Origin of the sequence: Prevotella sp. AM42-24 (assembly GCF_003461825.1) — a bacterium.
Lineage (GTDB): Bacteria > Bacteroidota > Bacteroidia > Bacteroidales > Bacteroidaceae > Prevotella > Prevotella hominis.
Genome location: NZ_QTXV01000004.1, coordinates 75,701 through 133,371 on the forward strand (window position 1 = coordinate 75,701; position 57,671 = coordinate 133,371).

Consider the following 57,671-nt stretch of genomic DNA (forward strand, 5'->3'; position numbering starts at 1 on the left):
CATATATTCATCACTTTCAGGCAAGTCTAAATCAAACATTTCGTTTACCTTGTCTATTTCCAAACGAGCAGACAAAAGATAGTCACCCTCAGGAGTTTGTTTGGCGACATATTTCGCTGAATCATGCTCATCCTCAATATCACCAAAGATTTCCTCTACAATATCCTCCAAACTGACCAGTCCACTGGTGCCTCCGAATTCGTCAACGACTACGCCCAACGTCTTCTTCTGCTGTAGGAAAATCTGCATCAACTTTTGCGCCTGCATCGTCTCTGGCACAAAAGGCATCGTACGAATATGATCTTGCCATTTCTTCGGATTGCGGAACAACTCAGAACTATGAATATATCCTTCTACATGATCTATATCATCCTTATATACCACAATCTTAGAATTGCCACTTTCCACGAATTTCTGACGCAGGTCCTCAAGTGTTGCATCCAGACCAACCGCCTGAATTTCAGTACGAGGAACCATACAATCCCTTACTTTGGTATCCGAGAAATCCAATGCGTTCTGGAATATCTTGACCTCATCGTTAATATCAGAATCCTTCTCTGCATTATCTATACTGGATTGGACAAGATAATCCAAATCCACTTTAGAAAATCCTTCATCCCCAGTCTCATCGTCCATTTTAACACCAAGAATCTTCAACAACATCTTACTTAAAAAAGTACTGAACTTACTGATAGGCCAAAGGACGACATAACATAAGTAAGCTAAAGGACTGAAAAGAGACAACAATCTATTAGGATTGGACTTGAAAAGAGTCTTAGGCAAAAACTCACCTGTGAAAAGCACGATTAATGTAGATAAAATCGTATCAGCAGAAACCTTCAGACCATCATCCAGCCCAATGAAAATAGTGTTATCAAAGAGACGGGCTATCAGAATACCATATACAACCAAGGCAATATTATTACCCACAAGCATGGTACTGACAAAACCATTAGGATGAGAGTAAAACAAAGAAATAATACGTTGTGTAAATCCGTTTTTTTCCTTATCCATCTCAGCCAACATACGGTTGGATGAAACAAAGGCAATTTCCATACCACTGAAAAAGGCGGAAAAGACCATTGTCACCAAGATTCCAATTATGAGACTAATCCCTACTTCTTCCATTTTCTTTTTTTCAATATTAGTGCATAAGCGGAATCGAATTTGTCGCACTTCGCGGTGTAGCTTGCGGACGTAAATTCTGCTTTACTGAATCTGGCTGAGAAGAGATAGTATCACTCTGTGTACCAGCCACATCACCCTTTTCAAAGCTACCTTTAGAATTACTAACAAAATAACGAGTCATCTTCTCGTCACTCCAGAAATATGACCCTTGCAGGGTACGTTCAGGAGTAACTAATTTACTGAAGACATTGCTCGAAAGCTCATGCTTATTTTGATCCCAAGTGAGTTGTTCACTTGTAAATTTCAATCCATCTTTAGTCAAGATACGAACTCTTCCATAAAGTTTCCATATCTTCTGCTGGTCATAATAATAAGCCGTATCACTCTGAATATAACTATTCACATGAAACTTCTCATCAAATTGTTCCAGCAAAATACCCTTTTCAAAAATCCATTGAGAAGGATTCTTACTGGTATTCACTTCCCATCGTTCCGTAACAATACGATATTTCATCACACCCGAATCACTGATGAGCGTATTAACACCATACGAAGTCATCATGGCAACAGAGTCACGCGCCAAGATTGCAGGTGCAGTATGTTCCACTTGTTCCTGGCAAGCCACCAAACAAAAGAACATCAATAATCCTAAAAAAGTGCTTTTAATCTTATACATTATTATATATTACTTCATTCTCCACTTTCTAAACCACTCTTCATTGAAAGTAAAGCCAATATTCAAGCGGAAAGTATTTTCCTTAATTAAATCCTTTGCAGAACTCTTCACCCACTGTCCACTGATATTGAGGAAAGAACGGTGGTTGTAATTGTTCATAATTGGAATACCGAAACCTGCACTAACAGAGATTTCCTTAGGTCCATCAATACCATTTACCTTATAATACGAAGTTGCATAACTTACACCGGCACGATATCTCAAACGCTTGAAGAAACTACGGTTATATTCGCCATAGCAATACTGCATACCCAAATTGAACTTACTGCGGTCTGCGTAAGCACCATCCACATCAAGGACATGATTCTTGTCATTGACATTTACATATCTTCGAGGATATTCCAAACTACCCCACTTTTGCAAGGTATAATCAAATCCTATTTTCCACTGATCATTATGATTCCACATCAAACCTACACCATACATATGAGGCAGCTCAAATGCTTTATCAATAGAGAAAAAGGTTGTATCCGATGCACTTGTCTGAGAATTATTAGAAATAATATTCATGTCGGCAGTTGCACCAAGATTATGACCTGGTGAATAGGTTGCACCGATTGTTGCCCAATCCTTCTTGGAGAGCTTGGCTGTATATTGGATACCAAAATCTAACTTATAGCTGTTGACCTGAGTAGAATAAGTACGAATCAACGTATTATAATTGGAGTTACTATAAGCATTAGAAACATACTTATTATAATCACCCCAAATATATGCCACATTAGCACCTACAGCCAATCCCTTAACCGGAGCCCAACCGACACCGAGATAAACCTGATGAAGTCCACCTTCACCATTATAAGTATTGGTATAAGTAGCATCATTAAACTGTGAGCCTACTTTTTCTGTAGAAGTATAGTTATAACCTACATTAGTAAATGGCAGCACACCAAAGCTAACACCTAAATGCTTGGCAGCTCTAAAACCAGCAACCACATATTCAAAGTTAGCATTATTAGCATTCTTCTTGACTCCATTCTCTTCGAAATTGGTAATCTGACCTGAGATACCTGCATCAAGAATAAAAGATAAGGAATCTATAGCTGAATATGAAGCAGGGTTCAAATAGTTGATTTGGTTATGCTCATGAAAACCGAGACCAACGCCATTCATACCACGATTGAAACCAGAAGTCTGGTCTGACAACACGCCAAGACCATACTGGCTGTATGGAGAATTAGTACCACTTTGGGCATTAACCGAAATAACTGTACCCAACAAAAGGGTAGCTAAAATAAGCTTTCTCATTGATAATTATCATTCAAATTTATATTCAGAGTGCAAAAGTATTAAAAAAAATTAGAAAAAAAGAAGGATAATTGAAAATAATAAGGTATTTTTGCATCGTGAAACGATTTAAGTATATTTTTAGAGCTTTTTTAGCCGTTTTGTTAATCAATTTAACGACTTTGGCTAACGCACAGGATTTTCAGGGTAACAGACCTCAAGAAAATTCTGAGAGAAACTATATGTCATCCCCAGAGTCACAAGCATGGCTCGACTCTGTAGATATATCTCTCCTGACTTGCGGACCAGGACAAGAAGTATGGTCATACTATGGACACACCGCCCTTCGCATTGAAGACCATGTCCACGGTACAGACCTTGCAGTCAACTGGGGAATGTTCTCCTTCAAGCAGGCCTTTTTCATTCTTAGGTTTGTGTTCGGCATGACCGACTATCAGATAGGTATATTCCCTATGGAGCATTTCATAGCAGAATATTCAAGCGAAGGAAGATGGGTAAGACAACAAAGACTGGCACTCACCAGAGAGGAGAAGATAAAGATTCTCTCTGCTATTGACGAGAATAACAAAGAAGAGAATCGCACTTACCGCTACAATTTCTTCTTTGACAACTGTACTACCAGAGCCCGTGATATGATTATCAGAAATCTCGGACAACATATCACAGATTTCAAGGACGTTGATGCCCAATCAACCTATCGTAAAGAAATCCATCGTCTGAACGAAAATCATAAATGGGCCAGATTCGGAAATGATTTACTTTTAGGATTCATGGCAGACCGCCCTATCAGTAAACAAGAATGGGAGTTCCTGCCAGAAAACCTCAGTAAGGACTTTGCTACAGAAGCGAGAAAGGACACAACCGTTCAAAAAACGATGGCGGAAGTATATCCAACTAAAAAAAGATATATCAAATTAGTAGATAGTACATTCTACCTGATACCGGTACAAGCAGACCATGCAACAGAAAGCGAAAGCATCACTCCATTCAGAGTTGCGCTCGCTCTGGGCGCAGTCATATTCTTATTATCCATCATAGAAGTCTTCAAGCGAAAGAACTTCTGGTGGTTAGATATGACTCTTCTGATACTTACAGGTATTCCAGGATTTATACTTCTGGCGATGATATTCTCAGAGCACCCTACCGTTCAGATCAATTTCCAGATTTTGATATTGAATCCACTCAATCTCATCTTTGCATGGAAAACCTGCAGAAATCTGTATATAGGTAAAATATATTGGTACTATAATATATGGGGAATACTTCTTTTCGTGTCCCTCTTTATGCAAATCTGGCAGCACTATGCAGAAGGTATGGAAATCTTGGCATTATCTTTGCTAATGCGATATGTCATAAGATCTATAGTATATGATCTCCGTAAACAGAAAAAACAATTAAACAAATAAAATAAATTAGGATTTATGATTGTCAACAGATATATTACCGCCCTCCTGGTTGTCTTAGCGGCAACGGGCATGGAAGCGCAGACTTATCAGCAGGCACTGAAGTTTGCGCTGACAGATATATCCTATGACGAATTTATCCAGCAACCTGAGGCGAAGGCATTAGAGGAAGACATTCTCGATGTCATCAAGGCTATTAAAGAAGCCTCTGATGAAAACCATTCAAGACCTCAGTTTCACTCTGTATCTGCTTCATTAACAGCAGATACTTCTGACATTCTGACAGACATTCATTCTAATATTTATTTCCACCCTATTCTGGAGCATAAATATAAGGCTCCTTATGGTAGTATTGTTATTCGAGGACCTGATTGTTTTTAATCCCATTGCAAGTCATATAAGGACAGAATCTCACAAATATCACTTGCAAACGAGCATTAATTAACAAAACATTGCTGATTTACAGATATTTTTTGTAAATTTGCAGACAATAAATATAATGTGGAGAAAGAAATAGAGAAAAAGAGAGCGACAAGTACTTGTCGAATGACTCATAACTCCTTTATTTTCAATCACTCCCGATAAATTTCGAATAACAAAAAAAATAAATATAACAATGAACTTTAACAAAATTCTTCAGTCATTGTTTGGCAACAAATCAACTCGCGACATGAAGTTGATTCAGCCAATCGTAGAGAAAATCAAGGCAGAATATCCTAATATCAAGGCCTTGAGCAATGACGAGCTTCGTGCTAAGACAAAAGAAATCCAGAAGTATGTACAGGAGTATGCCAACGAGGAGAAAGCTAAGATAGCAGAACTCAAGGCTAAGATAGAAGAAACTCCTATTGACGAGCGTGAAGGTATCTTCAACCAGATTGATAAGTTGGAGAAGGAGGCACTCGACAAATATGAGATTGCCCTCAATGAAGTGCTCCCTACTGCATTCAGTATTGTAAAGGATACAGCTCGCCGTTTTGCAGAAAACGAGGAGACCATCGTTACAGCTACTGATTTTGACCGTGAGTTGGCAGCAGACCCTAAGAATGACTTCATCACCATTGATGGTGATAAGGCTATCTATCACAACCATTGGACAGCAGGTGGTAACGACCTGAAATGGGAAATGGTTCACTACGATGTTCAGCTCTTCGGTGGTGTCGTTTTGCATCAAGGTAAGATTGCCGAGATGGCTACCGGTGAGGGTAAGACACTCGTTGGTACCTGTCCTGTATTCCTGAATGCCTTAACTGGCAATGGTGTACATGTCGTTACTGTCAATGATTACTTGGCAAAGCGTGACTCTGAGTGGATGGGACCTCTCTATATGTTCAATGGTCTTTCTGTAGATTGCATCGACAAGCATCGCCCTAATTCTGACGAGCGTCGCAAAGCATATTTGGCAGATATCACCTTTGGTACAAACAATGAGTTTGGTTTCGACTATTTGCGCGACAATATGGCAACAAGTCCTGCAGACTTGGTACAGCGCCAGCACAACTATGCAATCGTCGATGAGGTTGACTCCGTTTTGATTGACGATGCCCGTACTCCACTTATTATTTCCGGTCCAATCCCAAAGGGTGACGATCAGATGTTTGAGGAATACCAGCCATTGGTAGAGCGTCTCTATGAAGTACAGCGTAAACAGGCAACAGAATTGCTCGCAGAAGCTAAGCAGAAGATTAGCGAAGGAAGCAAGACCAAGAATCAGGAAATACTTGAGGCTGGTTTCTTGGCTCTTTACCGTTCATTCAAGGCATTGCCTAAGAATAAGCCATTGATCAAGTACCTTTCTGAGGAAGGTATCAAGGCTGGTTTGTTGAAGACCGAGGAATACTACATGGCTAACAACAACCGTGAGATGCCTAAGGCTATAGAACCTTTGTATTTCGTGGTAGATGAGAAATTGAATTCAGCCGACCTTACCGACAAGGGTACAGACTGGTTGGCAAAACAGGTAAACGATAAGGAACTTTTCGTATTGCCTGATATCACTACAGAGATGAGTGAGTTGGAAGCTCGCACAGACATCTCTGACCAGGAGCGTCTCGACAAGAAAGACGAGATGTTGGCACACTATGGTGTACAGAGTGAACGAGTTCACACACTTCAGCAGTTGCTGAAAGCTTATACCATGTTTAATAAGGACGACGAATATGTTGTCATGGATGGCGAAGTGAAGATTGTCGATGAGCAGACTGGTCGTATCATGGAAGGTCGTCGCTGGAGCGATGGCTTGCATCAGGCTATCGAAGCTAAGGAGCATGTAAAGGTTGAGGCTGCTACTCAGACATTCGCAACTATCACACTCCAGAACTATTTCCGTATGTACCACAAACTCTCTGGTATGACCGGTACTGCAAGCACAGAAGCTGGTGAGTTCTGGGATATTTACAAACTCGACGTAGTTGAGATTCCTACCAACCGTCCTATTGCACGTCACGACTTGGACGACCGCGTCTATAAGACAGCCCGTGAAAAGTATCGTGCCGTCATTGATGAGATTGAAGAAATGCGCAATGCTGGTCGCCCTGTTTTGGTGGGTACAACATCTGTAGAAATCTCAGAGTTGTTGAGCAAGATGTTGAAGATGCGTAACATTCCTCATAACGTGCTGAACGCTAAGTTGCACCAGCAGGAGGCTCAGATTGTTGCCGAGGCTGGTCGCTCAACAAATGGCAAGGGTGCCGTAACCATCGCTACCAACATGGCAGGTCGTGGTACCGATATCAAGCTGACTCCAGAAGTAAAGGCTGCAGGTGGTCTTGCTATCATCGGTACAGAACGCCATGAGAGCCGTCGTGTTGACCGTCAGCTCCGTGGTCGTGCAGGTCGTCAGGGTGACCCAGGTTCATCTGTATTCTATGTATCATTGGAAGATAAGCTGATGCGTCTGTTCGCTTCTGAACGTATTGCAAAGGTAATGGACCGTCTTGGTTTCGAGGATGGCGAGCGTATCGAGAGTCCTATGATCAGCAAGAGCATCGAGCGTGCCCAGCGCAAGGTTGAGGAAAACAACTTCGGTATCCGTAAGCACCTCCTGGAGTATGATGACGTGATGAACCGCCAGCGTACCGTTATCTATGAAAAGCGTCGTCACGCCTTGATGGGTGAGCGTATCGGCATGGATATCACCAACATTATTTGGGACCGCTGCTTGAATATCATCAATAACAATGATTTCGATGGTGCAAAGGAAGAGTTCCTCAAGGTTCTTGCTATGGAAATTCCTTTTACCGTGGAAGAATACGAATCTGGCAGACGTGAAGATTTGGCAGAGCGTGCCTTCCAGGAGGCAATGGCAGCTTTCAAGCGCAAGACAGACCGCATTCAGGCTACTGCATTCCCTATCATCAAGCAAGTATTTGAGGACCAGGGAGCTATGTATGAGCGCATCATGGTGCCATTGACAGATGGTAAGCGTATGTACCAGATACCATGCAACCTCAAGGAAGCTTACGAGTCTGAGGCTAAGAGTGTTGTGAAGGAATTCGAGAAGAGCGTGCTGCTCCATATCATTGATGATGACTGGAAAGAGAATCTCCGCAAACTGGACGAACTCCGTCACTCAGTACAGAACGCCAGCTACGAGCAGAAAGATCCATTGTTGATCTACAAACTGGAGAGTGCCAAGATTTGGGATGCAATGATCAACGAGATGTACGATCGTATTTCAAGCATCCTGATGCGTGGTCAGATTCCTGTAATGGAACAACAGCCTGTACAAGAGGCTGCTCCAGAACAGCCTACACAGCAGAACTATGTAGAGTCTAAGGTTGACATTGACGAAGAGCGTGAACGTGCAGAGCGTGCTGCTCAACAGGCTGCAGCCAACCAAGACACTCGTGAAGGCGCAAGCCAGGCAAACCACACTCCTTACCGTGCAGAGCGCATGCCTCGTCCAAACGATCCATGTCCATGCGGCAGCGGCAAGAAGTTCAAGAACTGCCACGGCAGAAACTTGTAATCACAAGAAATGGTGATGCTCTTATATATATAATAAGGTATAAGAGGTACACATCATCAGAAATAATGATAAGAATACCAAGAATTGATGATACTCTCATCATTTCTTGGTATTTTTTTTTATTTAATGACATGATTACAACTGAGTTGAAATAATTATTAGTAATTTTGCAAACGAAAAGAGAAAAAAGAAATAACGAAGATAAGAACGGCTTTTCATCAAAGAGAAGACACGATCTTAGAAAATAAAAAGAATATACGATGAAATTATCAGAACTCAAAACAGGAGAAAGTGGCGTCATCGTCAAAGTATCCGGTCACGGTGGCTTCCGTAAGCGAGTCATCGAGATGGGTTTTATCAAAGGGAAAAAAGTGGATGTACTCCTCAATGCTCCACTGCAAGATCCTGTGAAATACAAAATCATGGGCTATGAGGTATCACTCAGACATAGTGAGGCTGACCACATAGAAGTAGTTTCTATTGACGAGGCAAAAAACAATAAAGAACTGAATCATGCAGATGCAGAAGATAGACAGCAAGTAATTGACTCACAAACTATCAATACAAACGATAGCGAAAATGCGCTGGGCGACAAGATGCTCGTAGCTGAAAGAAAAAGTTCTGCTGAAAACGAAGCTTTGGCAGAACAGGAAGCCGAGCGTTTGCATCATGTCATCAATGTGGCCTTAGTGGGAAATCCAAACTGTGGTAAAACCTCCCTCTTCAACTTCGCTTCAGGTGCTCACGAACGTGTGGGCAACTATAGTGGTGTAACCGTAGATGCCAAGGTAGGTGAAGCCGATTTTAACGGTTATCACTTTAATCTTGTTGATTTACCAGGCACCTACTCTCTTTCTGCTTATTCACCAGAAGAACTTTATGTGCGCAAGCAGCTCATCGAGCACACGCCAGATATCGTCATCAATGTAATCGACACCAGTAATCTGGAACGCAACCTCTATCTCACCACCCAGTTGATAGACATGCACATCCGCATGGTCTGCGCCCTCAACATGTTTGATGAAACCGAGAAGCGTGGCGATAACATCGACTACGACAAACTGGGTGAACTCTTCGGTATTTCAATGATACCTACCGTCTTCACCAATGGTCGAGGCGTGGATAAACTCTTCGAGACCATCATCGAACTTTACGAAGGAAAAGAAGACACTAACGCTCACTACCGCCACATCCACATCAACCACGGACATGAGATAGAACATGGTATCGAACATATCCAGAAGTATCTGAAGGTAGATGATTCCATCCGCCAGCGCTACTCCACACGATATCTTTCTATCAAATTATTGGAGAACGACAAACACGCCGAGGAATACGTAAGTCATCTGAAATCGGCCAAGGAAATCTTCGCAGCCCGCGATGAGGCAGCCAAGCGTGTGAAGGAAGAGACATTGGAAGATAGTGAAACAGCCATCATGGATGCCAAATATGGTTTTATTCATGGAGCATTGCAGGAAGCAGGCTATGAACCTGGCAAAGCAAAGGATACCTATCAGGTAACCCATCTCATCGACAGAATCCTGACCAATAAATATGTAGGCTTCCCTATCTTCATCCTGCTGCTGTTCATCATGTTCTCAGCCACCTTCGTACTGGGCGAGATTCCTAAGGGATGGATTGAGGACGGCGTAGCATGGCTGGGCGAATTCATCAGTACCACAATGCCGGACGGACCGGTGAAGGACATGCTGGTAGATGGTGTGATTGGTGGTGTAGGTGCGGTCATCGTGTTCCTGCCACAGATTCTGATTTTGTATTTCTTCATCTCATACATGGAGGATTCGGGATATATGGCTCGTGCCGCCTTCATCATGGATAAACTGATGCACAAGATGGGCCTGCATGGCAAATCATTCATTCCGCTGATTATGGGATTCGGATGTAACGTACCTGCCGTGATGGCAACGAGAACCATCGAGAGTCACCGTTCCCGTCTGATAACGATGCTGATTTTGCCATTGATGAGTTGTTCGGCTCGTCTGCCAATCTACATCATGGTTATCGGAACATTCTTTGCCATCCAATACCGTTCGCTCATCATGGTATCGCTCTATCTCATCGGCATCTTCCTTGCCGTGATATTGAGCCGCATCTTTGCCAGTTTCGTGGTGAAGGGCGAAGATACTCCATTCGTAATGGAGCTGCCTCCTTACCGCTTCCCTACCTGGAAGGCAATAGGCCGACATACCTGGGAGAAGGGTAAGCAGTACCTGAAGAAGATGGGTGGTATCATCCTTGTGGCAAGTATCATCGTATGGGCGTTAGGCTACTTCCCTCACAATGAGGAGCTTGATACCCAGGCACAACAGGAGCAGAGCTATATCGGCAGAATCGGTAAGACCATCGAGCCAATCTTTACCCCACAGGGTTTCGACTGGAAGTTAGATGTGGGTCTGGTTTCCGGTGTAGGTGCCAAGGAGATTGTAGCCTCAACGATGGGTGTGCTCTACAGCAACAACGACAGTTTCTCTGACGACCAGGATTACAACGATGAAGACGGAAAATACGAGGTTTTGAAGAAGCAGATGACTTCTGACCTGAAGAAGACCTACGGTTACAGCGATGCCGAGGCTGCATCCAAGGCTACGCTTACCGCCTATTGCTTCCTCCTCTTCGTATTACTCTACTTCCCTTGCATCGCCACTATCGCCGCCATCAAGGGCGAGACGGGCAGTTGGAAATGGGCAGGCTTTGCCGCTGGCTACACCACGCTATTGGCATGGGTAGTATCAGCCTTAGTCTTCCAGATAGGAAATTTATTTATATAAAATAAAAACATAAACCCCTGCCCCAAAAACTGCGTGCCGACGTATGAAATTATGCGTGGGCACGCAGGAATTTTTGCATGGGCACGCAAAAATAAAAGCCCTTAGACCTCGCTTTTGAAGTTTAAGGGCTTTTTTCATCTGTATCACCACAAAATTACAAATAATTTATTACATTTTTCTCTGAATATCTACACATACTTATGTAACAAGAAGCGCAGCTGTTTTTGCAACCTTTTCTAAATAGTTCATTTTAATTGTCATCATGTCAATAAGAGTATTTTTTGATGGTACAAAATTAAATGGATATTCTCTTTCCAACCTTTGCGGCAAAAAAAGCAATCATCAAACCTAAACAGGCGGCAATACTGATGGCGATACGAAGTCCGGTAGCCTCTGCAAGCCATCCGATAACCGGTGGTCCTACCAGGAAACCGAAGAAGCTGATGCTCGAAACTATGGTGATGGCAATGCTGGCCTTGATAGTTCCCAACTTTCCCGCAATACTGTAGCAAATAGGCACCGATGAAGAGATGCCGAAACCTACCAGCAGGAAACCCAAGGTGGCAGGAATGAGATAAGGCAAAGCAGCAGCCAGCCACAAACCGCCCAATATCAAACCACCACAAACCTTCAATACCCTGGCTGGTCCATATTTCGTAACAAAACCATCAGCAAGAAATCTACCCAGAGTCATCGCTCCCATACCAGCCACATAACCTGCACGGATAAAAGCCTCATCGGGTTTCACCACTGATGAGAAATATACACTACTCCAATCATAAACAGTACCTTCACAGAACATGCCGGCAAATCCCATTAATCCTAAGAGGAACAGAATCGGGTCGATAGTCTTGAACGAGAACTTCGGAACATCTTCCTCTTCTGCCTTTGCTGTTGCATCATCTATCAGATATCTGAATCCGATAGTTATAATGAGAAGACTCATCACCAAAACCGTTCCAAAATGCACCTCTATCGGAAGTAGGGTATTCGCAAAGACTGCACCTATGATACCGCCCGAAAATCCACCCAAACTCCACAAGCCATGAAACGACGACATAATGTTGCGACCATACATCTTCTCTACCAGACATGCCTGCGTATTGGTGGCGATGTTCATCAGATTCGCCATCATTCCGAAAGCAATAAGACTCAAAATCAGATGAAAAACCGTAGTACTGCTACCGATGCAGAAAAGAACCAGGGCATAGAGTACCTCAGAGAGAACCAGCATCTTCTTGCTTCCGAATTTACTGACCAAAACACCCGAAAAAGCCATCATCAGGAGTTGACCGATAGGAATGGCAAAGAGCACCGTTCCCAACTGGCCGTTGCTCAGATGCAACATCTGTTTTACATCCGGAATGCGGCTTGCCCAACTGGCAAACACCACTCCCGGTACAAAATAATAAGCCGCAACTGCCACTCGCTTGCGGGCTAAATCTCCCAAGTGATTCAACCTTACAGTCATCCCTATTAATACCTTTATTTATATATACCTATTTTATTTGCGGCTGCAAAATTACAAAAAAAAGCAGAATTATACCTATTTTTGAACAAAAAATATAGCTTTATTCAAGAAAATAGCCGTAACTTTGCACTTAGAAAAAGATTCAAAACAAACTAACAATGAAGAAACAAACAATGATTACCCTGGCAGTCGCCCTTACATTGACAATGCCAACATTGCCATCCTTCGCCCAGAAGGCGATGAGCAAGAAAGAAATCGCCGAAAAAGAAAAGGCTTTCAAGAACCTCCAGCATCCATGGAAAGGAAAGAAAGTTGCTTACTTTGGCGATTCTATCACCGATCCGAACATCAAGGCATCGAAGGTAAAATACTGGGGATTTCTGCAGGATTGGCTCGGCATCACCCCTTATGTTTATGGTGTGAGCGGCAGACAATGGAATGATATTCCCCGCCAGGCGGACAAACTCAAGAAAGAACATGGTGATAATTTCGATGCAATCATCATTTTTATGGGTACCAACGATTACAATAATGGTGTGCCTATCGGAGACTGGTACACTGAGACATTCGACAGCGTGAGAGTTGCCCGCCACAAACCAAGTGAAATGGTACAGCGTCGTCACCGCCACTTTGCCATGGACAAGAATACGCTCAAAGGGCGTATCAACATTGCCATGTCAAAACTGAAGCAGATGTACCCTACCAAACAGATTGTCGTGATGACTCCTGTACACCGTGCGCTCTTTGCCAGCAGCGACAAGAATATCCAGCCTGATGAAATGTACGAAAATGCACGTGGTCTCTTCTTCGATGAATATGTGAAGGCGATTAAGGAAGTAGGCAATGTCTGGGCAGTACCAGTCATCGATCTCAACTCCCTTTCTGGTCTCTTCCCTATTTACGACGCTGGTGCCCAGATGTTCAACAAAATGGATACAGATCGTCTTCATCCTAATGATGCCGGTCATGCTCGTATGGCAAAGACCATCATGCAACAGCTCTCTGCATTGCCTTGCGACTTCTAAAAGGCTCTATCTTTATGCCTTCACTTGGCAATAAAATAAAAAAAAACCTCAAGTCCGCGACCTATGGGGTAACGGATTTGAGGATAAAATCATTGAAAATTTGAAAAGCGAAACGATAAAAGCCCTTCACCCTTCACCCGTCAAGCATAAGTACCTGATATATAGATAGTTATAGACACAATAACATAAAAGCACCCTTCACCACCCTTCACCTCCCTTCATCTGAAGGGTAAAATCACATTCCTGTTTTAGAAAAAAATCCGTTATAAAGATTTTTCCAAATACCTATCACCTGTATTTTTATATAAAACCACTACTAACATTTTCTATAAAAAGGAAATAAGAGAACAGAACATCAAGCAGATATTCATGTCTCACCAAGTTTGTAAAGTGCTTAAGGAAGGGCACTTTTGTGCTGAGGTAAGGGCACTTTTATGCTCAGGTAAGAGCACTTTTGTGCCCCCAAGAAACGCAAAGGTGCGCAAATAAGACACTACCCATAAAGCCGAAACACAGATTTCTATCTTTCGGAGATACGAGTCGCAAACAAGTCTTCAGTACTTAGGGAATAAGCAATTTTCGTCGCTTTTCAAGCAAAATTCCATTAAATCCTACAGGTTGCAAATGAATGGAAAATCACTTTTTCTCTCTTACTTTATTGCCTCCGCCTCGCAAAACAACAAGGCGGAGGCAACTCGGAAAATTTAGGAGAAATCTGCATATAGAATTACATCAAGTCACACTTCTCCTCGGTGTTCTTCTTGACCTTCTCGCCATCTTTCAGGATGCGAGCCTTATAGCCAAACTTCTCAAAACCTTTCTGGAGTTTCTCGGGGGTTGTCTTGTCGGCATTATACCGTACTGTGACTGTCTGGTTTGGCACAGAGGTCTCTATGCTCTTGATACCCTTCTCGAAGCGAAGGTTGCTCTTGATCTTGTTCTCACAAGCCTCACAGTGCATCTGTGGAGTTGTGGTGAACACTACGGTCTTGATGTCCTTGGCAAAGGTTACCATTGCCACCATCATCATTGTGAACATTACTAAAATCTTCTTCATAACTTTTCTATTTGCTTAAATAATTCAACATTAAATATTTCCACTTAAAAGTGTACTCTCACTCCTGCGTAGAACATCCTGCCCTCTACAGGTCCCCAAATCAAGGTTGGCTCGAAATCGCTTCCCCATGGGTTGCTGGCACCATAGATAGGAGCCTTCTGCTTAAAACCAGTCAGGTTCTCGCCTCCCACATAGATGCTCCAATGACGGAACCATCTCGTAATCTGCGCACTCACTTGCTCGAAGCTATGGAAACGAGGAGACCATGACTGGCTTCCATCTGCCAACTGGTAAGGCTCTGGATTCCTGCCTCCACCATTCAACTGCACGGTGGCATCAAATTGCCAAAGTCCAAGTGGGGTCTTATAGGAAGCCGTGAAAAGCGCCTTATATTTACTGGTCAATGGCTTCTCTTTCAAGGTTTTACCATAATCGTATGTACACTTCACATCGTTCAGACGATAAGCCGCTGTTATCTCTAAGCCTTTCAGCAATGGATAAGAGGCATCTATCTGGAAGGTGTGCGAATAAGACTTACCTATCAAATTATAGATGGAGATAAACCCCTTGTTGGCATCATAATCCACTACCGCTTGATTCCTGAAGTCGGTATAGTAATACTCGGCGTTCAGTTTCAACGTCTTACCAAACATAGGGATATAGAAAGCCGTGCTCAGTCCATAGTTCCAAGCCTCCTCTTGCTGGAGGTCTTCGCCGATATTGAGGTTTCTGCCACTCGCCAAAAGGTAATTGTACTCAGCCAAACCAAATACCGTGCGATAGCCCTTGCCTGCCGACAAGCGAATGCTGATGGCATCGATAGGCGAATACTTCACGTGGAAACGAGGGGTGAAGAAGTTGCCATAAAGCGAACTATGGTCGAAACGGACACCTGCCATCGCCGTCAACTTCGTGCCTAACGTATAGGTGTATTGGGCGTATGCTCCAGGAGTCGTCTCCTTCTCGTTCATTCTCTGCATCTCCGACAAAAGGTAAGGAGAGTCTTCTAACCCTACTGTCGGTCTTGGAGAAACATTCACATTGGAACGCTGTCCCAGGTAATCATGGTTGACGCTCAAACCTACCGACAAATTGTGCTGATGAGTAAAATTGGTCTCAAAAATCAGTGAGCCATAGAGATTCTTCTCATTGAGGTCGTAGAACCTGTTGCCATACTGGGCATCGAGCTGGTGCATCGAAGCTGAGGACATGAAGGCAATATTGGTGCCATGCTCATGATTGAGGATGAAGGCATGTTTCATATAACCCTCATAACGGTTGGTATGGAGCTTGATTCGATAAATATCATCACTATGAACATGTTCCTCATCCTGCCCACTGGTACGAATCTCCTTCAAAGCCCCAAGTCCACCATGGAAGATGTAGTGCTTGCCTTTATACAGCCAACGATTCTGTACATTATACTGTTCTCTGCCTGGCATATCATAGAAACCATCGCCATTGTCATCATGGTTTTTGAGGATATTCTCATGATGCAACAATATCTCCGTTGCCCACTTATCCGATAGATGAACGTTAGCATCGGCGTTTGCTTCGATTCGGCTCTTGGTATCACCAAAGAGGTTTACCTCCACCTGTTGCTCATCCTCTGGCTTCAAGTAATCCACATTGATTTGACCTGTAATCGACTCATAGCCATTCTTCACCGAAGCACTACCCTTGGATACCTGAATGCCTTTCATCCAAGGTCCCGGCACATAGCCCAGGGCGTATGGGATGGCTGCACCACGGAAATTCGGCAGATTCTCGGTGAGCATCTGTACGTAAGTGCCCGAAAGACCGAGGAGCTTGATTTGTCTTGCGCCCGTCGTGGCATCATTATAAGCCACATCCACCGATGGGTTGGTCGTGAAACTCTCGCCTAAGTTGCAACAAGCCGCCTTGAAGAGTTCATCCTTATTCACAGCAATGCCATTCACGGCACCAGCCAATCGAGAAGTGCCCGACTTACGAGCCACCACCTTCACATCCTGCAAGGTCTCTTCCTTGAAGATGGAATCCTGAGAGGAGGAATCTACAGAGTCATTTCTTACAGAATTATGATATGATAACAGGGACGCAACCTCTGTCTTATTATTTTTTGCATAAGTCTCAGCACCAATAACCAGCAAGGCACTGAGCAATAGATATTTTGAATACATAAATATATTTACTTTTATCCGAATCAAAATCTTAATTTCGGATGTTTTTTTCCTTTTTATATATGTATGCAAACCTAAGATTTTACTGATAGGGATAGGCATACGACAATCTTGGTTGCAAAAGTACAATAAATCTTTTGCAACCTATTTGCAAATAGGGAAAAAATCAAATAATCAGAGTGTTAAGGAGGACAAGATAAGCCCTTGGAGGCGAATGTGGAACGTTCTGATTCCAATATCTTGCCTTCTGAATGCTACAGATAACAGGACGAGGCAATGTCTTCCAAAGAGCTGGCACGATGCCAGCAAACACTGGTGCTGTATCGAAATCCATATGTTGGACAGAGACCGTAGGCGATAGCTTCACCTGCCTTACGTTCATGCAATGCTTTTTCACCTGTGCGCCCAGCTTACCTTGGCAACAGTCATGCCCCACGCAACAGTCAGCCATCATACCCACCATCACCTTGTCAGAACGAAGGCAGTGCATGACTGTAGTGCCCACGCTCAGGTAAACCACCATGAACGAGAGCATCAAAGCTATCAATATGTTGAGCGAACGTTTCATACCTATTTTTTTTGCACTCCTTCCTTTTATCTGGTTGCAAAATTAAGTATTTTCCTCAGAATAAGAACCTAATAGCCACATAAATTAATGACCTTTAACGGCTCTTGTTTAAAAAATTCAAAAAACACCGCCTCAAATAGCTCCCCTTTTCTTTAGTTCTACTTTTTCTCTAACCGTTTTTTTCATCCACTTTGTGAGTGCCACTTGACTAAAACAAGTAAGTTAAATATGGAAAGAAATAATAAAAAAAACAGGGAGATCGCAAAGATAATCGTATTTTTGCAATCTCCTGATACGATTACCAGCAATATGGTATCCCTCGTTTCTCGCACTCTTTACGCAGAGCAGCGAGGAAGTAACTGCGCTCGCTGCCCCAACCACGAACCTTGCGCTCGTGATCTACAGTCTGCTTTAGTTGTTCATCGCTATATGCGGCAAAGCGGACTGCATACTCTGAAATTCTTAACTCGGCATTAGCTGCCATCACATTCTCATTGTTCTTTAAATCTGAATTTGGATTCATAAAGATAATTATTTTAAGTTGTTAAACACTTACACATTCTTTTACCACCGTGGTTATCTCTATGCGAAACTCGGTTGGTGTGCCACAACTGGGCAACTCTTAATGCTTATTTCGATTGCAAAAGTACATCTTTATTCTGAAACCACCAAATTTTTCTCAAGTTTTTTTCTAATGTCTTCCTCCTTCTTCAAAGAAGAAGATTTTTCGAGGTTTACCAGATAGCAAGGAAATCCACCACTTAATCGGGAGAGATAAACTGGAATGGTTAAACTTTCCTATATTTACATTATAATAGTATTATTATAACAATATTATAATTATCTTTGTACCATGATTATCAGAAAGATATAAGACTATTCAAAGACAATAAAGAAGATTATATACAATGATAGAGAATCCGTTTATTCTGCGAGGATACATATCCGACGCTTACTTCTGTGATAGAGAAAAGGAAACCATCGACTTGATAAGAGAAATCAAGAATGGCAATAATATCACCCTGATTGCGCCTAGAAGAATCGGCAAGACAGGGTTGGTTCAACACGTCTATGCCCAAGAAGAAATCAAGGATAAATACTATACATTCCTGGTTGATATTTATGCCACGAAGACCCTAACCGACTTCATTCAGGAACTAGGCAGAAGTATTCTGCAAAGTCTGAAACCCAAAGGCACCAAAGTAGTGGAACATTTTCTGAACTGTCTCCACTCACTCCGTTCATCCATCAGCTTCGATATGAATGGCGTGCCTTCGTGGGGAGTGGATTTGGGAGAAATCACCAGTCCAACCACAACGCTCGATGAAATTTTCCATTATCTAGAGAGTGCTGATAAGCCTTGCATTGTGGCTATTGATGAATTCCAAACCATCAGGAGCTATAGAGAAGCGAATGTAGAAGCGATACTACGCACCTACATCCAGCACTGTCACAATGCCAGTTTCATCTTTGCCGGATCTCAACGCAACATGATGTCGGAGATGTTTTTGAGTCATGCCCGTCCTTTCTATCAGAGCACCTCCATTAAAACTCTGAAAGCTATTGATAGAGAGGTATATGCCGACTTCGCTACTCGCCTTTTTGAGGAAAGACAGAAGCGTATCATACGAGAAAACATTTATCAGATATACGACCGTTTTGACGGCATCACCTGGTATCTTCAGAGAATGCTCAATAAGATTTTCTCACTTACGGAAATAGCTGATGGCAAGATGACGGAAAAGGCTGATGGCAAGATAATGGAACTGGCGCTCAACTCGATTATAGATGAGAGTGCTTTTGCATACGAAGCCCTTCTCTTTCAATTGCCAGCTAAGCAAAAGGAACTTCTCTTTGCCATCTGCAACGCTGGCAAGGCTCAAAATATCATGTCGTCGGCATTCATCAAGAAACACAATCTTCCTTCCGCCAGTTTTGTACAAGGTGGCATCAAAGGATTATTGGAGAAAGATTTTGTTACAGAAACAGATGGAACCTACGAATTGTACGATAAGTTCTTTGGTGAATGGCTGAAAAAGGAATTATAAGAATATAAACAAAAAAAATATGATACAACAAGTTGAATTTTCATTGCGTCCTTTTCCTCGTGGCTTTCATCTCATCACGAGCGAAGTACTCCGTCAATTACCAGCATTGCCAAAGACAGGAATACTAAATCTTTTCGTCAGACACACAAGTTGTGGATTGTCACTTAACGAGAATTTCGATCCAGATGTGCGATACGACCTGAAGGGAATCTTTGAGAGATTAGTGCCAGATGGAGATCCGAGATACCTGCACCAAGATGAAGGTCCAACGGACATGTCAGCCCACGCCAAATCAAGTATGGTAGGAGTTTCACTGACGATTCCTATCACAAACGGCAGACTGAACCTCGGAACCTGGCAGGGGATATACCTATGCGAGTTTAGAGAAGGCGGCGGCAGCAGACATCTCATCGCCACAATCATGGGGGAATAAAAAAGACAAATGATAAACCATTTTATAGAAAGTAGAAACAAGAAACCCAGTAAATCAATGATTTACTGGGTTTATCTTGGGTGGAAGGTGGGACTCGAACCCACGACATTCAGAACCACAATCTGACGCTCTAACCAACTGAACTACGTCCACCATGTTAGCTTGCTTAATTGTTATTTCTTTTAAGCGAGTGCAAAGGTACTACTATTTTTTGATTCCACCAAATTTTTAGCGAACTTTTTTCGAAAAAACTTCATTTTTTCTCAAATTAAGCAGTTTTTTAGCCTATTTTGTCGAATTTCGCTCTATTTTCACCTTCTTTTCCTCTTTTCTATTTTTTGCTTTACTAATTCTTAGTCATCCATTCCCTTTTACTTTTTTCTCATTTCTCACTTCTCATTTCTAATTTCTCATTAGTCATGAATAAAAACTATGAAAAAGCGTACAAAGAGAGGGTGTGTCACGAATTCATGACACACCCTCTTCATAAAATGCTTTTAAATTTCTCGCAGTAATGTAGAAAAATTACTTAGCTGGAGTTGCAGGAACTACAGGGGCAGCCTTCTGAGCATCAGCAGCAGGGGCAGCCTTCTGGGCATCAGCACCCTTAGCAGGAGCTGCAGTCTGAGCACCAGCAGCATTGTTAGCACCTGGCATAGCAGGGAGAGCAGTCTGCTCTGTTGTAGCAGAATTTTCCATTACACTACTTTCACCAACAGCTGTTGGAGCTACATAAGCACAAGCTACGCTGATGATAACCATAGCAGCAGCAAGACCCCAAGTTAATTTCTCTACTACATCAGTGGTCTTACGAACACCCATGATAGCGTTTGAAGAAGAGAAGTTGGATGCGAGACCACCTCCCTTTGACTCCTGGATAAGCACGATGAAAATCATCAGCAATGCTACCAGAACGATTAATACTACAAATAATGTGTACATTTTTAAAACTAGTTTTATTTATTATTTTTGATCAATTTTTCCAAGAATCGCATCTGGTCAGCATAATGCATGCTTTTGCCTGGATGCTTTTCATGCAAACGGCGTATAATGTCGAGTGCACGTTGGTATTTTCCCTGTTTAATATAGATGCGAGCCAAAGTCTCAGTAAAGACTCCACTATTTTCAGCCTGTTCCTCCTTGTTGTTGTCATCCAACTCAGGTTTGTACTCAGGCTGATAATCAGCAGAAACATCAATCTTAGGAAGTTTAAATCCTCCATCCTCCATAAAATCATCAATAAGCGAGATGGTACGAGAGGAGTTCTCTTCCTCAGTCTCCCCTTCTGTTTCCAGAAGATAAGCCACATAATCGACGGCTGCATCAGCAGGAGTTGGTTTTCTTTTTTCCTTTTTCTTTTCCTCGTCTTCCTTATCAGCAGGTATAGACTCCAAAAAATTGTCTATCAAATCTGAAGTTCTATCAGCCGTATTATCTTTCTTTCCAGCCGCAGCATGCGACTCTTTCTTGAGCTGATAATGAGCAGCCTCCACCATCTGGAATATCACCTTTCTGTCAGTAATATAGATAGCTGCCCGGCGAAGTTCTTCATCAAAACTGGCATCATGGAGCAAATACAAGTTCTGCAACATCAGCAATCGAGCCGTCTGATAGTACGGATAGAGTGCTAACAGCTCACGGAGATCATAAAGAGTCTCTTTATTCATCTCCTCCGGATGTTGTATCAATCTTGTTAATTCCACGAATCTCTAATAATATTAACAGTTATAATTTTTAAAATCTTTTTTCTAACGAATTCAACTTTTCAGAAGAAATTCTTCTTTCAGACAAAATGCCTCTATTCTGCCCACATACATCTCTTATGAGAAATAATATCTCCCCTGAGAATTATAACTCCAGAGAGAATGCATATTTCTTGAGAGAATGCCTAATTACCAGTTTGCAACAGTAGCGTTGAAAATCTGCTCCACAAGATCCTTCACCATCTGATTGACCAGTTCTTCCTGAACCGAAGCCAGGCTCTGGGTAGTCTCATAACTCTTTGAAGAAGTAAACTGGCGTTCAAAATCTTCATTGTGGTTCACATTATTGGTGAATCTCACATTTACAGTAATAGACAATTCGGTCTGTGCAGAATAGCCTTCGCTCGAAACACTCTTGTTGCGCTGGCTATACTGTGTAATCTCTCCCTCTATCTTCAGGTCTCCATTTCTCTTGACCTGTTGCAAGCGGGTATGATTAGCAAATTCATCCTTCAAGGCATTGTTGAACATCGGTCCCATCGGTCCCCACACATAGGTACTTCTAATAGGGAATTCAGCTATCTGAATGGTCTTGGTCTTGGTATAGTCGATGCTTGCGCCATTGAACTTATAGCTCACGGAGCATGCAGCAAGAATGCCAATAGTAAGGATGACACCTATTATATATATATGTTTGCGAAAACGCTTCATATTCCAATTGTCTTACTTATTTTTGTCTTTTTCTTCTTCCTCATCGCCATTGAGTCCATATTGCTTGAGTCGGCGATAGAGCGTACGGTCGGAAATACCAAGTTCCTGCGCAGCCTTTTTGCGATTTCCGTTATTTCGTTCCAAAGCCTTTTCGAGCATCTGGCGCCCCAAATCATTCAGATTCAGCGTTTCCGGTTCATTGATTTCCTCAACGATGGCATCTTCTGTCGCATGATGCGGAATGACCGGACGGATACTTGGTGTCTTATCCATTCTCGCAGGGAAGTCGCTTACAGACTCTACTGGAGTAATAGCATTAGGACTTGCAAATCCACTGGCACCATTGAGCTGGCGGGCTTCATCCAACTGCTTGCGCAGAGAACTGACATCACGACGGAGGTCACTCACATTGCCTCTCAACTCATAGAGAATCTTATAGAGAAGTTCACGCTCGCTCTCGTAGCTATGAGCACCGCCCGTCTGGGAAGGAATCGTAGCCAACTGGGTTGACTCTTCATCCATCGGAATATAATGCAAGAGCATCTCAGCACTGATTTCCCGTTCCTGACTGAGCACAGACATCTGTTCCGTGATATTCTTAAGTTGTCTTACATTTCCCGGCCACTTATATTTGAGCATGATGCCCTTTGCATCCTCGCTGAGCGAAATCTTAGGCAACCTGTACTTTTCAGCCATTTGCATCGCAAAAAGTCTGAAGAGCAGAAGGATATCATTACCTCTTTCACGAAGCGGCGGCATCTGGATTGGAATGGTATTCAGACGATAATAGAGATCTTCGCGGAAGCGACCTTCACTGATGGCTTTGCGCATGTTGACATTCGTAGCTGCCACTATTCTCACATCAGTCTTTCTCACTTCCTGTCCACCTACGCGGATATATTCACCGGTTTCCAGCACACGGAGCAATCTGGCTTGTGTCTGGATAGGCAGTTCGCCCACCTCATCGAGGAAAATGGTTCCCTTATTGGCGATACCGAAATATCCTTCACTTTCTCCGATAGCTCCCGTAAAGGAACCTTTCTCATGACCGAAGAGTTCGCTATCGATAGTACCTTCAGGAATACTACCACAGTTGATAGCAAAATACTTTTCACGGCGGCGTGGTGAATGATCGTGGATAACACGCGGAATGATTTCCTTACCCACACCCGATTCACCGATGATAAGCACAGAAAGATCTGTCGGTGCCACCTGCAAGGCGACATCGAGCGCACGGTTCAATCCATCGCTATTCCCCACGATGTTATACCGTTGTTTTACTTTCTGAAGTTCACTTGTGTCCATTTAGCTGACAAAATTACGCATTTTTTTTTAATAATCTGCAAAAATGGCATAAAATAGTCATTTTTTTAACTTTTCACCTCAGGCTTTGGGTTAAAAGGAGCATTAGAATGCTTCTTTGGGATAGAAAAACGCACTTTCTCGCTCTCATCACGTTTTTCGCGATAAAGCTTTGGAAGCGGATTTTCACGAGCCTCATCATACTCATTGCGATGGTGATAAGCATCCACAGCCAAATAGACTGCATGGCGGAAAGAAGTCTCATCAGCCTCTCCTACTCCTGCGATACAGAACTCCGGTGTAACATCTGCTGCAGTACGGATGATTGGCATGCCGGCAGTGAAGACTACACCGTCTTCCGTATATAGTGAATGGAAAGGAGTTGTTGCCTGGTCATGATACATAGCCATCACGCCGTCGAAGTCTCTGAAATAGCCTTTTCCGAAGAATTCATCTGTAGCATACGGACCAAACGCCTGTACGCCTTTCTCTGCCAATGCATCAATAGCAGGGATAATGATTTCGCGCTCTTCTGTACCGCAACTGCTATCCTCATTGGTCTTTGGATTCAAAGCAAGTACAGCGATACGTGGATTGCTGATATAGAATTCACGCTTGAGAGTCTGCTGCATCAGGGTTACTTTTTCTACGATCGCCTCCAGACTGATAGCTGCAGGTACATCTTTCAGAGGTGTCTTTTCTGTGACCGATGCGATACGGAGATCACCGCCAATCAGCATAGACAATCCCTTCTTGCCTTCACCAAGACAGGTCTCAATATAATTTCTATGACCAGGGAAAGGATAATTATCCATCTGCGCATTGGCATTGTTGATAGGTCCGGTAACCAGCACGTCGTAAAGACCGGCACGATAATCAGTCATGGCACGATCGAGCGCCTTTACTGCAGCCAGTCCTGAGTCAGCCGTAGGCATACCCATATCCACTTTCACCTCGTCATCTACAGCAGCCAGAAGATTGATTCTTCCATCCTGTACATCCTCAGCCTGCTGAATGATAGAGAACTGACCTGGCAAGTTCATGGCCTTGCGATAATAGGCTGCCACTTTTGGCGAGCCATATATAATAGGTGTACAGAGTTCCAACATTTCAGGCTCTGCAAAGGTTTTAAAAATGAGTTCATATCCGATACCATTGGTATCTCCGTGGGTGATAGCCACCCTTACTTTCTGATTGTCCATATATTATATTTTGATGTATTTATTTGAATCTTATGATATTTATCTGAAACTTGCGATGGTGATAAGCTGAAACTTGCGATATTTTCAACTTCAGCTTACGAAGTTTTCATCTGCTGTTTACGAAATTTTTACCTGATAGTTGTCAGCACAGCTTCCAACTGCTTGACTAAATTTCTTTTCTTCATTTCGGGCGCATAGACGAAACCAATGATGACTAATGCATTATATTTTCCAAGGACGTTCCGCCCTTGTGTGAAGTCGGCATCAGACATCAGCTTCATCACATAGGGTCCACCCATGGCATCCCCCTTCATTTCCCAGCATCCATTTAAATATTCCCTGATATAGGCAAGTTGCATGTACATGCCATCCTCCTCACCCGGCACGTTGACACGTAGTACGCTGTCAACTTTCGGTTTGAGAGCAGATGGAAGATAGGGATTCTCTCGCCAAAAATCTCTCAACTTAAATATGAGGAGGCTCTGCATACCCGAGTTTGCATTATTTGACAGCCACAGGAAATCCTTACCACGCTTACTTGACTGCATGTCAGCAGGAATCTTCATGTCGATGCCGAAGAGCCGCTTTACCTCTTTCTGCTTCTCTACATTCTGCCGGATGACAGACGCCAGATGCTTCAGTTCCAATTCGTCCAGTATCTGGCGGAGTCTCATTCCATCCAGGCGGCTTTTCAACTGTTCTACGGTCTGCGCCTTGATACGGATGATGACTTGCGGAGCAGCATTGACATCTTGGCTGATTTTCACTTCAAAGTCACGATTTCTCTTATCCACATCCACGACGACCCGATTTCTTACCGTCTGATACAGGCTTGTCAGTTTTCCTTTTCTCACCTGTATGATATTAAACATGGGTTCCGGCTGAGGCATATCTGGCACACTCTCCTGCAAGATAGCAGTTACGATGCGATTCGTATCTCCTTCAAGCACCACCTCATAGGGCTGACCGATACTTTCAGGAAGCCGACTGCTCTTTCCGTCTTTGCAACAAGCCAGCACGAATACAAAGCAGATTGCAAGAAATAATCTCAGATATTTCCAATTCATCATTATTTTATCATCGTTTTGTCGCTTATCTTCAAAAGAAAGGTCTTCAGCTCAGGAGAAATTCATTCACAGAGTAAAGTCTTTGAAGAACTATTTGATCAAAAGGACAACTCCTGTCGAGAAGAAAAACTCCTATCAAGAATACTCTCGGCAAGAGCCCCCTACCGCGAGAAAAGACTTTCTATCGAAGAAGAAACGGGATTATCGCGAAGAGCGTTCTTCGTCCTCGTGCTCTCTGATTTCTCCGATTTTCTTGGATGTACTGAGCAAGCCACAAGCTGCATAGATATCCTGTCCGCGACTGGCACGGATGGTGGTGAAGACACCGTGAGAAGTGAGATAATCACGGAATTGTTCCATTTTCTCATCATTGACGCCCTGCAACGGGATGTCCGGAATCTGATGGAAACGAATCAGATTGAAACGGCAGTCGAGGCCCTTCACCAACTTGATGATTGCCTTGGCGTGCTGCATACTGTCGTTCACTCCCTTGAACACGATATATTCGAAAGACAGGCGACGCTGATGAGAGAAATCATAATTGCGGAGCAGCTCCACAACCTGTTCTATACCCATACCCTTCTCGGCAGGCATCAGTTCTGCTCGCTCAGAAGGTATCGGATCGTGCATCGAGATAGCCACATGGCACTCGCTCTCTTCGAGGAATCGCTTCAACTTGTTTTTGACGCCCACCGAACTTACTGTGATACGTTTCGGACTCCATGCCCAACCATAGTCAGCGGTCAGTATTTCCGTGGCACGCAACACATTATCCAGATTGTCCATCGGCTCGCCCTGTCCCATAAACACGATATTGGTGAGTTTGTCCACCTCTGGCAGGGAGTAGATCTGGTTGAGGATATCGCCAGCAGGCAAACTTCCTTCAAACCCCTGCTTACCAGTCTGACAGAAGAGGCAGTTCATCTTGCATCCCACCTGTGATGAGACACAGAGCGTGGCACGGTCTTTGTCGGGGATATAGACCGTCTCTACAAACTTTCCGCTGCGCGTAGGGAACAGATATTTGATGGTACCATCTACGGAATGCTGTGCATCGGTATATCCGGCACATCCTATCTCATATTCTGCGGCCAGCTTGGCACGGTTAGCTTTCGAGATATTAGTCATCTCATCGATGCTCTTCACATGCTGTTCATAGAGCCATTTAGCCATCTGCCCACCCGTGAAGGCAGGCATACCCAAGTCCTTAGCCACTTGCTTCAATTCAGCAAGGGTAAGCCCCAAAAGATATTTTTTTTCATCATTCATAGTGCAAAGATAGTATTTTTTGGCGAAAAATTGTTATCTTTGCCACATATTTTAATATAATAAGCTAAAATATAGATAAAAAATACCGTTTTGACCTCCGGAAAGGGAGCCGAAACGCAAAAACATAACACAAAAAATGAGAGAAAAAATAGACCTTTTCTTACCTTGTGAAGACATTGAAGTAGCCCAAAGCGCACTTCTGGAACTTCATGACAACAAGACGGTTCAGCATATCAATCTCCTGGTGAGCGCTGATTTTGCAGCCCATCACCAAGTGCCTGATGGATGCACCTTCGTAGTCATTGACCGATTGGAAAGCAGCAACACGGTAGAAAGCATTGCTGAAAACACCGATGCCGACTATGTGATGATCTGCACCAAGACGACTCCGATCAGATGGGGACTCTATGCCCTGGAACGATTCCTACGCACGGCAGACGACACGGGTGCCGTCATGGTTTACTCCGACTTTTATTCCTTAATCAAAGAAGATAATGAGGCTGCAAAAGTTGGAGGAAAAGAAGAAAAAGATGGAGCAGAAACTCTTGAAGCAAAAGCGGATGGAGCAGAAACTCATAAACTGAAAGCTGAACAAGAAGCGAAAACTGGCAAGCTGATCAAGCATCCGGTTATTGATTACCAGTCTGGTAGCCTTCGCGACGACTTCGATTTTGGAAGCCTCTGGTTCATCAAGGCGCAAGCCCTCCGCGACTTCATCGCCCAGCAGGACAGAGCTGACTATCAATATGCGGGTCTCTACGACCTCCGTCTCTACCTGAGCCGCGTGGGAGAGATTTTCCATCTCAATGAATTCCTCTATACAGAAGATGAACTCGACAACCGAAAGAGCGGCGAGAAGCAATTCGACTATGTGAACCCTCGCAACAGAGAGGTGCAGATAGAGATGGAAAAGGCTTGCACGCAGCACCTCAACAAGGTGGGAGCCCTCATCGATACCAGCTTTTATCGCCAGCCGGATTTCGGCGAACAGGAATTCTTCTACGAGGCTTCTGTGATCATCCCGGTTTTCAACAGAGAGAAGACCATCGCGGATGCCGTGAAGAGTGCGCTGAGCCAGAAAGCCAATTTCAAGTTCAACGTCATCGTGGTCAACAATCATTCTACCGACCGCACTGGCGAGATTCTTGATGAAATCGCTCGCGAGATGGAAGCCAGAAACGACAAACAGGCGGGGCGGCTCGTACAGATTGTGCCAGAGAGAAACGATCTCGGCATCGGCGGCTGCTGGAATGTAGCCATCAATAGCGAGTACTGCGGCAAGTTTGCAGTCCAGTTGGACAGCGACGACCTCTATTCGTCTCCGAAGACTCTCCAGAAAATCGTAGATGCCTTTCACAACCAGAAGGCAGCGATGATGATCGGCTCGTACCGCATGTGCGACTTCGACCTCAACACCCTGCCTCCAGGACTGATAGACCATAAGGAATGGACCGAGGAAAACGGTTGCAACAACGCACTGCGCATCAATGGATTGGGTGCTCCGAGAGCATTCTTCACACCGCTCGTCAGACAGATACAGTTCCCTAACACGTCTTATGGCGAAGACTACGCCTTAGGACTTGCCTTCTCTCGCCGATACAGAATCGGAAGAATCTATGATGAACTGTACCTCTGCCGCCGCTGGGGAGGCAACAGTGATGCCGCTCTGAGTATCGAAAAGGTGAATGCCAACAATCTCTATAAAGACCGTCTGCGCACGATGGAACTGAAGGCACGCCAGCAGATGCTGCAGGGCAAGGCCGACATTATGGAAGACAGCAGTATCTCACGCTTCTTCAACCGCCAGTTGGAGAGATGGGAGGATGCCCGCCATCGCTACCGCGACCTGAAGCACGTGGAGAGCCAGACTCTCTCCGACCTTCTCAAACTGCAATGGAACCCTGCCCGCATCGTGAGCACAGGTGCCAAGATAGACAAGAAGACCCTCGATGAGCGCCCATGCTTCCTCTGCGAGAAGAACCGTCCGAAGGTACAGATGTCCAAGCAGATAGACGAACGTTTCTACCTGCTGGTCAATCCGTTCCCTATCCTTCCGGTACATTTCACGATTCCGGCACGCAAGCATCAGCCGCAGGCCATCTTCAAGAACTATGGCGAGATGCACCGATTCCTGAGTCTGCACAGCGAACTGATGGTATTCTACAACGGTCCGAAGTGCGGTGCCTCGGCTCCAGACCATCTGCATTTCCAGGCAGGAACCAGCGGCATACTTCCCCTGCAGAACAACTGGCAGCGCCTCTCACGCAACCTGACAGATATCATCTGCCTGAACGACGAGGAGAAGATAGCAGCCATCCGCGACTATACCGTTCCTGCCTTCGTGATCATCTCCAAGAGCGAGGAATGCGACGAGATGCTCTTCAAGCGCCTCTACAGTGCGATGCCTCAGCGCGGCGACGAGACTGAGCCGATGATGAACATCGTGGCCTGGCGCAAGGGTGATGAATATATCAGTATCGTGATTCCAAGAGAGAAGCACCGCCCGGAAGCCTACTTTGCCGAGGGCGATGCCCAGATCATGGTTTCTCCAGGAGCCCTCGATATGTCGGGACTCATCATCACGCCACGCGAAGAGGATTTTCGCAAGCTCACCGAGGAGAAGGCTGAGGCTATCCTGAAGGAATGCGGCATTTCCGGCGAGAAGATGGAATGCATCATCCATAAGCTGAAGGCTGCCAAGGAGGCTGAGGAAAGCACCGTCACTACTTCCACATTATATAATAACGGCAAGCAGCCGAATGTCTCTGTGGGCATCGTGAGCGGTCAGAAGATTCACTTCTCGCTCAACAAGCCTTACCTTGCCAAGGGCGAAGTGGTTACGGGCGAACAGGAAGTGGAATTCTCCGAGGGAGGTGTGCTCTGGAACGGCAATCAGTACAGTTCGCTTACCTTCCATCCGCAGAGCTGCGATGCCTCCTTCTCACTGAGCGATGTCACTATCGGCGTCAACTTCCACTGGGAACGCAAGGAAACACAGACCTTCTTAGGTACGCTCCATTTCGTGGTAGAATCAGACAAGATCTGCGCCATCAACGAGCTTCCTGTGGAGAAGTATCTGGAGAGCGTGATATCCAGCGAGATGAGTGCCACCTCCAGTCTTGAACTCCTCAAGGCGCATGCCGTGATCTCCCGTTCATGGCTCCTGGCACAGATGAAAAAGCGAAGAGACGTGGCTAAGAGCGGAAACAATTTCTTCTCTTTTGTCAAGAAAGACGACATGCTCATCCGCTGGTACGACCGCGAAGACCACACCATCTTTGATGTCTGCGCCGACGACCACTGCCAGCGCTACCAGGGCATCACCAAGGAGACTTCTCCGCATGTGGCAGAAGCTATCCGCCAGACCAAGGGACAGATTCTGATGGATGGCGAGGAAATCTGCGATGCCCGGTTCTCTAAGTGCTGCGGCGGTATCACCGAGGAATTCCAATATTGCTGGGAGAACACGCCTAAGAGCTATCTCTCTGCTGTGAGGGATATTGCTTTGGGAATCAAGCCGGAAGGACTGAAGAGTTCTATGAATGCCGAGTGCTTGAAGGACGCAAGTGATACTGAGAACTTGAAGGGTTCAAAGGCTCTGATGGATTCTGAATACAGACTTCCGGATCTGACTCAGGAGGAAGAGGCTGACCGCTGGATCCGCTCCAACCCGCCTGCTTTCTGCAATACTACAGACAGAAAAGTGCTCTCGGAAGTATTAAACGACTATGACCAGGAGACTGCCGATTTCTACCGCTGGAAGGTGACGCTGACCCAGGAGAAACTGCAGCAGCTACTCGAAGAGAAACTGAAGATGAACTTCGGCGACATCCTCGACATGAAGGCTGTGGAACGCGGTACAAGCGGACGCATCAGCAAACTGCAGATTATCGGTACCGAAAAGACTTTCACCATCGGCAAGGAACTGGAAATACGCAGAGCCTTGAGCGACAGCCATCTCTACAGTTCGGCTTTCGTGGTAGATAAGTTTGATCTGGACGAGAACCAGGTTCCTCAGCGCTTCGAACTGATCGGAGCCGGATGGGGACACGGAGTGGGTCTCTGTCAGATAGGTGCTGCCGTGATGGGCAACGAAGGATACTCCTACGATGATATCCTGCTGAGATACTATCAGGGAGCAGAAATTAAGAAAATCTACAAGTAATGTCTCTGGGATGGAATCTTTTCTGAGAGACAAGTAATGTCTCAAGGATAGCATCTTTTCTGATAGACAAGCGATGTCTAAGAAACAGGACGATATCTAATGGACAAAAGATAAATATCTAATGGATAAAATGGTAACAAAGAAGAATAGCAGGAATCCATGGGCATGGATCCCTACCCTATATTTTGCAGAGGGACTGCCCAACGTGATCGTGACAACTCTCTCTGTAGTGATGTATATGCAGTTGGGACTCACGGATGCCGAAGTGGGTCTCTATACAGGATGGCTGGCGCTTCCCTGGGTAATCAAACCCTTGTGGAGCCCGTTCATCGACCTGCTGAAGACGAAGCGCTGGTGGGTACTTACGATGCAGGCGCTCATCGGAGCAGCACTGGCAGGCATTGCGTTCTCGCTGCCTACGGCCTTCTGGTTTCAGGCCACCATGTGCTTCTTCTTCCTCATCGCCTTCTGCAGCGCCACCCACGACATCTCTGCCGACGGCTTCTATATGATAGAGCTGGATGAGCACAACCAGACGAAGTTTGTGGGTCTGCGCAACACCTTCTACCGCCTCGCCATCATCTTTGTGAATGGTTTCTTAGTGATGCTGGCTGGTGTGCTGCAGGTGATGTTCCGCAATCAAATACGCTTCTCGTGGGCACTGATTTTCTACGGATTAGCTGGCATCTTCATCGGTCTGTGGCTCTACCATAGCCGCCTGATGCCTACGCCGAAAGAAGATGTGCAGACGGAGAGAACTGTGGGTGAAGTGACTCACGAACTGAAGAATATGTTCCGCACTTTCTTTACGAAATTCGGAGTGAGAGAGACGGTCATCGTGATGCTCTTCCTGCTGTTCTACCGCTTCCCGGAGGCTTTGCTCAATACAATGACCAAGACTTTCATCCTTCGCCCTAACTCGCAGGGTGGTCTGGGCATGTCACCGCAGGAATACGGACTTGCCAATGGTACGGTTGGTCTCATCGGTCTCCTTCTGGGTGGCATCATCGGAGGTATCTTAGTGAGCCGCGACGGTATGAAGAAGTGGCTGTGGCCAATGGTTTGCGCCATCACCCTGCCGGATGCCGTCTATATCTATCTTAGCTATTCGCTCAATTCTGATATCGTGATGGTGTCCTCCTGCCTGTTCGTAGAGCAGTTCGGTTATGGGTTAGGCTTCACGGTGCTTACGCTCTACATGCTATTCTACAGTCAGGGCAAGTTCAAAACCTCTCACTACTCCATCTGTACCGGTATTTCCTATCTCGGCCTGATGCTTCCGGGCATGGTTTCGGGTTATCTGAAAGACATCTTGGGATACCGCCATTTCTTCATCGTCGTGATGGCATGCTGCGTAATCACCTTCCTGGTTACCGTCTACCTCAAAATAGATCCTAACTTCGGAAAAAAGGAAAAGGAGGAGGAAGATGAAGGGGAAATGTTGGACGAAGAAGTGACGAATGAAGAGGACATATTGGAAAAAGAGATAACGGAAGAAGATGATATATGGGAAGAAGAGATAACGGAAGAAGAATATCTGGAAAATGAGGATTCTTCGGGAAAGCAGGATTTACAGAACGAAAACGAAAAGGGAAACCGAAAGTAAAGGGATTCCCGAAAAAAAATAAATATTTAATAGAAAAAAGAGGGTGTGTCATAAGTTCATAACACATCCTCTTTTTCGTTTCTTTGAAGATTAACTTTATCGGATAATCGTCACCTCTCCATTCTTGGCTATCTTCACGATGCTGGATGGAGTGTGAGGCTTATGCTCCTGGCGACGGGTCCAGCAAACATAATCTACTTGTTCCAACAATGTCGGGTCGATATCACGATAGTTCTGCGCTGCAGGCTCACCACTCACATTGGCACTGGTGCTCACAATAGGCTTCTGGAAGCGATAACAGAGTTCCTTGCTGAAAGACTCGAAAGTTACTCGCATAGCAAGACTGCCATCCTCTGCCACCAGATTGTTGGCTACACCCGTAGCATCATCGAGGATGATGGTAGTTGGCTTCACAGGCATGGCTACATCGATGAAATCCCAAGCCACCTGAGGCACATTGCGGAAATAACGCGCCATACGGTCTGCACTATCCACCAGACAGATAAGCGCCTTACTGTCATCGCGCTGCTTTATTTTGTAAACCTTTGCCACTGCCTCTGGGTTAGTAGCGTCGCAACCTAAACCCCAAACGGTATCTGTAGGATAGAGAATCACTCCACCCTTGCGCATGCATTCTATTGCATTCTTAATATCTTCCTGTTGAGTCATTTTTTATTCTCCTTTATTATTTTTTTCCTTATATATGAAGGAATTGATTCGTCCTTTGTTTCTCAAAAACCAATTTTCTATTTACAAGAAATTCTTTGCACCTCAAAAACCAATTCTTGATTTCCATGAAGTCCTTCGTTTCTCAAAAACCAATTTTCTATTTACAAGAAATTCTTTGCACCTCAAAACCGATTCTTGATTATATATTAAGGTGAAAGTACTTCCTTATTAAATACTTCTGTACTGCTCGATATCTCTCATTCCGTTGAGGAAATCACGGGCTTCCATTCTCTTTTTGCCGCTAATCTGTATTGTGTCGAGCTGGAGCCATTCGTCTGCACAGGCTATTTGCAGGCTCTTGCCTTCCACGCGCAAGGTTCCTACTACAGAAGAAGCAGCATTCTCAGAAGAAGCAACATTCTCTGAAGAAGCAGCAACTGCCTTTCCTGTTTTGGAAGTCTTGAATACTTTCAGCACCTGCGCCTTACCGCCTTCCTTCTGAATCTCAGTCCAGGCGCCTGGATATGGCGAAAGACCGCGAATGAAGTCATACACCTTCTTGGCTGGCTGATTGAAATCGATACGGCAGGTATCCTTGAAAATTTTCGGAGCAGAATGAAGCACGGTGTCTGTCGTGATCATCTCATCCTGCGGCATTGAGTCGATATTTCCGTCGGATGCTATCAGTCGGTCGATGGTCTCTACAGCTATCTCAGCGCCTAAGTGCATCAGTCCGTCATAAACATACTCAACATCAGCATCGTCAGGGATGGCGAATGGCTTCTGCATGATGATGCGACCGGTATCGATGTCGTGGTCGAGGAAGAAGGTGGTGACGCCTGTCTCCGTCTCACCATTGATGACAGCCCAGTTGATAGGGGCAGCACCGCGGTACTGAGGAAGAAGGGCTGCATGCACATTGAAGGTGCCGAAGCGAGGCATATCCCATACTACTTCTGGCAGCATTCGGAAAGCTACCACCACCTGCAGGTCGGCCTGATAACTGCGCAACTGCTCTACAAATTCCGGATCCTTCATCTTCACAGGCTGCAATACAGGCAAGCCCTTTGAGAGGGCATATTGCTTGACCTGCGAAGGCTGAAGAGTGTCCTGATGACGACCCACCGGTTTGTCGGGCTGGGTTACTACAGCCACCACATTATATCCGCCTTCTACAAGGCTCTTGAGGGATTCCACCGCAAACTCCGGGGTTCCCATAAATACGATTTTTAAATCTTTTTTCTCCATTTTCCTATTGTTTTAAAAAAATGCAAGTTTACAATTATCGCAGCTTTGTCAAGGGATTTTCTAATTAGTAATTTGCTATTTCTAATTTCTAATTCCAAACTCCCTTTTACTCTGCCGACATATCCGCCACAATCTGGCGATAAGTCGAATAAAGGCGGGTACGGCTGATATATCCCTTCAGCACGCCGTTCACATCCACTACAGGCAACTGGGCGGCATCAGTTTCGTCAAATTTCTTCATCACTTCCTGCATCGGTTCGTGATCGCTGAGCACGGCTGAAGGCTGGAGCATCAGCTGCTTTACCTTGAAGCGCGTGTAGAGTTCCGAACGGAAGATGATGTGACGGATGCGGGTGATATCGATGATACCCAGCAAGACGCCAGCCTGATTGACTACCGGAAGGAAATTATTGTTGCTGCGACTGATTTCTGACACTAACTTACCCATCGGCAGGTCGGGACTTACCGGATGATAGTCCTTCTCCACCACGCTCTGCATACCCATCAGCGTGAGGGCTGCCTTGTCGATATGATGGGTAAGCAACTTGCCTTCCCTTGCCAGTCGGAGCGCATAGATACTGTGGCTCTCGAAGATGCTGATGGTAAGCAGCGAGCAGATGCACACGATCATCAGTGGGATGAAGAGCAGGTAACCGCCTGTCAGTTCGGCTATCAGGAAGATGCCCGTCAGCGGTGCATGCATCACGCCCGTCATCACGCCTGCCATGCCCATCAGCGTAAAGTTCTGCTCAGGAATATAAACGCCTAACTTGTAGATGTTCCAGATGCGAGCGAAGAAGAAGCCTGCAAAACCGCCGATGAAAAGCGATGGAGCAAAGGTTCCGCCACAACCGCCTGAACCATTGGTTGCTGAGGTGGCAAACACCTTGGTGAAGGTTACCAGTCCGATATATAGCACGAGCAACTGACTGTGGCCATAGAAGAGCGAATTGCTCATCACCATGCCCCAGTCGGTCTCGGTTCTACCCTTCAGCAGGATGTTGACTGCCGAATATCCCTCGCCATAGAGCGATGGGAAGAGGAAGATGAGACTGCTCAGGATGATGCCTCCGAAGAGCAGTTTGACATACGGATACTGCTTCAACTTGGCGAAGAATCCCTCGCAGGCCGACATGGTTCTCATGAAGTAGAGACTCACGAAGCCGCAGAATATGCCCAGCAGGATGCACGCCGGCACACGGTCGAGCTCCCATGGGTCGGTGAGCGTGAAATCGAAGAGCGATTTCTCGCCCATCAGGATATAACTGAAACAGGTAGCCGTAACACAGGAGATGAGGATAGGCAGCAATGAAGCCATCGAGAGATCTACCATCAGCACCTCAAGCGTGAAGACGAGACCTGCGATTGGGGCTTTGAAGATACCAGCAATGGCGGCACTCGCACCGCATCCTACGAGCAGTATCATCGTTTTCTTGTCCATGCGGAATATCTGTCCCAGATTACTTCCGATGGCTGAACCCGTGAGCACAATCGGCGCCTCGGCTCCTACTGATCCACCGAATCCAATGGTGATACCAGAAGCTACTACCGACGACCAGCAGTTGTGTCCCTTCAGTTTCGACTGCTTGGTAGAAATCGCATAGAGCACTCTCGTGATACCATGAGAGATATTGTCTCGCACCACATACTTGATAAAGAGCGAGGTAAGATAGATGCCCACGATAGGGAACAAGAGGAAAAGCAGATTGTAGGTGCTTTTCTCAAAACCCGAAGTGAGCAATATCTGTATCTCGTGCACGATACTATGCAGGAAAAATCCGGCAACGGAGGCAAGCAGACCGATGACAAAAGCCAGGATAAGCGTCATCTGGCGGTCGGAGATATGCTCCTTCTGCCACGCTACCATTTTGGCTATTGCGCCCGATTTTTCTGCCATTTCATCTATCATCTCTTATTATTTCTTTAAAAAGTTATCCTTTTATATTATTAGAATTCCGAAGTAAAGTGGAACTTGATATGCTCGAAGTCCTGCTGCGCCATGCTCAATACATAGCCTGAATCGGCCAGGAACACATCCCTGCCCTCGATATCCTTCGCCATGTACTGGTACTTGCGCTTCTTGAAGCTCTCTAATTCCTTCTCGTCGTCGGCCTCTATCCAGCATGCCTTATGCAAGTGAACTGGCTCCCAACGGCACTTGGCATTATACTCGTTCTCTAGACGATACTGGATCACCTCAAACTGAAGCTGACCCACGGTTCCCACAATGCGGCGACCATTAAACTGGTTGACAAACAACTGTGCCACACCCTCGTTCATCAGCTGCTCCAATCCCTTCTGGAACTGCTTGCTCTTCATCGGATCATCATTCTCGATATACTTGAAGAGCAGTGGAGAGAAGGATGGCAAACCGCGGAAGTGAATTTTCTCACCCTCGGTCAGCGTATCACCGATCTTGAAGATGCCATTGTCTGGCAAACCTACGATATCGCCCGGATAAGCCTCGTCGATGGTACTCTTACGCTGCGCCATAAACTGGGTTGGCGAAGAGAAACGCACGGTCTTGTCGAGGCGCACGTGATAGTAAGGCTGATTGCGCACAAACTTGCCCGAACAGATCTTGCAGAATGCGATGCAGGAACGGTGGTTAGGGTCGATATTGGCAGTAATCTTGAAGATGAAACCCGTAAACTTAGGCTCCTCAGGCTCCACCATGCGCTCCTCTGCCTTGGTAGGTCTTGGCGATGGAGCTATCTGAACGAAACAGTCTAAGAGTTCCTGCACACCGAAGTTGTTCAATGCAGAACCGAAGAACACAGGAGCCACCTCGGCAGAGCGATAGGTCTCGACGTCAAACTCAGGATAAACGCCATCCACCAGTTCCAGTTCCTCGCGCAACTGGGCAGCCTCTCGCTCACCTACTCGCTGGTCGAGCTCCTCAGACTGCACATCCACCTCCACCTTTTCGGTTACGCGCTGCTTGTTAGGCGTAAAGAGGTTGAGCTGGTGCTCGTAGATATTATACACACCCTTGAATCGGGCGCCCTGTCCGATAGGCCATGAGAGCGGACGAACGGAAATCTTGAGTTCCTCCTCCAGCTCATCGAGCACGTCGAACGGATCACGACCCTCGCGGTCCATCTTGTTGATGAAGATGATAACCGGCGTATTGCGCATACGGCACACCTCCATCAGCTTGCGGGTCTGCGCCTCCACACCCTTGGCAGAATCCACCACGATGATGGCAGAATCCACGGCAGTAAGTGTGCGGTAGGTATCCTCGCAGAAGTCCTGGTGACCCGGAGTATCGAGGATGTTCACCTTATATGGTTCGCCAGACTGTCCGTCTGGGAGATAATCAAACTCCATCACAGAAGTAGATACAGAGATACCACGCTGCTTCTCTATGTCCATCCAGTCGGAAGTGGCAGACTTGCGTATCTTATTGTTCTTTACGGCACCAGCCACCTGTATCTGTCCACCGAAAAGCAAGAATTTCTCGGTCAATGTTGTCTTACCAGCATCCGGGTGAGAGATAATGGCAAACGTTCTTCTTCTTTCTATTTCTTTCATCTATGATTTATATGATTTTAAAATGTATATATAATAATGTACAACTACATGTCGTCGTCGTCAAATTTCAATCCCTCGGTGCGATCCTTGATATAATAGTCGCTGAGCAGTCCCACGAAGGTGGTTATCTCCTTGATGGCACGCTCTGTTTCCGGGGTAATCGGCTTCTTCTGCAGTCGGAGCAGCATCACTCCATAGAGGGCATCCAGACAGGTTTCTATCTCGTTGACATCCTTGTCGCCCCTGTTGCGCAGTTCCACGATGAATGGCAGCACCTTGTAATATTCGCCATTATAGATAGGGAACTTGGTGCTCTGCAGCAGCATGCCGTGCAGGTCGATCACGTCCTGGAGCAGCACCTTGTTGATATTGAGATGTCCCGATTCGCGCTTTCCCTCCTCATTCATCATGCGGATGAGATTGCCAAACCAGTCGATTTCCTCCTCCTTCTGTTCCGGAGTGAAATCAAAATTTTCGATATAGTGCTTCTTGATAACCGGGAGCGAACAGCCGCAGGCACGGATGATATCCTCCACCTGCCACATATACAAGAGGTATTCTGCTATACTTTTCTTCTTTAATTCCTGAGCTACAAACATCTTTTTTAAATTAGAAATTAGAAATGTTATATTTCAAATCAGAAATGTTATATTCCAAATTAGAAATTATACATACTCCCTTAGAATTCCGGGAGATGATAGAGATTGAACACAGTTCCGACGAGTGCGATGAGCGAGAAGATGATCACGATACTTCCTATTACCTTATTAATAATAAGGATGCCGTTGGTATCAAACTTGCCCCTGATCTTGTCGATGAGCCATGTGAGACCGAACCACCACAGCAGCGCTCCGAACATGATGCTCAGATAGCCCACGCTCATCTCCAGCGGCATATCCGGCACTACGAAGGCAAACTGGGCAAAGGTGGCCATGAAGAGGAACACGATGAGCGGATTGGAGAGCGTGACGAAGAAGGCGGTGATGGCATTGTGCCAGAGCGTGCCCTGCTTCTTGCTGCTCTGATGCATGTTCTTCGTAGGATTGCTCTTGAAGCAATACACACCGAACACCAGGAGCAGAAGACCTCCGAAAATCTGCAGATAGAACTTGTTTTGGGCATTATTGACAATGTCCATCACGAAACTCATTCCCAAACCCGTGAAGAGAGCATACACGATATCGCTGAAAGCGGCACCGACACCCGTCACGAAACCAAACCAGCGGCCCTTGTTCAAAGTGCGCTGGATACACAAGATGCCAACAGGTCCCATCGGGGCTGAGGCAATCACACCTATGATAATTCCCTTGAATATGAAATCAAGTATATTTATCTGAATCGGAAACACTAAATTCATAACAAGGCGCAAAGTTACAAAAAAAAGGCCATATCTTGTAATTTTTTCCACTAAAACTTTGTTTGTTACAAACTTTTTTATATCTTTGCACCATAATTCTAACTAAATAAAAGGAAAACATGACAGAGAATGCACTTAAGCCATATGTTATCGGTTTGGACCTGGGTGGTACCAATTCCGTATTCGGCATCGTAGATGCACGTGGCGAAATAAAAGCTACTACTGCTATCAAGACAGGTGGTTATGATGATGTAAATGACTATGTAAAGGCTGCCGTGGAGGCTCTCCAGCCTATCATCGAGACCGTGGGTGGTATCGACAAGATCAAGGCAATGGGTATCGGCGCCCCTAACGGCAATTACTATAACGGAACTATCGAGTTCGCTCCTAATCTGGCTTGGGCTCACGATGGTGTAGTGCCTCTGGCTAAGCTTTTCAGCGATGCCTTGGGTGGTCTGCCTGTGGCTCTTACCAATGATGCCAACGCTGCTGCGTTGGGCGAGATGACTTATGGTGCGGCTCGTGGCATGAAGAATTTCATCGACATTACACTTGGTACAGGTGTCGGTTCCGGCATCGTGATCGATGGCAAGATGGTCTATGGCTGCGATGGTTTTGCAGGCGAGTTGGGTCATGTCATCATGGTTCGCGGCGAGGAAGGTCGTCTCTGCGGTTGCGGCCGTAAGGGATGCTTGGAGGCTTACTGCTCTGCTACTGGTGTGGCTCGCACAGCCCGTGAGTTCCTCGAGAAGAGTGAAGAGCCATCTTTACTTCGCGATATGAAGCCAGAAGATATTACTTCTTATGATGTCAGCGTAGCTGCTGGTAAGGGTGATGCCTTGGCTAAGCGAGTATATGATTTCACTGGCAAGATGCTGGGTGAGGCTTGCGCTGATTTCGCTGCGTTCAGTTCTCCTGAGGCATTCGTATTCTTCGGTGGTCTTACCAAGGCTGGTGACCTCCTGATGAAGCCTCTCAAGGAATCTTACGACAAGAGTGTACTGAAGATTTTCAAGGGCAAGGCTAAGTTCTTGGTTTCTACACTCGATGGCAGCTCTGCTGCGGTACTTGGTGCCAGTGCAGTGGGCTGGGATTTGTAAGATATTTCTCTTTAATAAGCATAAAGTTTTAAAAAAAGCATTTTGTATATTGATATTTTCGGTATACCGCTATCGTGAGATAGTTTTTTTGTGTGAATAGTACTCCCGGGGATTTACTCTGGGAGTATTTTTCGTATTTGCAGACTGTAAGTAAATGACACAATCTTTAAGTTCTTAGTAAACAGAGATTTATAGACCATATCAAGGGATTTGCATCCCATATTCAGGAAAGAATTATATCCCATGTTCAGGTAAGAATTGTATTCAATGTACAGGTAAAAATTGTATTCAATATAATAAATAATCAAACAAGTAAAAATGAAGAAAATTTACACACTGGCTAATATGGCCAAAGGTATGATGCTCGCTGCCCTTCTGGCTGTAGGCACAACTGCTCTTGCGCAGAATGTTTCAGGTAACACAGAAAACGGTACTGTTGAAGGTACTGAAAATGGTAGCAACGAGAATGAAACTTTCGCTCCTGCTGCTGAAAGCTCTTGGCTCCAACCTGTAAAACTCGTTGGTAATGGTCAGAAGGCTTACATCTACAACGTGGCTACTGAGACTTTTATCACCGGTAAGACTGCTACCGTGAAAAATATCGAGGATGCAGACATCTGGACGATTAATGGCGATGAAACCCGTTGTTTTAATTGCGATAATGAGTCAAAAGATCGTCTGTTCTTGGAATATTCCAGTTTATGGCACCCTTTGGTATGGTATGCAGAGGTATCTGACGACAGAAAAGCAACAGATTTTACCATCGAAGAAGGTTCTACAAAGAATAGCTATAAACTCACTAAAAGTAGAGAGAGACTATTCAATAAAGGTACTGAAACTGCCTACTTCAGCGTCAGCGGTGAGAAATACGTGGCAAGCCTGGCGCCTTCTATAGACAACGACTGGTATTTCATTTCTGCCAACCAGAAGGATGTCTATGCAGAATATACTTCCCTCTTCACCGAGGCTGCAAGCCTGCTCAAGAACGAGAAGCTGAACGATCAGGAATCTGTTCTGGGCGATATCAAAACTGCATTGCAGGAGACTGCCAAAGGTACTTTCAATACCTCCAATGCTGACATCAATAAGCTCAAGACAACTATTGCAGCTGCCAAGAAAGCGATTGAGGACATCATTAACGGTATCAGCAATACCTCCGACAATCTCGAGAATGCAGAGATTACTTCTATCTATAGCGCCAACGGTACCCGCAAAGCCCAGCTGACCAAGGGTATCAACATCGTTAAGATGAGCAATGGTGCCGTCAAGAAGATTTTAGTGAAGTAAAACAATAAGATTCAGACGATGGTGATCCAGACCGCCTCACCCTGATCGCTCGCCGCCATGATGGTGGTGATGAGCTTCGTCAGCGTGGCACGAGAGGAGGTCAACCTGCCCACTATCGTGTTCTCACCCACAAGAATGCAGCCCCGCGTATCTGCCGCCATGTTGCCGCTATGTATGCGTATGCCAGTGAAACCCGGCACGCCTACCAGCAGCGGAAACCAGCGATGGAAGCGGGGCGATTTCGTTATGACCACAGGATAACTGCCCTCGAGAATGGCCGTCAGACCCACTACCTTGCGAGCCGGAAACCTCCGAATTAATTCCGTGTCATCCGATGAATAAAAAATGAATCGATGAGACCTACTTCTCCAAAACCTGCAAATCCTGATAGAACCAGACATTCATCTGATTAGCTCCTCTATGATTCCAAGCATAATAAGGAATCAATGTGAGTTTCTGATTCTTCACAGAAACCTTGCCATCAGCAGCCTGATCGAGCACCTGAGCATCAGTCTGGATAGCCTTCACAGAGAACGCAGGAGCACCCTGAGACTCAGTATTAGAGATGCTACAACCATCTATCACCGAAAAAGCCGGATTCTTGGCTACAACGCTGCGAAGTACAGGAGCATCATCATTATCCACAGCCTCTGCGCAATATACCAATGGTCCACGCTCTACTGCCACCTTGCCTCTGTCGTCAACCACTTTCCCGTTAGCCACAACCGTGCGTACAGGCATATCAAAATGGATGCGGATCACATCACCCTTCTTGATATTCTTTACAGGCAGATACCCCTTGTTGGCAGCCAGATCACCCTCCACAACCTTACCATTCACGCTCACGCTATAAGCAGGTTGCTCGGCATCACTATACTTATAAAGGTCGCTCGGAACCACCTGATTGCGAACCCATCCAGGAATGCGCACCAGCAGATTGGCACCTTTCACACCACTCTTCTTTACCAAAATCTTGATATCGCCATTCCAAGGATACTCAGTAGTCTCCTCCAGCACCACTTCCTTGCCCATCACCTGGATGGTAGAAGTATTTCCGGCGAATAGATTCACATAGATATCCTTGTCCTTCACGCCATAGAGATACCCCGGCAATGAAGGGATGAAACGGCTCAGATTGCTCGGACAGCAGGCGCAGCCAAACCAAGGCTGGCGGGTGGTGGTACCATCGGCATTAAACTTGTATTTGCCATCGCTCGACAATGGATTCGGATAGAAGAAGCGACCTCCATCCATGCTCATGCCCGAAATCACACCATTATAAAGTGTGCGCTCCAGACAGTCAATATATTTGCTATCGCCATGCAGGAGGAACATGCGCTCATTGAGATACACCTGAGCAATGGCAGCGCAAGTCTCGTTGTAGGCAGTCATATTAGGCAACTCATAGTCGGCACCGAAAGCCTCTCCGCCATGACGGGCACCCACACCACCCGTGAGATAATACTTCTTGGAAACGATATTGTTCCAGATGCGGTCGATGGTCTTGATATAATCCGAATCACGTGTCAGGGCAGCCACATCAGCGATTCCGGCATACATATATCCGGCACGCACGGCATGTCCCCAAGCCTCGTTCTGCTTCAGAATAGGCTTGTCGCTCTGGCTATAGGCATCGTGGATAGAAGTAGTACCGCGGGCATCGAGGAAGTATTTAGCCTCGTCGAGATACTTCTTTTCGCCCGTAAGGGTATAGAGGCGGGCAAGTGCCATTTCGGCTATCTGATGACCCGGCACAACTCTGTGCTGACCGGCTTGAGGACCCACCTCCCTGATCACACAGTCGGCATATCGCTTGGCTATATCGAGGAATTTTCTGCTGCCCGTAGCCTGATAATGGGCGCAGGCTGCATCCACCATGTGACCGAGATTATAAAGCTCATGGCTCAGCACTTCCACCTTGCTCCAGCGGGTAGCACCCGACCAACCGTGAGGATGTTTCGGATTGATGGTTCGAGCGGTATAGAGATATCCGTCAGGCTCCTGCGCAGCGCCCACCACATTGAGCACACTGTCGATATAGGCCTTCATCTTCTTGTCGGGATAGGTCTGCAGGATATAGCTGGCTCCCTCGATGGTCTTATAGACATCGGTATCATCAAAAGAGAAACCCATAAACTTGCTCACGTCCCACTCCTTGGTATCGAGACCGGCATGTCCCGGATGCTGCAAGGTATAGGCAGCCATCTCAAAATTCTTGTAGCGGTGCTCGCTCTCACACTTACTGAAAGCCAACGGCACAGTTACCTCTCTGGCAGCCTTCAGACGCGCACCCCAAAAGGTATTCTGAGCGATTTTCACACTGGTGAAAGGTACCTGAGCAAAGGGATAACCATTGTCCAAAACCTTGGTTTTCTGGGATGCAGAAGCCTTAGACTTCACTGAAGAAGCCTTGGTAGAAACATTGGCAGACTTGGCTGAAGAAGCCGTGGCAGCCATAGCCGAAGCCTGCAACGCAGCAGGAGCTAACATTGCAGCAGAAAGTAAGACTGCAGAAAAAATTCTTCTTTTCATCATTTTATTAGGTATTTTATAGTTATATTATTGTTGCGACTAATAAATCCTATCCATAGTTGTATCAGAGTCCCGATATGGATGCAGAAACCCAATTATTATATAATACGTTTAACGTAGCACATTTACTTTTTAAAGTGTGAAATCGACAACAAAGTCGTTTTCGACTGCAAATATAATAAAAAAATTAAAACAAAACAGATAATTATAAGTAAAAAATGAGCATTTATCACGAAAATCACAACAAATACCCACTTTATAAAAATCATTATACCCTATCGGGAGTAGCCTATGTTTTATAAGCTTATTTTATACCCTATCGGGAGTAGTCTATGATTTTTAAGCTTGTTTTATACCCTATCGGGATGAAAATAGATATACAAAAAACAGTTTTTTACCACTCTCAGCGATATCAATATCAGTAATTTCAGTTTTTTTGCATAAACAAAGAAAGAAAGGTTCAAGAAACTATCCAAGACCCCTTAAAAAAACAAGAACCATTTAAAGAAAATCAAGAACCCTTTTAAAAAAAATTCCCCAAAACCTTTTAATAAAAGATTTCAAGGAACTTTTTATCAAGACACTATTTTGTAACTAATACGATTCTCTTTGTTTTCAGATTACCTTTCTGAACGCCCGATGCAGCAGACTGATGACCCGATGCAGCAGACTTTTGACCAGACACCGCATTCTCGCAAGCAACTGTCAATTCAACCTTAGACGGCTGAGTTCCTGCTCTTAAGATCACAAGCGCAGAACCCTGATAGAGCGCACGCTCGGCAGTCTTGTTCAACTGCTTCTTGCCTACATGCAACTCATCCGAATTAATATTTCCGTTATCCACCGCCACGATATCCGCATCGCCCTTCACCGTGAAAGTCAACTTGCAGAAGGTGTTCTTATCCTTCAGATTCATCACTCTCCTGCCTTTCTTATCTACAGCATACACTCTCACGTGCATCAGATCCTGTCCGTCAGCATGCCAGGTTTCAGCATCAGGCACCATCTTAAGCGCCACTGCCTCGCCCGTAGTCTCTATCTGATGGCGAGCCACAACCTTGCCATTCTTCCGGGCCACAGCCAGCAGAGTGCCAGGCGCATAAGCGATGCCATCCCACTTGATGCGGGCACGCAACTTAGGGTCGTCACTATTCTTCTTCACACCCAAACTCTTGCCGTTCAGGAATAGCTCCACCTCGTCACCATTGGTATAGGTATAGAGCGAAACCTTCTCGCCTGCCTCCCGGTTCCAGTTCTCAGAAAGCTTGCCAGCCGAAACATTGATGCCATTCCACTGCACATTGCCACCAGCCTTCTCGATGATGCCGATATGCACAGTAGGTTCGTCAGAGAACATACTTTTCACAAAATAAGCATCCGGTTTCGGTTGCAGAGACAGGTCGAAAACACCCTGATTCCAGCCCTTAACAGGCCATCCCATACTCTCGCCCAGATAGTCGATGGCGCCCCAGTAAGCTAACCCGAGCACCTTGTCACGATCCATCTCATAGAAGTTAGGACCCATCGCAGCCGTGCTCGCCTCACTCTGATAGAAAGTCTTTTCTGGATAGCGCTTCATGTCGCCAGGGAAGTACATATACCTATAATTATAGGAATTCACCTCGGTTGCCACAGCCAGATCAGCTGGAATAGAATCGGTATCCAGATTGCGATAGCGCGGATGCATGGCCACGGTAGTGAGACGGGTGTCGTCGTAGCGATGGAGCAGTTGCTTCTGCAGTTCATAAGCCGTCACACCCCAGTCGTTGAAAGGCAGATTGGAATACTGCTGCAGTTCATTACCCAAACTCCAGAGCACCACAGACGGATGATTTCTGTCTCTCTTCACCCATTCCGGAATATCCTTCTGCCAGAGACTCCCCCAATCTACTCTGCCACCGGCATACTGCGCCAACCACTTATCGTAGAGTTCATCCACTACGAGAATGCCCAATCTATCGCAAAGTCTAAGGAAGTCTTCGCTATAGGGATTATGGGAAGTTCTCACATGATTGAATCCGAACTCTTTCATCATCTTGAGTCGCTTCTCAATGGCACGTGGATAGGCTGCTGCACCTAACGCACCGAGAGTATGATGATTGGCAAAACCCTGCAGGAGCACCTTCTTGCCATTAACGAGCAAACCATGCTGCGGATTCATCTCGATGGTTCTCACACCAAAGGATTCTCGTATCTGGTCAGCCACCTTTCCCTTGTTATCGTAAAGCGTAACCTCGGCAGTATATAGATAAGGTGTATCGCACGACCAGAGTTTGGCATTCTCTATCTTGATAGCTGGCAGTTCATACTCTCTGTCGCGCCACTTGGCATTGAAATCCACATCCGTTTTCTGCTGCGCTACCACATGGCCGTCAGCATCCAAGATTCTGACTTCTACAGGAATGAAAGTTCCAGGAGTCTTTGCCTTTTTCTGCTGGTTGAAGATGTTAGCACGAATCTTCACTTCCTGATTGTTGACGGTACGGATAAAGAGCGGATGGCGAGGGAAAAATAAATCCTTGTCGGTGACGATAAGGTTGACATCCCGATAAAGACCAGCACCGGTAAACCAGCGGGAGTTGTTCGGATTGCGGGTATCTGCCTTCACTGCAATCTCATTGACTTCGCCAAACTTGAGCAACTTGCTCACATCTACATCAAAGCCGAGGTAACCATAGTCAGTACCACCTATTCGCTTACCATTGAGGTAAACATCGCCCACGAGCATGATGCCCTGAAAATCGAGGAGAATGCGCTTGCCTTTCCACTCGGCCTTCGGAGTCAGTTCATAGCGATACCAGCCGATACCCATTTCCTTGAAGCCACGTGGACCCAAACGGCTGCGAACGTTACTACCCGCATCACTATTATCAGGACGTTCGCTGGCATCAGGAGCCACCCAGTCCTGTCCGATCAGGAAATCGTGAGGCAGGTTGACTACCTCATCATTAGCCTGCAAGTTCTTCAGCATATTCACGTCGGAAACATCCCCACGATGGAACTGCCAACCTCTGTCGAGAGAAATCGTATCTCGGACTGATGCAGAAGCATTGCCAGAAAATACAGAAGTATTACCAGCAGATGCAGAAGCAGTGCCAGCAGATGCAGAAAGCAACATCAACAGGCCAGAATAGAAAAAATATTTTGCTGTCATATATTTCATTCAAAATTATTATTTCAAATATTTAGCCAATGGGCTCTTCATTTTCTTCAATCCTTTCGCCACACACTTTGCGTTATGACGAGCACCCTTGAGAGAGGTGTGCGTATGATCCTTCTTGTAATATTCTTTCACTTTCTCCTTACCTATCTTATCATAAGAATCGGCAGCAATATTGTGAAGGTCGAGGAAAGGAACATCGGTCTCTGCCACCACCTCTCTGTACCACTTACCATAGGTATCGTTGCGGCGCTCCATCTTGCCGTGTGGCCACTCATTGCGAGGAGTCAGGGAAACCAAAATAGGATGAGCACCCTTCTCGTAAACGTCCTGAATGAACTTCTTCAGATACCAGCCGAAAGAATAAACTACCTCAAACTGCTTGCTCTCCTGCATCTGATAGACATTGCAAGTATCCTTGGCACAAGGAATGGAACCGCGCATCTTCTTATCGGTCAAGGAACAGATGTCGTTATGACCGAACTCAATGAGCACGTAGTCGCCCGGCTGCAGACTGTTATATACCTTCTCCCATCTGCCCTCATTGAGGTAGGAACGGCTGCTGCGACCCGCCTTGGCAGCATTCACACAGGTAATCTTCTTAGGATTGAAAATGGTATAAGCCTGAGAGCCCCAGCCCCACATACCATCCTCTTCCTTGTCAGCATTCTTTACGGTACTGTCGCCAGTAAAGAAAACCACCGGCTTGCCCTTCTCTCGCTGAAAATTCTCCACCGGCAGAGCCACATTGATCATCATCGCCTGCAACGGAGCCAGACTCGGGTCCTTACTCTCTGCCAATCCCTCTGCAGCCGAACGGGCATTCATCATCGCTCCGAAACGGGAGGTGTGGATATGGTCCTTGAAGAAGTGATACTTTTCCTTCCAATGACCGTAACTGTCGAGTTTTGCTGCCGAAATCTCATTCAAATCCACAAAAGGAACGCCCTCCTGCTCTGCCACCTGCTTCGCCCAGAGACCGAAAGTCTTATTCACGCGCACAATCTTATCATTCTCATCATAGGCATCACGAGGAGTAAGCGACATCAGGATAGGATGAGCACCGAGCGCCTTGCAGTCGTTGATATACTTGCGCATATACTCGCCGTAGGTATAGACGGTCTCCTTCACGCCCGTCTCCTTGATGGTGACATTGAGCGAATCCTTGCCGATGCCAGGAATGCTGGCACGCGCACGACCGCTATCGTAAGGACCGTTATCGTTATGACCGATAGAGATGATCACCCAGTCGCCAGCCTTGATACCCTTGCGCACATCTGGCCAGAGACGGTTGTAGAAAGTACGGCTGCTCATGCCTCCGAGCGCCTGATTCTCAACCGTAATCTTATTCTCGTCAAAGAACTCGTGTTCGTAATAGCCCCAGCCCCACTGGCCGTTATTTCCATTGCCCAGGGTGCCATTGCGCATGGTAGAGTTGCCTATCAGGAAGAGTACAGGATTGTTGCCCTTTCTGCTGGTTCCAGGAACAATGCGGGCGGTCATCGCCTTGTTGAGACTGTCCACTGTATTGTCAATCACATGGTTTACATCTTCCATCGGACCGGCTACTTTGGTCTTTGCCTTCTCATCCTTCACACTCGTCTCGTTCTTCACAACTTTCTTGCCCTTCACCTCCTTCTGAGGAGTTTGGGCGAAAGCTGCAACTGTTGCCGCCATCAGCGACATTGCAAACAATATTCTTTTCATTATTTATTTATATTTTTAATTTTCATTTCACCGCTTTTTCACTTGGACTCACTTTTAGAGCCTTTAAGTCACCACCTTTTCACTTGAACACTCTTTTAAAGCCTTTCAAGTTCACCACTTTTTCACTTTAGCTTCCTCAGAGTTCACCTACTTTTCACTTAGGCTTCCTTTCGAGTTCACCTACTTTTCACTTTAGTTCCCTTTAAAGACTTTATTTGATTTTCCAATCTTTCTCCTCTAAATAAAAACCGAGATGTGGCGGCTGGTTGTAACCCACATTTTGCCAAACCACACTCAGGCGATAGATGTGTTCGTGCATGAGCGTAGGAATGCGGTATTCCGTCGGGATATTCGTAGTGAAAATATTCAGGTGAGCGGCATCGCTCCCATCCCAGTAGATCACCTCCTCACGCCAGTCGCCGAGGATATCAGCCTGCAGATTAGGAGTTGCCTTCGTCCAGTTGTTGCTCACAGAATGTCCCATATCGCAGAGGTGTTTTCCGTTGCTCAAAGGCAGCGGTACGGCCTTCTTTCCGTTCCATTTCTGTAGGTACGGAGCAAAATGCGGTCTGCGGCCATTGGCAAGCAGTTCGTCCTGCAGGTCGCCATCCCAATAGATTCTGAAGTTCATCGCCGGCATTTGTGAAGGATTGTCAGCAATCACTTTTCCATGACAATCCCTTACTTCCTTTCTGTCCAGGCTCCACATTTCAAAGCCCCGATGCCGCCCGTCAATATCCGCAGCCACACCCCTTCCGGTATCATCTCTATCCAGCGTGCGGTAGAGAATCTCGCCTGTACGGGCATCCCTGAAATCAGAACCATAAGGCTTCTCTTCGTGTACCATAAAGACTTCCAAACCAGGTCTGTCCGGGTCGAGATCTGCGAGATGGAGCGCATCACCATGACCGAGCCCCGTAGAGTACAACAAACTTCCATCGTGATTGATGGCAGCCGAACCATAAGTAATCTCGTCGCATCCATCACCATCCACATCTCCTACTGCCAGGCTGTGGGCGCCCTGTGCAAAGGCCGTCGCAGAGAGCCCATGCGCCTCCTTGATTACCTTGCCTTCGCCATCCATCACCACCCAGTCGTGAGGAGTGAGAGAAGCGTGCAACCACTTCGTCGTCAGTTGTTTACCATCGAAATCCACTGCCCAGAGATAAGAACGGGTGTAGTATCCTCGGCACATCACAGCACTCGGCCGATGGGCAGCCCCATCAAGATAAGCCACGCCAGCGAGGTATCTTTCGCCACGGTTGCCATAGTTGTCCTTATCGCCCCAAACAGACGAATAAGCAGGGAACCCGTCAGCCTCAAGCCGTTCTCCTTCAGCCACTTGCCTGCCCACACCGAAAGCTCTGTTAGGATTATACCAGATGGTATGCATCGCCTTTCCCGTTTCGCCATTGAAGACAGTGAGCAGTTCCGGACCATTCTTGATGCGCCCCCTACGGTTACGGTAATCAGCCGCATTATCGAGCGAAAGAATCTCTGTATCAGTAGCCGATTCGCTAACAAACCTGCCCTGTCCATCGATACTTCCAGCCGAAGTCTTGCAAATCATTTCAGACTTTCCATCGCCATCAAAGTCGAAAACCAAGAACTGGGTATAGTGAGCACCGGCACGGATATTCTTGCCCAGATTGATGCGCCAGAGCTGTGTTCCGTCGAATTTATAACAATCAAGAATCACATCGCCTGTATAGCCATCGTGGGAATTGTCGTGAGAGTTGGAAGGGTCCCATTTCACTATCAATTCATACTCACCGTCACCATCCACGTCGCCCACGCTACAGTCGTTCGGAGTGTAGGTATAGACCCTGCCATCTGGAGCTGTGCCACCCTCAGGACGGTTGATGGGCAGCGACTTATACAGATCCGTCCAAGGCTTCACGGGTTTAGAAACCTCCCGTTGCATCGGGGCATCCATCTTCGGTTCATCCTGATAAGTGATGATGCGATAAGAATGTGCAGGAGAACCTTTTACGTCAGTAAAGTTGGTTGCCCGGATATGATGAGCAATCACTTTCCCATCCCGTTCTATATCAAAACAGACATTCTTGCTGTCTGTACCGAGGAGTCGCCAACTGAGATAGATTCCCTTTCCGACAGCCGGCAAAGCCACCAGTCCACGGTCAAGGCGTTCCATCGGGAATTGTGAAGATTTCTGCTCAAATGCATTACTGTTCTGTCCATAAGCGCAATCATTTCCAAAAGCGCAAAAGACAGTAAGAAGCGAAAGAATATATAATTGTCTTTTTCTCATCAGTAGATTGTCTTTTCAGACATTTATTATAAATTTAGAACTTCTCTGCAAAAGTAAAAAAAATAATGCAATTTTCGCTTTATATTTTGCTTATTTTTCTCTATTTTTTGGCAGCGGCTTTTTTAAAGGTAAAAAAGTAAAAAGGGATAATGAAGTGAGAAGTGAGAAATGAGAAGTGAGAAATGGAGGAAAGAGATGGAAGGGAAGGAAATTGAAGCAGGAAAAATCTGTGCAAATCTGTGAAATCTGTGGGACATATTCCACTCTCAGGGGGTATCTGTAACGACCGAACAGGTCGCCTCCGCGTAAATCCGTGAGTAATCGACGTAGCAAGAATGCCTCCAATGCAAAAAACATGAAGAAAAATAAGAGGGCGTGCCATAGACTTATGACACACCCTCGTTTAGATTTCATTAACTATATTATAACCAGCAAACTAAAGTCTTTACTGAAAATATTTCTTAGATTACTTCAAGGTAACCTTGATAGTTCCCTTAGCAGTACGGACAATGTACAAGCCAGGAGCCAAGCCACGACTCTTCAAGTCGCTCTGCAAGGTAGCCATAGAAGTCTGCAAACTTGTCATGCGGAAGCCGTTGAGCGTATAGACATCTGCCTGGAATGAACCAGCGTCGAAACCGATCTCACGGATACCGGTAGCATTGGCTACATAGACAACTCCCTCTGTAAGGAACTTGCTTGTATCCCAACCCAAACCAACAGGGAGCGCCTGCAAGTCAAATTTAGGAGTACCGCTGATCGTGCCTGCACAGTCAACAACACGCACATAGTCACCCTCAGCTGGAGTCCAACTATTCGCATTGTATGTGACATAGATGGTACCATTCAGAGTTGCATTGCCACCTACCTTCAGATATGCCCAGCCGAGACTCTTGCTTCCTGTATATGCATTGACAACGAGAGAATCTGCCTTTGCCTTGTTCACATAAATGCTGGAACCATCGTAGGCTACCAGGTTCTTCTGGATATTGATAATGCCCGTATTGCTGGTCTGAGATGTAGGCAAATTGCTTCCAGGACGCAAGATACCGCCTTTCTGGAGATTAATACCCAAAGAGCAACCTACTCCGCGAAGTTCACCACTGCCCTGTACATAGAGGATTGTTGGAGCAGTCATGGATGCAGTTGCAGCTGCCTTGTTCAGTTTCACGGCTCCATCCAGAATCTTCAGCGACTTGGCATTGGCAAGTACATTCTCAGTAGAGATGGTCCAGATACCCGTACCATTCTTCACCACATTGCTACCATTGATAGAACCCTTGAACTCAAAGTTCGTGTCCTTGCCACCAATGGTCAAAGTATTGGTTCCTGAACCGAAGTTTCCACCATTACTGATATATCCATTACCCGTCAGAGCACCAATGGCAAAGCTCTTGCCATTTGTGCAGAACGCATGGTCCTTGGTGAAACGTGAATCAACGTTGAGCGTTGCCAAAGGAATACCATAACTATTGTAGAAATCGAATACAGGCTCGTAAGCATTCTTGCTTCCACGCTTTGCATTGATGGTTCCGGCAAACTTACTCCAGTCGCCCTTGAAAGGACAGCGGATCCAGGTGCCGTAGATATCAATGGTTCCCTCACCGGTCAGCTTACCGGTATAGTCACATCGGCCATCAGGATACCAGATACCCGACTTACCCTTAGGCACCTCGATATTCACATTATCTGAGTTGCTGCTATAGATACTGTTGGAAGCCTGCAAAACCACCTTGCTGCCATTCAGCACAATCGTCTTGCCATTGAAATGGGCATCCTGGAAGTCATAGATAGTTCCGGCATTGATATAGAGCTTGTCGAAATCGGCTGCACAGTTGAGCTGCAGTGTACCACTACCCAACTTGTAGAGATCGCGGTTGGTTCCCTTATTCATCTTGCTGATACCGCCATTCACAATCAGGTTTGTACCTGTATAAGTCTCTATCTGACCGCCATTCTCGCCCAATACAATAGGATGAGAAGAAGTCATGGAAGCATTTACCCACAACTTACCTTGGTTGGACATGGTAATGGTATTGTCAGCTGCACCTAACGAACCATATTCGAGACCATCCTTATTGGCAAGCGTTGCTGGACGAAGATAACCGCCATCAATATAGGTACCGCCCGTATATCGGTTGGTATTCTTGATATTGACTGCGCTCTTACCCTTCAAAGTAACAGAACCTGTACCCTCGACAGCACCATTACCAGACAAGGTATATACCTTACTGTTATTGTCGAAGACAATGTTGCCAGGAGCGAGATCCTCATTGATCTTTACATCAGACTTAACGGCAGTATCATCGAAGGTTACGTTGTCACCCGAAACGAATTTCTTATCGGAAGAATTGAAGTTTTCAGACTCCATCAGATCCCATATAGAACCGTTGGCACCAGTCCAGACTACAGACTCGCTGTCGCGTGAATCGCTCACCGTAATAGTCAACTTGCCATCAGCATAAGCTAAACTGTATTTCTTTCCCGAGAGGCCTTCAACTGTGACATCAGCCAAGTTGCCGGCCAGTTCGCTCACCTCTGCCAGTGTATAGGTACCAGGCTGAGGAGCCGATGTAAACTCGAATACAGGAGCAGAATACTGAGGACCGTTCTCCCAGTTCTTCTTCTCGATACTCATCTTGGCAGCAACCAGCTTATCTACATTCTCGCCGTTCACATCGAAGACGACGCGGGCACCGAAACCGAGCTGGAGATCGGAAGTAGTCAGCGTACCTATCTGGTCCTTTCCGCCAGGACGGATGACAGAACCATAGTCAACCTTGATACCGCCCTTGAAGTTACCGCCGTTGGAATTCAATTCAGCAAAGCGGTTCAGCCATACCGGACTCTTCTCCATCGTTCCGTCAAACTGCAGTGTACCTGCCCATACATCGGTCTTTCCGGTGTAGGTCTGGGTTACGTTAGGAAGAACGAGTGTACCGTCTCCCTGCTTCACTAAGCGCATGTTGCCAGAGAAGGCACCGCCAGTGAGGGTATGAGTATAGTAAGTATATTTGATTTCAGTATCCTTGGTTCTGCACTCGCTCGGAGCCGTACCCTGCACCCATGAAGGAGCATTGTCGGTAAAGACAGCAGGAGAAGCACCTTCTGCCACGCTTACAGTGGCATCGCCAGTAGTAGCGAGAAGAGCATGCTTGCCGTCCAATGTCTTGGAGATAGAGGAACCGACCTCTTCACGACCAGTGGTGGTGAGTGGTGGAGGAGCTATCGTGATGCCTTCCAGTTCACCGAGGAAGTAAGAAGCATGAGGAGGCTGGTTGTAGCCGCATGGCTGCCATACCATCGCATTGCGGTACTGATGATCGTACCACAGAGAGTAGTTGCGCCAAGGAGTTGGAGTGGTCGTGGTATAGATGCGGATGTTGTTACTACCCGTGCGCTCTATCACTTCCTCACGCCAGTCGCCGAACACATCGCCCTGAAAACAAGGAGTAGCCTTGGTTCCGTTGTTGGAAAAGGCACCCATAAGAGTTTCCAAAGTACCCTTTCCAGGCTTGGTTATCTCTGTATTATTGAAGCACTCCTCCTGCAAATCTCCATCCCAGTAGATACGGAAGTTCATGCTCAGACCATTCGTATTTCTTGTTACATGATCATTGGTAATGGTAGATATCGGCGTATCATGCGCACTGTGACCTACGGCACCCGGAATGTCATTATAGAAATTACCAGCCAGACAGCGACCATCATCATTGGTATCTGTCTTGCGATAATATATCTTGCTGGTTGTTGCATCACGATAGTTGTTGGAAGGAGCATCCTCATTGCAGGCAAACATCTCCTGACCATGGATATAAGGATTAAAATCACTTACATGCTGGGCATCGCCATGACCGAGACCTGTAGTGGAAAGTCCCTTGCCATTATCGTCGATAACCATAGAACCGAATACAATTTCATCACGTCCGTCCCAATCCACATCGGCTACGATATAGTTGTGATAACCCTGACCATACCAAGGAGACCCCGGCTGGTTATTGGTCCACTGCCAGCGAACTTTCAGGGCATGAGTCTTAGGATCTACATCGTATGCTATAAACTTATGACGGGTATAGATACCACGCGCCAGGAAGATACTTGGATGCTTGCCATCGAGATAAGGAGCACCGAAGAAGAATTTGTTAGAACGGTGGCCGTAGCCATCACCCCAAGCAGCCTTCAGATCAGTCTCACCTGCTTCCAGACGCTTCAGAGGATAATCTATGCACTGGTATGGCTTACCCGTAGCACCCTCGCAATACCAGAGGAACTCCTTGCCATAATGGGTAAACCATTCTACGCTTCCTTCTGCCTTTGGCTGGCGATAGTTAGTCCAGGAAGTGCCATTCTTGCCGTCAGCACCAATGGTATAGGTAGTACCATCAGCCATGTGGACAGTAGAGCCTTCTTCAAGTCGCATTACGACTTCAGCCTTGCCGTCCATATCCCAGTCGTAACCTACGATATTCTGCTCATTGTTCTGGAAGTCGCCCATGTTAGGACCACAGTTCACCCACCAGAGAATCTTACCATCCTGCTTCAGACAGGCCAGCATAGAATATTCCTTGGTCTCAACGCCATCGATGGTAGGTCCATTCTTAGGATAAAGCTGTTCACCTTCCTGCTGGTTGGTGAACTTCATCAGAATCTCCAACTCGCCATCGCCATCCACATCGGCACAGCAGGCATCGTTAGGGATATAAGTTGACTTCAGGGCAGCAGGATACTGGATTTTTACTTCCTTGTAATTAGTGTTGAAAACTGTAGCTTCCTTGGAAGCAGCCTGCTCTACCCCATTCACAACCGCCTTTACGGTATAAGTGCTACTTGATGAACCAGACTTGTCTGTAAAGTTGGAAACATCGAGGGGTTCTGAGTTTACTTTCATACCATTTCTGTAAAGATTGTACTTTACATCATAGTATTCATCGGCCTGGATACGCCAAGAGCAGTACACACCATTTGTGGTTTGCACTGCAATGAGTCCACGATCCAACTTATCGGTAAAGCGCTGGGCATTTGCTCCCATACTAACCAATAATGCTAAAGCAGATGTTGCGAGTAGTTTTTTATTCATTATTGTAGGTTTTATTGTTTTTATTCTTGTTTATTGTCGATTCATATCGATTATTGTTGTTTATTCAGGTTTAACTGATTTGCTGGCAAAAGTACACATAATATTTGAGAAAGCATCTTTAAAATATGATATTTAACCTTATTATTTTGAGAAAGGGGAATAAAAAAGGATTTTTAAAGGTAAAAAAGTAAAAAGGTAAAAAAAAAGACAAAAAAAGAGAAGAAGACAGAGAAAGGAAGAAAGACAGAGAAAGGAAAGAAGACAAGAAAGAGAAGAGGACAAGAAAAGGAAAGAGGACAAGAAAAGAGAAGAAGAAGACAGAGAAAGGGATGCATCACTGCATCCCTTTACACAAAAATGATTGATTCAATCTCGGCAAATTATAGAAACCATAATTGCCAATGCTCTATCTATGAAACAAATTACTTAAGCTGAGCACCTGCTACAGAGAATGTCTTGCCATCCTTGACGATAACAACACCATTCTTGGTTACTACCTTCTTCACTGCTGAAGCTGAGGTCTCTGCTGTATTTACATTCTTGATACCAGAAACGCCTGGCTCAAAGCCCTTGTAAGTCATTACCTTTACGTCGCAGAGAGCTGTGTCGTAACGGAAGAGGTTGAAATTCTCACCTGCTACACAAACAGTTGTCTTGTTGCAATC

At 45.7% G+C, this 57,671-nt stretch carries 39 protein-coding genes, 1 tRNA gene and 1 riboswitch (2 of these 41 running past the window's edge); of the genes, 11 read left to right on the forward strand and 29 right to left on the reverse strand.

Going from position 1 to position 57,671, the window contains the following annotated elements:
* The 3 genes in view from DW917_RS02530 to DW917_RS02540 are tightly spaced (at most 16 nt apart) and all read right to left on the reverse strand, a layout consistent with a single transcriptional unit that may run on beyond the window.
* Positions 1-1,128, reverse strand: partial view of a hemolysin family protein gene (locus DW917_RS02530; protein ID WP_118116184.1) — the 5' portion only. 141 nt of this gene lie to the left of the window's left edge; 1,128 of the gene's 1,269 nt are visible here — the first part of the coding sequence; it begins with the start codon at positions 1,126-1,128; its stop codon lies off the left edge, out of view.
* A 16-nt stretch (positions 1,129-1,144) separates the two neighbouring features.
* The gene (lptC, locus tag DW917_RS02535) at positions 1,145-1,804 is read right to left on the reverse strand and encodes an LPS export ABC transporter periplasmic protein LptC (RefSeq protein WP_118116186.1); all 660 of its coding nucleotides are present in this window, start codon (positions 1,802-1,804) and stop codon (positions 1,145-1,147) included.
* 9 nt (positions 1,805-1,813) lie between these two features.
* Positions 1,814-3,112, reverse strand: a complete 1,299-nt coding sequence (locus tag DW917_RS02540; protein ID WP_118116189.1) for a hypothetical protein — start codon at positions 3,110-3,112, stop codon at positions 1,814-1,816.
* Positions 3,113-3,252: 140 nt separating this feature from the next.
* Here DW917_RS02540 and DW917_RS02545 point away from each other — a divergent pair, with 140 nt between their 5' ends.
* From DW917_RS02545 to feoB, 4 genes are all read left to right on the forward strand, one after another.
* Complete coding sequence (locus DW917_RS02545) at positions 3,253-4,518, forward strand: DUF4105 domain-containing protein (protein WP_233524607.1); 1,266 nt, start codon at positions 3,253-3,255, stop codon at positions 4,516-4,518.
* A 15-nt stretch (positions 4,519-4,533) separates the two neighbouring features.
* Complete coding sequence (locus tag DW917_RS17670; RefSeq protein ID WP_233524608.1) at positions 4,534-4,896, forward strand: hypothetical protein; 363 nt, start codon at positions 4,534-4,536, stop codon at positions 4,894-4,896.
* A 235-nt stretch (positions 4,897-5,131) separates the two neighbouring features.
* Positions 5,132-8,485, forward strand: coding sequence for a preprotein translocase subunit SecA (gene secA, locus DW917_RS02555; protein WP_118116193.1), 3,354 nt, complete (start codon positions 5,132-5,134; stop codon positions 8,483-8,485).
* A 260-nt stretch (positions 8,486-8,745) separates the two neighbouring features.
* A complete protein-coding gene (feoB, locus tag DW917_RS02560; RefSeq protein ID WP_118116195.1) occupies positions 8,746-11,274 on the forward strand; it encodes a ferrous iron transport protein B in 2,529 nt (842 codons plus the stop codon).
* A gap of 295 nt (positions 11,275-11,569) precedes the next feature.
* On the opposite strand, the gene DW917_RS02565 is transcribed toward feoB, so the two are convergent.
* The gene (locus DW917_RS02565; RefSeq protein WP_118116197.1) at positions 11,570-12,745 is read right to left on the reverse strand and encodes an MFS transporter; all 1,176 of its coding nucleotides are present in this window, start codon (positions 12,743-12,745) and stop codon (positions 11,570-11,572) included.
* A gap of 158 nt (positions 12,746-12,903) precedes the next feature.
* Between DW917_RS02565 and DW917_RS02570 the strand changes: the two genes are divergently transcribed.
* Positions 12,904-13,770, forward strand: a complete 867-nt coding sequence (locus DW917_RS02570) for an SGNH/GDSL hydrolase family protein (RefSeq protein ID WP_233524609.1) — start codon at positions 12,904-12,906, stop codon at positions 13,768-13,770.
* A gap of 727 nt (positions 13,771-14,497) precedes the next feature.
* Here DW917_RS02570 and DW917_RS02575 read toward each other — a convergent pair.
* The 4 genes from DW917_RS02575 to DW917_RS02590 form a co-directional block, all read right to left on the reverse strand.
* Entirely contained in the window at positions 14,498-14,827 is a 330-nt protein-coding gene (locus tag DW917_RS02575) for a heavy-metal-associated domain-containing protein (protein WP_118116199.1), read from the reverse strand.
* 44 nt (positions 14,828-14,871) lie between these two features.
* A complete protein-coding gene (locus DW917_RS02580) occupies positions 14,872-16,989 on the reverse strand; it encodes a TonB-dependent siderophore receptor (protein WP_158570058.1) in 2,118 nt (705 codons plus the stop codon).
* 166 nt (positions 16,990-17,155) lie between these two features.
* Complete coding sequence (locus DW917_RS02585) at positions 17,156-17,557, reverse strand: hypothetical protein (RefSeq protein WP_147344102.1); 402 nt, start codon at positions 17,555-17,557, stop codon at positions 17,156-17,158.
* A gap of 298 nt (positions 17,558-17,855) precedes the next feature.
* The gene (locus DW917_RS02590) at positions 17,856-18,080 is read right to left on the reverse strand and encodes a hypothetical protein (protein WP_118116203.1); all 225 of its coding nucleotides are present in this window, start codon (positions 18,078-18,080) and stop codon (positions 17,856-17,858) included.
* Positions 18,080-18,191, reverse strand: a riboswitch (SAM-I-IV-variant riboswitch). It overlaps the preceding gene by 1 nt.
* Before the next feature lie 274 nt (positions 18,192-18,465).
* On the opposite strand from DW917_RS02590, the gene DW917_RS02595 reads away from it, so the two are divergent.
* Positions 18,466-19,605: an ATP-binding protein gene (locus DW917_RS02595; RefSeq protein WP_118116205.1), complete on the forward strand. Its 1,140-nt coding sequence runs from the start codon at positions 18,466-18,468 to the stop codon at positions 19,603-19,605.
* 19 nt (positions 19,606-19,624) lie between these two features.
* Positions 19,625-20,038, forward strand: a complete 414-nt coding sequence (locus DW917_RS02600; protein ID WP_022109980.1) for a secondary thiamine-phosphate synthase enzyme YjbQ — start codon at positions 19,625-19,627, stop codon at positions 20,036-20,038.
* A gap of 78 nt (positions 20,039-20,116) precedes the next feature.
* Here DW917_RS02600 and DW917_RS02605 read toward each other — a convergent pair.
* From DW917_RS02605 to rlmN, 8 genes are all read right to left on the reverse strand, one after another.
* Positions 20,117-20,192 (reverse strand) — tRNA-His (locus DW917_RS02605).
* Between the two features lie 371 nt (positions 20,193-20,563).
* The gene (secG, locus tag DW917_RS02610) at positions 20,564-20,980 is read right to left on the reverse strand and encodes a preprotein translocase subunit SecG (RefSeq protein ID WP_118116208.1); all 417 of its coding nucleotides are present in this window, start codon (positions 20,978-20,980) and stop codon (positions 20,564-20,566) included.
* A 14-nt stretch (positions 20,981-20,994) separates the two neighbouring features.
* Positions 20,995-21,741: a tetratricopeptide repeat protein gene (locus tag DW917_RS02615; protein WP_118116210.1), complete on the reverse strand. Its 747-nt coding sequence runs from the start codon at positions 21,739-21,741 to the stop codon at positions 20,995-20,997.
* Positions 21,742-21,930: 189 nt separating this feature from the next.
* Positions 21,931-22,452, reverse strand: a complete 522-nt coding sequence (lptE, locus tag DW917_RS02620) for an LptE family protein (RefSeq protein ID WP_118116213.1) — start codon at positions 22,450-22,452, stop codon at positions 21,931-21,933.
* Between the two features lie 12 nt (positions 22,453-22,464).
* Positions 22,465-23,757, reverse strand: coding sequence for a sigma-54-dependent Fis family transcriptional regulator (locus tag DW917_RS02625; RefSeq protein WP_118116215.1), 1,293 nt, complete (start codon positions 23,755-23,757; stop codon positions 22,465-22,467).
* A 65-nt stretch (positions 23,758-23,822) separates the two neighbouring features.
* Positions 23,823-24,956, reverse strand: a complete 1,134-nt coding sequence (locus DW917_RS02630) for a PdxA family protein (protein ID WP_118116217.1) — start codon at positions 24,954-24,956, stop codon at positions 23,823-23,825.
* A gap of 128 nt (positions 24,957-25,084) precedes the next feature.
* A complete protein-coding gene (locus DW917_RS02635) occupies positions 25,085-26,026 on the reverse strand; it encodes a DUF4837 family protein (protein ID WP_118116219.1) in 942 nt (313 codons plus the stop codon).
* A 198-nt stretch (positions 26,027-26,224) separates the two neighbouring features.
* Positions 26,225-27,292: a 23S rRNA (adenine(2503)-C(2))-methyltransferase RlmN gene (rlmN, locus tag DW917_RS02640; protein ID WP_118116221.1), complete on the reverse strand. Its 1,068-nt coding sequence runs from the start codon at positions 27,290-27,292 to the stop codon at positions 26,225-26,227.
* Positions 27,293-27,428: 136 nt separating this feature from the next.
* On the opposite strand from rlmN, the gene DW917_RS02645 reads away from it, so the two are divergent.
* The gene (locus tag DW917_RS02645; RefSeq protein WP_233524610.1) at positions 27,429-31,457 is read left to right on the forward strand and encodes a DUF4922 domain-containing protein; all 4,029 of its coding nucleotides are present in this window, start codon (positions 27,429-27,431) and stop codon (positions 31,455-31,457) included.
* Positions 31,458-31,587: 130 nt separating this feature from the next.
* The gene (locus tag DW917_RS02650; protein WP_233524613.1) at positions 31,588-33,063 is read left to right on the forward strand and encodes an MFS transporter; all 1,476 of its coding nucleotides are present in this window, start codon (positions 31,588-31,590) and stop codon (positions 33,061-33,063) included.
* A 96-nt stretch (positions 33,064-33,159) separates the two neighbouring features.
* Here the strand turns inward: DW917_RS02650 and DW917_RS02655 are convergent, their stop codons facing one another.
* From DW917_RS02655 to DW917_RS02680, 6 genes are all read right to left on the reverse strand, one after another.
* Entirely contained in the window at positions 33,160-33,732 is a 573-nt protein-coding gene (locus DW917_RS02655; protein ID WP_118116223.1) for an L-threonylcarbamoyladenylate synthase, read from the reverse strand.
* A 228-nt stretch (positions 33,733-33,960) separates the two neighbouring features.
* A complete protein-coding gene (gene fmt, locus DW917_RS02660) occupies positions 33,961-34,980 on the reverse strand; it encodes a methionyl-tRNA formyltransferase (RefSeq protein WP_118116225.1) in 1,020 nt (339 codons plus the stop codon).
* 106 nt (positions 34,981-35,086) lie between these two features.
* The gene (locus tag DW917_RS02665; RefSeq protein WP_118116227.1) at positions 35,087-36,889 is read right to left on the reverse strand and encodes a chloride channel protein; all 1,803 of its coding nucleotides are present in this window, start codon (positions 36,887-36,889) and stop codon (positions 35,087-35,089) included.
* A 38-nt stretch (positions 36,890-36,927) separates the two neighbouring features.
* Positions 36,928-38,514 carry a peptide chain release factor 3 gene (locus tag DW917_RS02670; RefSeq protein ID WP_118116229.1) on the reverse strand — a complete coding sequence of 529 codons (1,587 nt, stop codon included), beginning with the start codon at positions 38,512-38,514 and terminating at the stop codon, positions 36,928-36,930.
* Between the two features lie 44 nt (positions 38,515-38,558).
* Complete coding sequence (locus DW917_RS02675) at positions 38,559-39,113, reverse strand: DUF4924 family protein (protein ID WP_118116231.1); 555 nt, start codon at positions 39,111-39,113, stop codon at positions 38,559-38,561.
* A gap of 80 nt (positions 39,114-39,193) precedes the next feature.
* The gene (locus tag DW917_RS02680; protein ID WP_118116233.1) at positions 39,194-39,871 is read right to left on the reverse strand and encodes a LysE family translocator; all 678 of its coding nucleotides are present in this window, start codon (positions 39,869-39,871) and stop codon (positions 39,194-39,196) included.
* A gap of 119 nt (positions 39,872-39,990) precedes the next feature.
* Between DW917_RS02680 and DW917_RS02685 the strand changes: the two genes are divergently transcribed.
* The gene (locus tag DW917_RS02685) at positions 39,991-40,971 is read left to right on the forward strand and encodes an ROK family protein (RefSeq protein ID WP_118116235.1); all 981 of its coding nucleotides are present in this window, start codon (positions 39,991-39,993) and stop codon (positions 40,969-40,971) included.
* Positions 40,972-41,289: 318 nt separating this feature from the next.
* Positions 41,290-42,258 (forward strand): hypothetical protein, encoded by a 969-nt coding sequence (locus DW917_RS02690; RefSeq protein ID WP_118116237.1) that lies wholly within the window; start codon positions 41,290-41,292, stop codon positions 42,256-42,258.
* Positions 42,259-42,269: 11 nt separating this feature from the next.
* Here DW917_RS02690 and DW917_RS17675 read toward each other — a convergent pair whose 3' ends face one another.
* The 7 genes from DW917_RS17675 to DW917_RS02725 all read right to left on the reverse strand — a co-directional run.
* Entirely contained in the window at positions 42,270-42,659 is a 390-nt protein-coding gene (locus DW917_RS17675; RefSeq protein ID WP_233524611.1) for a DUF5675 family protein, read from the reverse strand.
* Positions 42,619-44,790, reverse strand: a complete 2,172-nt coding sequence (locus DW917_RS02700) for a glycoside hydrolase family 127 protein (RefSeq protein WP_370453505.1) — start codon at positions 44,788-44,790, stop codon at positions 42,619-42,621. Before DW917_RS02700 ends, DW917_RS17675 begins: the two co-directional genes overlap by 41 nt.
* A gap of 583 nt (positions 44,791-45,373) precedes the next feature.
* A complete protein-coding gene (locus DW917_RS02705) occupies positions 45,374-47,944 on the reverse strand; it encodes a glycoside hydrolase family 2 TIM barrel-domain containing protein (RefSeq protein ID WP_233524612.1) in 2,571 nt (856 codons plus the stop codon).
* Positions 47,945-47,962: 18 nt separating this feature from the next.
* The gene (locus DW917_RS02710) at positions 47,963-49,507 is read right to left on the reverse strand and encodes a rhamnogalacturonan acetylesterase (protein ID WP_118116272.1); all 1,545 of its coding nucleotides are present in this window, start codon (positions 49,505-49,507) and stop codon (positions 47,963-47,965) included.
* 361 nt (positions 49,508-49,868) lie between these two features.
* Entirely contained in the window at positions 49,869-51,929 is a 2,061-nt protein-coding gene (locus DW917_RS02715; protein WP_147344103.1) for a rhamnogalacturonan lyase, read from the reverse strand.
* A gap of 466 nt (positions 51,930-52,395) precedes the next feature.
* On the reverse strand, positions 52,396-57,006 hold the full coding sequence (locus DW917_RS02720; protein WP_118116242.1) for an autotransporter-associated beta strand repeat-containing protein: 4,611 nt from the start codon (positions 57,004-57,006) through the stop codon (positions 52,396-52,398).
* Positions 57,007-57,428: 422 nt separating this feature from the next.
* Positions 57,429-57,671, reverse strand: the 3' portion of a protein-coding gene (locus DW917_RS02725) for a hypothetical protein (RefSeq protein WP_118116244.1). 1,875 nt of this gene lie beyond the right edge of the window; 243 of the gene's 2,118 nt are visible here — the last part of the coding sequence; its start codon lies beyond the right edge, outside the window; its stop codon occupies positions 57,429-57,431.

What these genes read in the sequence shown, in the direction of transcription:
- lptC (WP_118116186.1), bottom strand. Translation starts at nt 1,804, where the DNA reads ATGTATAAGATTAAAAGCACTTTTTTAGGATTATTGATGTTCTTTTGT.
- DW917_RS02540 (WP_118116189.1), bottom strand. Translation starts at nt 3,112, where the DNA reads ATGAGAAAGCTTATTTTAGCTACCCTTTTGTTGGGTACAGTTATTTCG.
- DW917_RS17670 (WP_233524608.1), top strand. Translation starts at nt 4,534, where the DNA reads ATGATTGTCAACAGATATATTACCGCCCTCCTGGTTGTCTTAGCGGCA.
- secA (WP_118116193.1), top strand. Translation starts at nt 5,132, where the DNA reads ATGAACTTTAACAAAATTCTTCAGTCATTGTTTGGCAACAAATCAACT.
- feoB (WP_118116195.1), top strand. Translation starts at nt 8,746, where the DNA reads ATGAAATTATCAGAACTCAAAACAGGAGAAAGTGGCGTCATCGTCAAA.
- DW917_RS02565 (WP_118116197.1), bottom strand. Translation starts at nt 12,745, where the DNA reads ATGACTGTAAGGTTGAATCACTTGGGAGATTTAGCCCGCAAGCGAGTG.
- DW917_RS02570 (WP_233524609.1), top strand. Translation starts at nt 12,904, where the DNA reads ATGAAGAAACAAACAATGATTACCCTGGCAGTCGCCCTTACATTGACA.
- DW917_RS02575 (WP_118116199.1), bottom strand. Translation starts at nt 14,827, where the DNA reads ATGAAGAAGATTTTAGTAATGTTCACAATGATGATGGTGGCAATGGTA.
- DW917_RS02580 (WP_158570058.1), bottom strand. Translation starts at nt 16,989, where the DNA reads ATGTATTCAAAATATCTATTGCTCAGTGCCTTGCTGGTTATTGGTGCT.
- DW917_RS02585 (WP_147344102.1), bottom strand. Translation starts at nt 17,557, where the DNA reads ATGAAACGTTCGCTCAACATATTGATAGCTTTGATGCTCTCGTTCATG.
- DW917_RS02590 (WP_118116203.1), bottom strand. Translation starts at nt 18,080, where the DNA reads ATGAATCCAAATTCAGATTTAAAGAACAATGAGAATGTGATGGCAGCT.
- DW917_RS02595 (WP_118116205.1), top strand. Translation starts at nt 18,466, where the DNA reads ATGATAGAGAATCCGTTTATTCTGCGAGGATACATATCCGACGCTTAC.
- DW917_RS02600 (WP_022109980.1), top strand. Translation starts at nt 19,625, where the DNA reads ATGATACAACAAGTTGAATTTTCATTGCGTCCTTTTCCTCGTGGCTTT.
- secG (WP_118116208.1), bottom strand. Translation starts at nt 20,980, where the DNA reads ATGTACACATTATTTGTAGTATTAATCGTTCTGGTAGCATTGCTGATG.
- lptE (WP_118116213.1), bottom strand. Translation starts at nt 22,452, where the DNA reads ATGAAGCGTTTTCGCAAACATATATATATAATAGGTGTCATCCTTACT.
- DW917_RS02625 (WP_118116215.1), bottom strand. Translation starts at nt 23,757, where the DNA reads ATGGACACAAGTGAACTTCAGAAAGTAAAACAACGGTATAACATCGTG.
- DW917_RS02630 (WP_118116217.1), bottom strand. Translation starts at nt 24,956, where the DNA reads ATGGACAATCAGAAAGTAAGGGTGGCTATCACCCACGGAGATACCAAT.
- DW917_RS02635 (WP_118116219.1), bottom strand. Translation starts at nt 26,026, where the DNA reads ATGATGAATTGGAAATATCTGAGATTATTTCTTGCAATCTGCTTTGTA.
- rlmN (WP_118116221.1), bottom strand. Translation starts at nt 27,292, where the DNA reads ATGAATGATGAAAAAAAATATCTTTTGGGGCTTACCCTTGCTGAATTG.
- DW917_RS02645 (WP_233524610.1), top strand. Translation starts at nt 27,429, where the DNA reads ATGAGAGAAAAAATAGACCTTTTCTTACCTTGTGAAGACATTGAAGTA.
- DW917_RS02650 (WP_233524613.1), top strand. Translation starts at nt 31,588, where the DNA reads ATGGTAACAAAGAAGAATAGCAGGAATCCATGGGCATGGATCCCTACC.
- DW917_RS02655 (WP_118116223.1), bottom strand. Translation starts at nt 33,732, where the DNA reads ATGACTCAACAGGAAGATATTAAGAATGCAATAGAATGCATGCGCAAG.
- fmt (WP_118116225.1), bottom strand. Translation starts at nt 34,980, where the DNA reads ATGGAGAAAAAAGATTTAAAAATCGTATTTATGGGAACCCCGGAGTTT.
- DW917_RS02665 (WP_118116227.1), bottom strand. Translation starts at nt 36,889, where the DNA reads ATGATAGATGAAATGGCAGAAAAATCGGGCGCAATAGCCAAAATGGTA.
- DW917_RS02670 (WP_118116229.1), bottom strand. Translation starts at nt 38,514, where the DNA reads ATGAAAGAAATAGAAAGAAGAAGAACGTTTGCCATTATCTCTCACCCG.
- DW917_RS02675 (WP_118116231.1), bottom strand. Translation starts at nt 39,113, where the DNA reads ATGTTTGTAGCTCAGGAATTAAAGAAGAAAAGTATAGCAGAATACCTC.
- DW917_RS02680 (WP_118116233.1), bottom strand. Translation starts at nt 39,871, where the DNA reads ATGAATTTAGTGTTTCCGATTCAGATAAATATACTTGATTTCATATTC.
- DW917_RS02685 (WP_118116235.1), top strand. Translation starts at nt 39,991, where the DNA reads ATGACAGAGAATGCACTTAAGCCATATGTTATCGGTTTGGACCTGGGT.
- DW917_RS02690 (WP_118116237.1), top strand. Translation starts at nt 41,290, where the DNA reads ATGAAGAAAATTTACACACTGGCTAATATGGCCAAAGGTATGATGCTC.
- DW917_RS17675 (WP_233524611.1), bottom strand. Translation starts at nt 42,659, where the DNA reads ATGTCTGGTTCTATCAGGATTTGCAGGTTTTGGAGAAGTAGGTCTCAT.
- DW917_RS02700 (WP_370453505.1), bottom strand. Translation starts at nt 44,790, where the DNA reads ATGAAAAGAAGAATTTTTTCTGCAGTCTTACTTTCTGCTGCAATGTTA.
- DW917_RS02705 (WP_233524612.1), bottom strand. Translation starts at nt 47,944, where the DNA reads ATGACAGCAAAATATTTTTTCTATTCTGGCCTGTTGATGTTGCTTTCT.
- DW917_RS02710 (WP_118116272.1), bottom strand. Translation starts at nt 49,507, where the DNA reads ATGGAAGATGTAAACCATGTGATTGACAATACAGTGGACAGTCTCAAC.
- DW917_RS02715 (WP_147344103.1), bottom strand. Translation starts at nt 51,929, where the DNA reads ATGAGAAAAAGACAATTATATATTCTTTCGCTTCTTACTGTCTTTTGC.
- DW917_RS02720 (WP_118116242.1), bottom strand. Translation starts at nt 57,006, where the DNA reads ATGAATAAAAAACTACTCGCAACATCTGCTTTAGCATTATTGGTTAGT.